We start from the raw sequence: 57,671 nt of genomic DNA on the forward strand, positions 1-57,671 counted from the left end.
TGACTGGATCGGCTGACACCTGGCGGCAAGGGGGGCGGGGCCACTCGATCAGCGTGTTCGAGGACGGTGCCGACGTAGGCGCGCGCCGGCCGGCACGGGCCAGGTCGCCGGGTCGGCCTTGGTGAGGCGCGTAGCTGGCCCCGCCCGGCTGCTCCGCTCGGCTGCTCCGCTCGGCTGCTCCGCTCGGCTGCTCCGCCCCGCTGGTTCCGTCCGGTGCGTATGCCCGCCGAACGTTCCGTCCCTGGTCCGTTCGCTGATCCCGGCAGGCAGTTCCGTCCGCGTTCATCCGTCCGCGTTCATCCGTCCGCGTTCATCCGTCCGCCGGCTCGTCCGTCCGCCGGCTCGTCCGTCCGCCGGCTCGTCCGTCCGCCGGCTCGTCCGTCCGCCGGCTCTGCCCGTCCGCTGGCTCGTCCGTTCGCCGCGGTGGTTGCGGCTGCTGGTCCTGCCCCGCGGTGGGCACGCAGGGCTTTTTGTCTCGTCCGGGGGTGGATATGTGGGGGCTCGGGAAGGTGGGTTCAGGTGAGGGCGACGGAGGCTTCGGGGGTGTGGGTTAGGAAGGTGAAGGATTCCTGGAGGTAGAGGTGGATTTTGGTGGGGTCGTGGGAGTCGTAGCCGATGGAGAGGTCTTGGCCTAGGTGGAGGGTGTGGTCGCCGCCTCTTGTGGTTACCAGGAAGGCGCCGGTTATGGCGGGGGCCCAGATGATTTCGCCGTCCAGGAGGCGGCGGAGGTGTTCGTGGATGGGGTAGCCGTGGTCTGAGGTTTCGCTTACCACGGTGTGGAGGTCGGCGCTCAGGGCGAGGGAGTAGGGGCCGTCCACGCCGGCCAGGCGCAGGGTGCTGATGGCTTGGCTGACCATGTCGGGGTAGTCGCGGGGTTCGGGGGGGAGGAGGAGGCGGGGGTTGGAGGAGGAGCTGCGGATGCCTTCGATGCCGGCGGCGGGGTAGCCCTCGAAGATGGCGCGGTCCTCGGCGGAGGCCATCTGGCGGGCGGCTTCCTTGACCGGTTCCCAGTCGGCGTCCTTGGCGCCGCGCTCGACGGCGTCCACGGCTTCGCGGTCGACGGTGAACGGGATCCGCAGCTCGATGAGCGGGCGGGACCGCCGGACGCTCGCGACGATGCCGGGGGCGGGGGGCTCGATGGACGACATGTGGCCGGTGGGTACGGCGGACAGGGTCAGGCCGCCGGGTTCGGGGACGTCCACGAGGCGGCGGCCGGCGAGGTGGCGGACGAATGTGCGCCGGGCCTCGGCCTCCAGGTCGGCCCAGGCCGCGCCGGAGATGGGTGCGAGTTCGCGGTGCAGGTTGTTCATCGCGAGGTGCTCCTCTTCAGGTCGCCGATCCCCAGCGACCCGTCGGGGGCGGGCAGGGCGTCGGATGGTGCGGGTGCGGGTGCTAGTGCGGGGTCCGGTGCGGGACGGACGTCCGCGGCGCCCGTCGTGGCGCCGGTCGTGGCGCCGGTCGTGGCGCCGGTCGTGGCGCCGGTCGTGGCGCCGGTCGTGGCGCCGAGTGCTTCTCGCGGAGCGGCCGCCACGGCGGCCAGGGAGTTCTGGGAGGTGGTGGTGAGGTTTGTGGTGGCGGGTGCGGGAGGGGTGTCCAGGAAGTCGGCGGTGGGGACGTGGAAGAGGGTGCCGGTTGTGGCGGTGGAGAAGTCCAGGAGCCGGTCGTGGGGGGCTGGGGGGAGACCGGTGAACATGTTCTGGAGCATTTGTTCTATTACTGAGGGGGTGGAGGTGTAGCCGATGAAGTAGGTGCCGTATTCGCCGCGGGCGGGGGCGCCGAAGGGCATGTTGTCGCGGATGATCTTTCGTTCGGTGCCGTCGGCGTCGATGATCGTGTTCAGGGCCACGTGGGAGTCAGGGGGTTTGCGGTCGTCGGGGAGCTCTATGTCCGACAGCTTGGTCCGGCCGACCGCCAGTTCCTGGGCCTCGGTCGTGAGGGTGTTCCAGGCGGCTACGTCGTGCAGGTACTTCTGCACGATCACGTAGCTGCCGCCGGCGAAACCGGGGTCCTCGGCGCCGACGGTCACGGCCTCGTACGCTTCGCGGCCGTCGGGGTTCTCCGTGCCGTCCACGAAGCCGAGCAGGTCGCGCCGGTCGAAGTAGCGGAATCCCTGTACCTCGTCCTGGACGGTCACCACCTGGCCGATGCGGTCCATGATCTGGGACTCCAGCTCGAAGCACAGATCCATCCGTTCGGCCCGGATGTGGAAGAGCAGGTCCCCGGGGGTGGACGGCGCCGTGTGCCGTGCCCCGCGGACCTCCCGGAACGGGTGGAGCTCGGCCGGGCGCGGCCCGCCGAACAGCCGTCCCCAGACCTCGGAGCCCACCCCTACGACGCAGGAGAGCCGGCCGTCGCCGCTCCGGAACCCGATGGCCTTCGTCAGGCCGCGGACGTCCTGCAGCAGTTCCCGCACGGTCTCTTCCCCGCCGGGTTCGACGGTCACCACCAAGAAGATCGCCGCACTTGTCAGCGGGCCGAGGACCGCCTGCGGCTCCGGCACACGTTCCGCCGTCATGGGGTTCGCCTTCCGCGCGCTTCAGGTTCCCTTGGCTGGAGGGACGGGGCAAAGTATGCCAGTGCGCTGGTAAAGGGGCAGTTCCGGGGGAACTTGACCCGAGACGCGCGGGGCGATTCGCGAAGGCTCAGGGAAACTTCTGGTGACGGAACGTGCCCAACCGGTTTCGCGAAGTGGCCCAGAGGTCGTACCCTCCCATAGTGACCTCTTGGGGGTTTAGTTGCCTATGACGGACCCATCCGACACGCGCGACCTCGGGCCGCGGCCCTACTCACCGCTCTGGATCTACCTGGCGGGGGTGACCGTCGCGGGGTTCGCGGCGCTCCTCGTCGCCGAGCTGCGACTCGGTGTCGATGAGTTCGCCGCGCTCGCGCGTACGTCCTCGCTGTTCTGGATGCTGGTCGTGCTGGTCGTGGTGGGCGAGCTGCGGCCGATCATCGTCTCCAACTCCCGGCTGGCCGGTGGGACGGCGACATCGACGCTGTTCACCTTCGCGGTCCTGCTCTACCACGGGCTGTCCGTGGCCGTGCTGATCCACACGCTGGCGCTGGTGGTGAGCGGCCTGCTGCACCGCAGGGCGTGGCACCGCGTGGCGTTCAACGTCTCCCAGGTGGCCCTGGCCTCCACGGCGGCGGCCGTGGTGCTCGGCGCGTTCGGCCACCATCCCCACCCCGTGACGCCCTGGGTGCCGGAGGGCACGGACATCGCGGCCGTCGGCCTGGCGGCCGTGGCGTACTTCGTGGTGCGCGGCGTGCTGGTCTGCGGTGCCGTCGCCCTGCATGAGCGCCGCCCCCTGCTGCGGGTGATACGGGCCACGATCGGCCACCAGAGCGTCATGTACGCCGCGCTGCTCGGTCTCGCCCCGCTCGTCGTCGTCGTGATGAACCGTTCGCCGGCCCTGGTCCCGCTGTTCGTGGCCCCGCTGGCGACGATGTACTTCACCGCCTCCCTGTCGCGCCGCCGCGACCACCAGGCCATGCACGACGGCCTGACCTCGCTGCCCAACCGCAAGATGCTGATCCTGCGCACCGAGGAGGCACTGGCCGAGGCGCGCGAGGGCGAGCGCGTCGGCCTGCTGCTGCTGGACCTCGACCGGTTCAAGGAGGTCAACGACACCCTCGGCCACCCCGTGGGTGACCGGCTGCTGCAGATCGTCGCGCACCGCCTCACCCACAGCGTCCGCCCCGGCGACGTGGTGGCCCGGCTCGGCGGCGACGAGTTCGCGGTCCTGCTGCCCACCGTCCGCGACGCGTTCGCCGCCCGTGAGGTGGCCGCCCGCCTGCGTGTGGCGCTCACCGAGCCGGTGCGCCTGGAGGGCTTGACGTTCGACATGGACGCCTCGGTCGGCATCGCGCTGTACCCCGACCACGCGCCGGACTTCGAGCTGCTGCTGCAACGCTCGGACGTGGCCATGTACTTCGCCAAGGAGGGCCGCTCCGGGGTCGAGGTGTACGTCGCGGAGAAGGACCGCAACTCGCCCGAGCGCCTCAACCTGCTCGGCGACCTGCGCCGGGCCATCGGCGGCAGCGAGCTGGAGCTGCACTACCAGCCCAAGGTCGGCCTCGCCACCGGCGTGGTGGAGGGCGTCGAGGCGCTGCTGCGCTGGCGGCACCGCGGACGCGGCCTGGTGTACCCGAGCGACTTCATCCCGCTGGCCGAGCAGTCGTACCTCATGCGGCAGCTCACCCAGCACGTGATCGACGTGGCGCTGGAGCAGGCCGCCGCCTGGTGGCACCAGGACCTCAAGGTCCCCGTCGCGATCAACGTCTCGGCCCGCGACCTGCTCGACCCGGCGCTGCCCGACCTGCTCGAGGCCGGTCTCGACCGCCTGCGGCTGCCCCCTGACGCCATCCAGCTGGAGGTCACCGAGCGCATCCTGATGACCGATCAGGCCTACACCGCCGACTCGGTGCACGCCCTGGTGCGGCTCGGCGTGCCGCTGGCCCTGGACGACTTCGGAACCGGCTACTCCTCGCTGGTGCGGCTTCAGCGCCTGCCGGTGAGCGAGGTGAAGATCGACGGCTCGTTCGTGCAGCGGCTCGGCAAGTCGGGGGACGACGAGCGCATCGTGCGCTCCATCGTGGACCTCGTGCGCTCGCTCGGCCTGCGCTCGGTCGCCGAGGGCGTGGAGACCGAGGAGGTCGCCAACCGCCTGAACGAGATGGGCTGCGACGCCGGCCAGGGATGGTGGTTCGCCGAGCCGATGCCCGCCGACGACACGACCGCCTGGCTCAAGGCCCGTCGCCTGCGCGGAGCGCTCCCGCTGTGCGGCTCGGCGGAGGTGACCGCGTACTAGCCGGGGGAGCGGTGTTCAAGGGACGTCATGCCCGGGAGAGCGGCGGTTAACGGTTCGGCCACGTCAGGTCACGAGCCCTAGGATGACACTGTCCGATTGCCGTCCATGAAACGGGTTGACGACTCATGTCCGCCATAACCCGCGACGAGGTCGCTCACCTCGCCCGCCTCTCCAGGCTGGCGCTGGCCGACGCCGAGCTCGACCACTACGCCGCGCAGCTCGACCAGATCATCGCCGCGGTCGCGCGCGTCGCCGAGGTCGCCTCGGGCGACATCCCGCCGTCGTCGCACGCCCTGCCGCTCACCAACGTCTACCGCCCGGACCAGGTGCGGCCCTGCCTGCCGCCGCAGGAGGCGCTGGCGATGGCCCCGGCGGTCGAGGACGACCGGTTCCGCGTGCCGCGCATCCTCGGGGAGGAGGCATGAGCCTCACCCGCAAGACCGCCGCCGAGCTCGGCGAGCTGATGGCCGCGGGCGAGGTCTCGTCCGTCGAGGTCACGCAGGCCCACCTCGATCGCGTCGCCGAGGTGGACGGCAAGGTCAACGCGTTCCTCCACGTCGCCGCCGAGGCCGCGCTGGAGCAGGCCCGCTCGGTGGACGCCCGCCGCGCCGCCGGGGAGCGGCTCGGCCCGCTGGCCGGCGTGCCGATCGCGCACAAGGACGTCTTCACCACCGCGGACATGCCGACCACGGCCGGTTCCAAGATCCTCGAAGGCTATCGCCCGCCGTACGACGCCACGGTGACGGCCCGCCTGCGTGAGGCGGGCCTGGTCATTCTCGGCAAGACCAACCTCGACGAGTTCGCGATGGGCTCCTCCACCGAGAACTCCGCCTTCGGCCCCTCCCGCAACCCGTGGGACCTGGACCGCATCCCCGGCGGCTCCTCCGGCGGCTCAAGCGCCGCCGTGGCCTCCTACCAGGCGCCGCTGTCCACCGGCACCGACACCGGCGGCTCCATCCGCCAGCCCGCCGCCGTCACCGGCATCGTCGGCATGAAGCCCACCTACGGCGGCTCGTCCCGGTACGGCCTGATCGCCTTCGCGTCGTCCCTGGACACCCCGGGCCCGTTCGCCCGCACCGTGCTGGACGCCGCGCTGCTGCACGAGGCGTTCTCCGGGCACGACGTGATGGACTCCACGTCCATCCACGCCGAGGTGCCCCCGGTGGTCGAGGCGGCCCGGCACGGCGACGTCGCGGGCCTGCGGGTCGGCGTGGTCAGGGAGCTGTCCGGCGAGGGCTACCAGCCCGGCGTGCTGGCCCGCTTCCAGGAGGCGGTGGAGCTGCTGGAGTCCCTCGGCGCCAAGGTCGTCGAGGTGTCCTGCCCGAGCTTCACCTACGCCCTGCCGGCGTACTACCTGATCGCGCCCTCGGAGTGCTCGTCCAACCTCGCCAGGTTCGACGGCATGCGGTACGGCCTGCGGGTCGGCGACGACGGCACCCGCAGCGCCGAGGAGGTCATGGCGCTCACCCGGGCGGCCGGCTTCGGCCCCGAGGTGAAGCGGCGCATCATGCTCGGCACGTACGCCCTGTCCAGCGGCTACTACGACGCCTACTACGGCTCGGCGCAGAAGGTCCGCACCCTGATCTCCCGCGACTTCGAGGCGGCGTTCCACCAGGTGGACGTGCTGGTCTCGCCGACCACGCCGACCACGGCGTTCCCGATCGGCGAGCGCGCGGACGACCCGATGGCGATGTACCTCGCCGACCTGTGCACCATCCCGGCCAACCTCGCGGGCAACGCCGCCATCTCGGTGCCGTGCGGCCTGGCCGACGAGGACGGCCTGCCCGCCGGCCTGCAGATCATGGCCCCGGTGCTCGGCGACGACCGGTGCTACCGCGTCGGCGCCGCCGTCGAGAAGGCGTTCCAGGACCGCTGGGGCGGCCCGCTGCTGAAGGAGGCTCCGGCACTGTGACCACCACCCGCGCCACCATGCCGTTCGACGAGGCGCTGGAGCGCTTCGAGCCGGTGCTCGGCCTGGAGACCCACGTGGAGCTCGGCACCGAGTCCAAGATGTTCTGCGGCTGCAGCACCGAGTTCGGCGCCCCGCCGAACACCCATGTGTGCCCGGTCTGCCTGGCCCTGCCCGGCGCGCTCCCGGTGGCCAACGACAAGGCGATCGAGTCGACCATCCGCATCGGCCTGGCACTGAACTGCACCATCGCCGAGTGGTGCCGCTTCGCCCGGAAGAACTATTTCTATCCGGACATGCCGAAGAACTACCAGATCAGCCAGTACGACGAGCCGCTGTGCGTCGACGGCCACCTGGACGTCGAGGTGGAGGGCCGCACCTTCCGCGTCGGCATCGAGCGGGTGCACCTGGAGGAGGACACCGGCAAGTCCACCCACGTGGGCGGCGCCACCGGCCGCATCCAGGGCGCCGACTACTCCATCGTCGACTACAACCGGGCGGGCATCCCGCTGGTCGAGATCGTCACCAAGCCGGTGGAGGGCGCGGGGCACCTCGCGCCCGAGGTCGCCAAGGCGTACGTCACCGAGCTGCGTGAGCTGCTGCGCGCTCTCGACGTCTCCGACGTGCGCATGGAGCAGGGCTCGCTGCGCTGCGACGTCAACGTCTCACTGATGCCGCGCGGGTCCGCGGTGTGGGGCACCCGCACCGAGACCAAGAACGTCAACTCGCTGCGCAGCGTCGAGCGGGCGGTGCGCGGCGAGATCGAGCGCCAGGCGGCCATCCTCGCCGACGGCGGCCGCATCGTGCAGGAGACCCGCCACTTCCACGAGGACACCGGCGCCACCACGCCCGGCCGGTCCAAGGAGGAGGCGCAGGACTACCGCTACTTCCCCGAGCCCGACCTGCTGCCGATCGCCCCGGCCCCCGAGTGGGTCGAGGAGCTGCGGGCCGCGCTGCCCGAGCCGCCCGCCACCCGCCGCGCCCGGCTGCAGGCCGAGTGGGGCGTCTCCGACCTCGACATGGCGGCCATGCGCAACGCCGGCGCCGTGGACCTCGTGGAGGCGACGGTGGCGGCCGGCGTGCCCGCCGCGGACGCCCGCAAGTGGTGGATGGGCGAGCTGGCCCGCCGCGCCAACGAGTCCGGCACCGCCCTGGCCGACCTGCCGATCACGCCTGAGCAGATCGCCCGCGTGGTCGAGCTGGTGGCCTCGGGCGCGCTGAACGACAAGCTGGCCCGCCAGGTGCTGGAGGGCGTGCTGGCCGGCGAGGGCACCCCCGACGAGGTCGTGGAGGCCCGGGGCCTGCGCATCGTCGACGACGAGGGCGAGCTGACGACGATCATCGACGAGGTGCTCGCCGCCAACGCCGACGCGGCCGGCAAGGTGCGCTCCGGCAAGATCGCCGCGGTGGGCGCCCTGGTCGGCGGCGTGATGAAGGCCAGCCGCGGCAAGGCCGACGCCGCCCGCGCCCGCGAGCTCATCCTGGAACGCCTCGGCGTCTCGGGCTGACTTCCGGGAGGTGCCGTTCATGGGCTCCGCGGCGCGCCCGCGGGGCCCTCGGCGTGTGCGGGACGGGTCATCGCTGGTCACGCGGCGGGCCTGGTGGAGCGTCGGGAACATCGGGAGTTCCTCACGGCGTGGGAGCGGATTCATCTCCCGATGTAGAAGAATTTACGCGCGGTAGTGGTTTAGTGTGAGGCGGGGGAGTCGGCTTTTGAGTGGGAGGAGGCAGGGGCGTGCGTAACGCCGGACCTTCCGTCGATCCGCCGCCCGGCCCTTCCGGATCCGCCCGCCCCGACGCCTCCTCGGCGCCGCCCGCCGAAGGCGACCTTTTCCAGGATCGAAGCAAGACGGAGGGCACGCGGAAGCGCCTGCCGCGCGGCGTCTCCCCGTTGCCTCCCGGCGTGTCGCCCGAGGTGTTCGAGCCCACCCCGACTCCGCCTCCCCTGGGCAGCCTGCCCGGCGCCGCGGTCCCGCCACCCGGCGCGCCGGTCTCGCCCACGTCCACCACGCTGCCCCCGCCGCCTCCGGCGGCCCAGTTGTGGACGGTGTCCAGCCGCCGCGGCGGCGACATCGGCGGCGAGCCGTCCGTCGTCATCGCGCCCGAGGCCCCCGAGGAGGAGGGGACCCGCAGCCGCCTGCGCGGTCCGCTGCTGGTCATCGGCGGCTTCGTCCTGCTGTTCCTGCTGGCCTACGGTGTGCCCGCCACGTACATGTGGGGCCGGGTCCTGCCGGGCACCTACGTCGCGGGCGTGAGCATCGGCGGCATGACCGAGACCGGCGCCATCGACCGCATCCGCCAGCGGTTCGAGGGCCTGGAGCACCAGCCGACCCCGCTCCTCGTGGACGGTCGGCGGGTCGGTGTGCTCGACCCCCGGGAAGCGGGCCTGGCGTTCGACGTCGAGGCCACGGTCGGCTCGGCGCAGAAGGGCTTCCCGAGCCCGGTCGCGGTGGTGCAGGCCCTCACCGGCGACCGCGAGCTGCGCCCGCTGATCTCCGTCAACACCGCCAAGTTCGCCGCCTGGCTGCGCGGCGTGGCCAAGGACGTCGACGCCCCCGTCCGCGAGGGCGCCATCGTCTACACCGGCACCACGCCCAAGGTCGTCCCGCCCAAGGACGGCCTCATGCTGGACCAGCGGGCCGCCGCCGAGACGATCAAGGGCGCGTTCCTCAACCGTCCCGCGTCGATCACCCTGCCGGTCGTCACGGTGCGCCCGCGGGCGGACGCCGCGGCGTTCAACCGGCGGCTCGCCATGGCCCACGACGCGGTGTCCGCCCCGATCACCCTGGTGAACGGCAGCCGGCAGGTGCCGCTGTCGCCTGAGGTCATCGCGGCCAACCTCGTCTTCGTGGCCGACCACGGCGGCGTGGTGCGCCCCGAGTTCGACGCCAAGACCGCGGTCACCGGGTACGAGTCCACCCTGGTCGGTTCCGCGCAGGCGGCCCGCGACGCCGGGTTCGTCATCGAGGCCGGCGTGCCGCGGCTGCTCCCGGCCCGCGCCGGCCGGGGGGTGGACTGTCAGAAGCTCGGCACAGCCGTAGCCAAGTTGATCACCAAGGGCGGGGTGCGCACCGTCCCGGTCGCCCTGGCCATCACCGAGCCGACGCTGCGCGACCAGGAGGCGGCGAGCCTCGGCATCAAGGAGAAGATCGGCCGGTACACCACGGTCTTCCCGTGCTGCGCCGCCCGGGTGACCAACATCCAGCGGGCCGCCGACATGGTGGACGGCCATCTGGTGCGCCCCGGCGAGACGTTCTCGCTGAACGAGATCATCGGCCGGCCGGACCGCTCGCGGGGGTTCGTCCCCGCGCAGCTCATCGACGGGGCCCGCCTCGCGATCGGCCTGGGCGGCGGCGTCTCGCAGGTCGCCACCACGCTGTACAACGCGGCGTTCTACGCGGGCATGGCCGATCTCGAGCGCACCCCCCACGCGTTCCACGTGCGCCGCTACCCGGCCGGCCGGGACGCCGTGTTGTCGTACCCCGACCACGACCTGCGGTTCCGCAACGACTCCAAGTACGGCGTGCTGATCAAGACGGCGTACACCGACGCGTCGGTCACCGTCGAGATGTGGAGCACCAAGCGGTACGACCGGATCGAGGCGGAGATCTCGCCGAAGTCCGACATCACCCAGCCGCGCACCCACATCGAGGACAAGGCCGGCTGCATACCCATGGACGGCGCCGCCGGCTTCACCGTCATCGTCAGCCGGGTCTTCTACCAGGACGGCCAGGTGCTGCGCCGCGACAAGGCGGTCACCACGGTGTACGAGCCGCGCGACCGGGTGATCTGCGAGCCGCCGCGGGCGCCGGACGATGACGGCGCGGTGAGCAGCGGCCACTCCGGCGGCGGCACCCTGCCTCCGTCCCCCGCCATCCGCGACAACGCGTCCCAGAACGGCGGTAAGGGCCGCAAGGGGTCCCCGTCCGGCCAGGACAGGAACAAGAACAGAGGCAAGAACAAGAGCAAGAACAAGGGAAACGGCCCCGACGGCAAATAGCACAAATGCCGTCGTCTTTGCCGCATTCCATGCCCTTCCCCCTGATGGGGGTACTGCCCGCCACGCGGGTTCCCCGGGAAGCGCGGCGATCCCTTCCCGGGGGACGTGCGGGTCAGTTCACGGGGATCACCAGGATGCGGTCGTCCCCCCGCAGGGGGGAGCCGCGGCCGTCCTTGTTGCTGGTGGTGACCCACAGGCTGCCGTCGGGGGCCCGTTCGGCGGCGCGCAGGCGCCCGAAGACGCCCTTGAAGCGGGCGACGGGCACGCCGAGGCGGCCGTCCTCGCCGACGGGGACCTGCCACAGGCGGGCGCCCCGCAGGCCGGCGGCCCACAGCGATGTGCCGGCGTACGCCATGCCGGACGGTGACGACTCCTCGACGGTCCAGGTGATCAGCGGATCGACGTACTTGCCGCGCCCGCCGGTGCCCTCCACCGCGGGCCAGCCGTAGTTGCGGCCCTTCTCGACGCGGTTGATCTCGTCGTAGGTCTGCTGGCCGAACTCGGTGGCGAACATGCGGCCCTGGTCGTCCCAGGCCATGCCCTGGACGTTGCGGTGGCCGTAGGACCAGATGACGTTCTGGTACGGGTTGCCGGGCGCCGGGGCGCCGTCCACGGTCATCCGGAGGATCTTGCCGCCGAGCGAGCCGAGGGCCTGGGCGAGCGGGTTGTCGCCCGCGTCCCCGGTGGCGGCGTAGAGATACCCGTCGGGCCCGAACGCGAGACGGCCGCCGTTGTGGATACCGGCGGCGGGGATGCCGTCCAGGATGGTCTTTGGATCTTTCAGGCCACCGTCATACCGATATCGAACGATTCGGTTCTCGGTTTCTGTAGTGAAATACACGAAAACATACTGATCCTGTGTGAATTTAGGGGAAACGGCGATGCCGAGCAGGCCGCCCTCACCCCGCGACGAGACGTCCGCGACCGTGCCCACCGTGGTGACCTTGCCCGTCCTGGACACCCGCAGCACCCGCGCGGAGTCCCGCTCGGTGACCAGCGCGTCGCCGCCGGGCAGGAACGCGATGGCCCACGGCACGCTCAGGCCGGTCACCAGCGTGCGCGGCTTGCCGGGCGGCACCGCGTGGCCCAGCCCCTCGGCCGGCTCGGCGGGCTCGCCGACCGGCGACGGGATCTCCGTGGCCGGGCCCGAGGCGGTCGCCCCTCCTGCTCCGCCACCCCCGGGGGGCTGGTCCTGCGCGCACGCGGCCGCCAGCGCCGCGGTGAGGACGGCGGCCACGGCCAAGGCGCGGGGCCGCCGCCTCCTCGCGACGCCGGAGGGACGGCGGTCGCCCCGAGGGGGGTGTGACATCTGGGTGTTCATGGGACCTCCTCCGTGCTCCATACTGCTGCCCCAGGTGATGAGGTTCCTGCGCCGAGGGCGGTTCTTCTAGGGTTGACGTCCATGAGGATCTGGGCCCCGTCACAGGCCGTCGCCGATGTACTGACCGATCTCCCCGACGTGGAATGCACCGTGTACGAAGGCGGCCCCACGCCGCCCGACGGCGCCGAGCACGTCGAGGTGTGGATCCCGCCGCTCATCCCGCCGGGCACGCTGCGCGACCTGCTCGGCAGGATGACCAAACTGCGGCTCGTGCAGACGGTGACCGCCGGGGTCGAGCCGTACCGGCCGTATGTCCCCACCGGTGTGGTCCTGTGCAACGCTCGTGGCGTGCACGACGCCGGCACGGCGGAGTGGGCCGTCGGCGCGACGATCTCCGTGCTGCGCGATTTTCCGGCATTCACCCTGGCACAGGAAAGCGGCAGGTGGGACTACCACCACACCGGCGTGCTCGCGGACGCGACCGTGTTGATCGTGGGGTACGGCTCGATCGGCCAGGCGCTGGAGCGCAGGCTCGCCGGGTTCGAGGTGGAGGTGGTCAGAGTCGCCCGCACCCCCCGCGAGGGCGTGTACGGCATGGACGACCTGCCCGCCCTGCTGCCCCAGGCCGACGTGGTGGTGCTGCTGGTGCCGGTGACCCCCGACACCGTGAAGATGGTGGACGCCGGTTTCCTCGCCCGCATGAAGGACGGCGCGCTCCTGGTGAACGCCGCCCGCGGCTCCGTCGTGGACACCGACGCCCTGCTGGCTGAGCTCACCGCGGGACGCCTGCGGGCCGCGCTCGACGTGACCGACCCTGAGCCGCTGCCGCCCGGCCATCCCCTGTGGACGGCGCCCGGCGTGCTGATCACCCCGCACGTCGCGGGCAGCACCCCGGCCTCGGTGCGCCGCGTCTGTAAACTCGTCCGGTCTCAGATGTTGAGATACCTGTCCGGGGAACCGCTGAACAACGTGATCACGGGGTCCTACTGACCGCCTTGACAACCGGTGCTGACTCCGACCGATAGGAAAGCAAACCCGTAACGTGGCTGCCTCGTGACCTCCGCTGCGTACGGTGAATCTCACCGCGCGACCGTCCGGAGGCACTAGGGCGCTTATCAGATCGGTGACGACTGGGCGGTTGCCGCCTCCCGCGCCGTCGGGAGGGCGCGACACTGGCGACGTGACAGGGATGAGCCGCATGGGCGACGACGTTGAACGGGCTTCGTGACCCCAGGGTCCCGTTGACCGCCGCCGGCCTCGCCGCGGTGGTGCTGGGGGCTGCCCTGCTCTGGAACGGCTCCTCGGCCCTCCTCGCCGCGGTGACCGGCGGGGTCGCCGGGCTGCTCGCCGGGGCGTCGCTCGCCGTCGCCTCCGTCCGGGCCACCCGCTCGCGGTACCGCTCGGCCGCCTGGCGCTGGCTCGCCGCCGGCGCGGTCGTCTGGGTCGCGGGCGTCGGAGTGCGCCCGGTCGCCGAGGGCACGCCGTTCGTGCTGACCTTCGCCGACCTGTTGTTACTGGTCGGCACCGTGCTGCTCGCCATCGGCAGTGCCCGCACCGCGCGCCGCCGGGCGTACGGCCGGTCGCTGCTCCACTACGTGCTCGGTGCCTACCTCAGCGGCGCGTCCCTGTTCGCCATCTGCTGGGTGCTGCTGCTCGGGCCGGCATACGCCGACGCCGAGGAGCCGGGCACGCTGGTGCTGCCCGTGCTCTGCCTGCTGGCCACGTGCGCGGTCGCGCCCGCGGTGCTGGCCGCCCGCTCGGCGGGCCGCAGGGTCGGCGTCGCGGGCCTCGTCACGCTCGTGGCCATCACCGCCGAGGAGTTCGTCACCGCGCTCGGGCGACTCGACGGCGGCGGCACGGTGCCGCTCGCCGTGCTGCCCGCCTGCGCCGCGTTCCTGCTGCTCGCCGCCGCGCCCTGGTCCGGCCGGGCGCCGGTGCGCCCGCCGCGGTCCGCGCCGGTCGTGCTCGTGGACGGCGTGCCGCTGGTCCTCGCCGGCGCCGCCACGATCGTCCTGGCGGTCCGGGTGATCGCCGGGGCTCCAACGCGGCCGGTGGCCGTGCTGCCCGTGGTGGCCGCGTCGGTCGTGCTGGTGCTGCTGGTCAAGGTGTTCTTCCTCGCGCTGACCACCGCGAGCATGCGCGGCACCGTCGAGTCCGGTGAGCGGCGGCTCATGCACATGGCCGAGAGCGCGGGCGACGTCGTGCTGGTCTGCGACCCCGACGGCATGGTGCGCGAGATGGGCCCCGGCGTGGAGACGCTGTACGGCTACCAGCCGCAGGAGCTCGTCGGGCGATCCATCTTCGACTACGTGCACTCCGAGGACGCCGAGGCGGTGCAGTCGGCGCTGCGGGCCATGACCGACGACGAGACGCCCGACCGGCAGAGCGCCTGCCGCCTGTCCTGCCGGGTGCGCGCCGCGGACGGCACGTGGCGGCCCGCCGAGTCGGTCGCCACCCGCCACCCGAGCGAGGGCGAGGACCTCGTGCTGATCTCCACCAGGGACGTCAGCGACCAGGTGGCGCTGCGCAACCAGGTGGCCCACCTGACCTTCCACGACGGCGTGACCGGCCTGCCGAACCGCGCCTACTTCGAGGAGCGCACCCGCGAGGTGCTGGCCCGCCGCACCGGCGCCCGCACCGCGGTGGTGTTCCTCGACCTCGACGGCTTCACCGCGGTCAACGACTCGGTGGGCCACGCCGCGGGCGACCACCTGCTCAGCCAGGCCTCCCGCCGCCTGCGTTCGGCGCTGCGCACCGGTGACACGCTGGCCCGCTGGGGCGGCGACGAGTTCGCCGTGCTCATCGAGGCGGGCGGGCTGTCCGGCTCCGGCGGCTCGGGCGACGCGCAGCTGGCCATCGACCTCGCCGAGCGCATGGTGCGCGCGGTGTCCGCCGAGCCGTTCCGGGTGGCCGACCGCGACATCGTGCTGACCGCGAGCGTCGGGGTGGCGTTCGCCGAGGACGAGATCACCGCGGGCGACCTGATCCGCAACGCCGACGTCGCCACCGCCCGCGCCAAGGAGCTCGGCGGAGGCCGGGTCGAGGTGTTCGCCTCCCACATGCACGCCGACGTGGTACGCCGCCTGGAGCTCGCCGCCGATCTGCAGCGGGCGCTGCTGGCCGAGCAGTTCGCCGTGGAGTACCAGCCGGTGGTCGACCTCGCGACGTCCCGGGTGACCGCCGTGGAGGCCCTGGTGCGCTGGTGGCACGACGGCGCGTACGCCCCGCCCCGGCAGTTCCTCGGCGCGGCCGAGGACACCGGGCTGATCGTGCCGCTCGGCGAGTGGATCCTCACGCAGGCGTGCCGCGACGTGGCGGCCTGGCGGGCGTCGTCCTGGGACATCGGGTTGTCGCTCAACCTGTCCGCCCGCCAGATCAGCGCGCCGCGCTTCGTGGAGACCATCGAGGCGGCGCTGGCCGAGAGCGGCCTGCCGCCGAGCGCCCTCACCCTCGAAGTGATCGAGGAGATGCTGGTCGAGGACGCCGAGGAGGTCATCGAGCGGCTGTCCCGGCTGCGCGAGCTCGGGGTGCAGCTCGCCATCGACGACTTCGGCACCGGCTACGCGTCCCTGGCCCTGCTGCGGCGGCTCCCGGTGGACATCATCAAGATCGACCCGTCGTTCACCTCCGGCCTCGGCAGGGACGACGCGCTGACCATGCTCACCCGCACCATCGTGCGCGTCGGCCACGACCTCGGCCTGATCGTGGTGGCCGAGGGCATCGAGTGCCCCGAGCAACTGGAGCTCCTGCGCGAGATGGGCTGCACCCGCGGCCAGGGCTACCTCGTGGCCCGCCCGATGGACGCCCGCGGCGTGGAGACCCTCATGCCCACCGACGTCTCCCCGCTGCAGAACACCGCCTGACACGCCCCGCGTACGTTCCCGGGGAGCCGCGTGCGCGCCGGGGCCGCCGCCACCGCCGGGCGGCCGGCCCGCGAATCGGCCGTCCCGAATCGTGAGACATGTGTCCGGGGATTTGACACCTCGGGCCGCTCAGGGGCTATGGTTGCGGCATGCATTTCTCTGGGGACTTCAGCGCCGGGCCCGCCCGGCTCCTGGACGTAGTACTTCGCCGGCGCGCAGGCCGCTGACGAAGAGTCCCCAGCCTGCGCGCAGCCCCAGCGCCGCCATCCCGGCGGGCGGGGCCTTTTTTATGGCCACACGCAGCTCAGCCAGGCAAGGAACGAGCCGATGACCGAACAGATGACAGGTGCGCAGGCCCTCGTCAGGGCACTGGAGCAGGTCGGGGCCGACACGGTGTTCGGGATCCCGGGCGGTGCCATCCTCCCCGCCTACGACCCGCTCTACGACTCCGCCAAGGTCAGGCACGTGCTCGTACGCCACGAGCAGGGCGCCGGCCACGCCGCCGAGGGGTACGCCCAGGCGACCGGCAGGGTCGGGGTCTGCATGGCCACGAGCGGCCCGGGCGCGACCAACCTCGTGACGGCCATCGCCGACGCCTACATGGACTCGGTGCCCATCGTCGCGATCACCGGCCAGGTCGCGACGCCGCTCATCGGCACCGACGCCTTCCAGGAGGCCGACATCTCCGGCATCACCATGCCGATCACCAAGCACAACTTCCTGGTGACCGACGCCGGTGACATCCCCCGGATCATCGCCGAGGCGTTCCACATCGCCGCCACCGGCCGCCCCGGCCCGGTGCTGGTGGACATCGCCAAGGACGCCCTGCAGGCCACCACGACGTTCTCCTGGCCGCCGGTCATGCGGCTGCCGGGGTACCGCCCGGTGACCCGCCCCCACTCCAAGCAGATCCGCGAGGCGGCCCGGCTGATCGCCGAGGCCCGCCGCCCGGTGCTGTACGTCGGCGGCGGCGTGCACAAGGCGCGGGCGTCGGCGGAGCTGGCCGAACTGGCCGAGCTGACCGGCATCCCGGTCATCACCACGCTGATGGCCCGGGGCACCTTCCCCGACGGCCACCCGCTGCACCTCGGCATGCCGGGCATGCACGGCACGGTCGCCGCGGTCGGCGCGCTCCAGCGCAGCGACCTGATCATCGCGCTCGGCACCCGCTTCGACGACCGGGTGACCGGCCGCCTCGACACGTTCGCCCCGCACGCCAAGATCGTGCACGCGGACATCGACCCGGCCGAGATCTCCAAGAACCGCCACGCCGACGTCCCCATCGTGGGCGACTGCCGCGAGGTGCTGACCGAGCTGCTGTCGGCGGTGCGGCACGAGCAGGCCGAGGGCCGTAAGGGCGACTACTCCGCCTGGTGGGCCGTGCTGAACGGCTACCGCGACACCTACCCCCTCGGGTACGACGACCCCGAGGACGGCTCGTTGTCGCCGCAGTACGTGATCAAGCGCATCGGCGAGATGGTCGGCCCGGACGCCATCTACCTCGCCGGCGTCGGGCAGCACCAGATGTGGGCGTCACAGTTCATCAGCTACCAGAAGCCCGGCACGTTCATCAACTCCGGCGGCGCGGGCACCATGGGCTTCGCGGTGCCGGCCGCGCTCGGCGCCAAGATGGGCCGCCCGGACGCCGAGGTGTGGGCGATCGACGGCGACGGCTGCTTCCAGATGACCAACCAGGAGCTCGCCACCTGCGCGCTCGAAGGCGTGCCGATCAAGGTCGCCGTGATCAACAACGGTAACCTCGGCATGGTCCGCCAGTGGCAGACGTTGTTCTACAACGAGCGCTACTCCAACACCGACCTGCAGGCGGTGCGCCGCATCCCCGACTTCGTGAAGCTGGCGGAGGCGTACGGTTGTGTGGGCCTGCGCTGCGAGCGGCCCGAGGACGTCGACGCGGTGATCGCCAAGGCCATGGAGATCAACGACGTGCCGGTGGTCATCGACTTCGTCGTGCACAAGGACGCCATGGTCTGGCCGATGGTCGCCGCGGGCACCGGCAACGACGACATCAAGATCGCCCGGGACATGGCTCCGGTGTGGGAGAACGAGGGGGAGGCATGAGCCGCCATACGCTGTCGGTTCTCGTCGAGAACAAGCCCGGCGTGCTCGCCCGGGTGGCCGCGCTGTTCAGCCGGCGCGGCTTCAACATCGACTCCCTGGCGGTCGGGCCGACCGAGCACGACGACGTGTCGCGCATGACGATCGTCGTGAACGTCGCCGAACTGCCGCTGGAGCAGGTCACCAAGCAGCTCAACAAGCTGGTCAACGTGATCAAGATCGTGGAGCTCGACCCGTCGCAATCCGTGCAGCGGGAGCTCACACTGATCAAGGTCCGGGCCGACGCGGAGAACCGCTCGCACGTGCTTGAGCTGGTTCAGCTCTTCCGTGCCCGGTGCGTGGACGTCGCCACGGACGCGGTGACCATCGAGGTCACCGGGACGCCGGACAAGCTCGACGCCTTCATCCGGGTGCTGGAGCCGTTCGGCATCAAGGAGCTCGTCCAGTCGGGCATGGTGGCCATCGGCCGCGGCGCCCGTTCCATCACCGACCGCTCGCTCCGGGCCCTGGACCGCAGCGCGTAGCCGTACGGCGACGCCGGGGTGAGCCGTACGCAATCCATGAAAGGCAATGGCAGTGACTGAGATCTTCTACGACGACGACGCCGACCTGTCGGTCATCCAGGGCCGGCACGTGGCCGTCCTCGGCTACGGCAGCCAGGGGCACGCCCACGCGCTGTCGCTGCGCGACTCCGGCGTGGACGTGCGGGTGGGCCTGCCCGAGGGTTCCAAGAGCCGCGAGAAGGCCGAGAACGACGGCCTGCGCGTCGTCACCCCGGGGGAGGCGGCCGAGGAGGCCGACCTCGTGATGATCCTTGCGCCGGACCACCTGCAGCGCGCCCTGTACACCGAGCACGTCGCGCCGAACCTCGTGGAGGGCGACGCCCTGTTCTTCGGCCACGGGCTCAACATCCGCTACGGCCTCATCGAGCCGCCGGAGGGCGTGGACGTCGCCATGGTCGCGCCGAAGGGCCCGGGTCACCTGGTGCGCCGCCAGTTCACCGCCGGCCGTGGCGTGCCGGTGCTGGTCGCCGTCGAGCGGGACGCCACCGGCAACGCCTGGCCGCTCACCCTGTCGTACGCCAAGGGCCTCGGCGGCACCCGCGCGGGCGCGCTGAGGACGACCTTCACCGAGGAGACCGAGACCGACCTGTTCGGCGAGCAGGCCGTGCTGTGCGGCGGCGTGTCCGAGCTGATCAAGACCGGGTTCGAGACGCTGATCGAGGCGGGCTACCAGCCCGAGGTCGCGTACTTCGAGTGCCTGCACGAGATGAAGCTGATCGTGGACCTCATGTACGAGGGCGGCATCTCCAAGATGTACTGGTCGGTGTCCGACACCGCCGAGTACGGCGGCTACAGCCGCGGTTCGCGCATCATCAACGCCGAGACCAAGGCCGAGATGCGGCGCATCCTGGACGAGATCAAGTCCGGTGACTTCGCCCGCGAGCTGGTCGCCGAGTTCGACGGCGGGCAGGGCAACTTCCGCAAGTACCGCGAGGAGCTGGCCGGGCACCCGATCGAGCAGACCGGCGCCAAGCTGCGCCCGATGATGAGCTGGCTCAAGGAGAAGTGACTTCTCGCCGCGGCACCGCCGCGGCGCGTCGCCGGCCCCGCCTAGTACCCGGGCGGGGCCGGTTCCTTTTGCCCGCCGTCCCGCCGGGCCCGTGCGGGACGCGTCCCGGCGGGCCCGGGGCCGGATGCTCAGATGGTCAGCACTGCACGGGTTTGCGCCAGGAGCACTCCACGTCCGAGGCCTCCCACGGCTGTACGCGCAGCGGCGAGACGGCGGCGCCGGCCGGGGTGTCCCTGCTGAACCGCGCGAGGCGCACCGCGATGGCGTCCTCCAGGTTCTTCGGCGACGCGGAGAGGTAGTCGTTGATCAGGATGGAGAACACCAGCGGTTCGCCGTCCGCGCCGGTCACGTAACCGGACAGGCCGGTGACGCCGGTCAGCGAGCCCGTCTTGGCGTGCACGTTGCCCGCGGCCGGGGTGCCCGTCATGCGGCTGCGCAGGGTGCCGCCGGTGAACCGGTCGGACACGCCGGCGATCGGCAGGGCGTCGTACCAGGTGCGGAACCACGGCTTGCCGCGCAGCGCGATGAGGTACGCGGTCAGCTCGCCGGGCGTCACACCGTCCATCCGGGACAGGCCGGAGCCGTCGCGGAAGCGGGCCGTGCTCACGCCGTTGGCGGCGGCGAACTTGGCGACGACGGCGAGCCCGGCGCTCCAGGTGCCCGCGCCGGAGACCTCGCGGCCCATCGTCTTGACGAGGATCTCGGCGTGCATGTTGTTGCTGAGCTTCATGAACGGCACCAGCAGCTCGCCGAGCGGCATCGACTCGCGCTCGGCGACACCCGCGGCCGAGGCGGGCGTGGCCCCTCTGCCGGTCGGCCCCTGCACCTTCACGCCGTGCCTGGCGAGGGCGGCGCGGAACAGCGAGGCGGCGTACCCGGTGGGGTCGTCCACCGCGATCCACTCCTCGTAGCGGGCGGCGACGGTGCCGGTGACCACGACGCGGTTGGTGCCGTGCACCCGGGTGACGAGCACGTCGGTCTCCGGGCCGGTGGTGGCGCGGTTGTCGATGGTGACGTGCGAGGTCGGCGGGGTGGTGGTCACCTTGGCCCTGGCGCCCGCCGAGGCGCCCGGCTCGACCGAGACGATGACGGACCCGGCGTCGAAGTCGGGGTCCGGTGACGCGGTGAGCGCGGAGATCTGGCCGGCGTAGTAGTACGGCTCGTCGTCCTGCGCCCAGTCGGTGCCGAGGCGCTGGTCGTCGAACCACGTGTCGTCCGCGACGAGCCTGCCGGTGACGACCCTGACGCCGGCCGCCGCCACCTCGGCCGCCAGGGCGTCGTAGTCGGCGGCCAGCATGGTCGGGTCGCCGGTGCCCTTGAGGTAGAGGTCGCCGGTGAGCGTGCGCCCCGACCGGCGGCCCTTGCTCAGCACACTCGTGGTGAAGCGATGATCCAGCCCGAGGGTGTCCACGGCCGCGGCCGAGGTGACCAGCTTCATGTTGGAGGCGGGCGCGAACACCTTGCCGGTGTCCTGCGCGTAGAGCTGCTCGCCGGTCGCGGCGCTCTTCACCACGACACCTGCCCGCGCCACGGTGAGCCGCGAGTCCGTCAGCAGCTGGTCGAGGTCCTTGACCAGGTCGGCCACCCCCGGCGCGGGGTCCGCCGCTTCCGCGGGCACCGCCACACCGGACGCCCACGTCAGCGAGAGTGTCAGCAGCACGGCCGCCAGCGGCCCAGCCGGTCGTCGGAGCATCCGCACGGTCCCTCCAAGGGTCAATGGCCCAGTCATGCCAAGGATCCTTGGAAACCCCCGCCCCCACGGCAATACGAAAATCTTCGTATCTTGCGGGGGAGCAACCGGGGGAGGCCGCCAGGTCGTACGACGAGGGGGAGGGTGCCCGAAGGGCTGGAGCGGTCTACTGGGGGGCGCAGACCAGGAAGGCGCACTCGCCGAACGAGATCTCGTCGCCGGCGTGCACCCGGGCGGGTCCGACGAGGCGCCAGCCGTTCAGGCGGGTGCCGTTCAGCGAGCCGAGGTCCACGAGGAGCCAGGCCTCGCTGTCCCTGCGCAGCTCGGCGTGCACCCGCGAGACGGTGAGGTCGCTGAGCACCAGGTCGCACTCGGAGCCGCGGCCGACGACGTACCGGGAGCGGTTGTCGCCGGGCAGGGCGAGGCGGGGGAGACGGGGACGGCGCCAGGCCGTCTCGATGCGCGTGGTGAGGTCGGACACCGAGGCGACGACGTCGGTCAGCCTGCGGCGCCACTTGCCGCGCGGGGGAAGGTCGGAGACCAGATCGGTCAGTTCACCGCGGTTGCGGGCCCGCAGCGCGCGGTCCACCCGGCCGAGAAAGGTGTCGTGGGATATCTGGCCGTCGACCGCACGATCACGGAGCTCGTTGATCGCGCGATCACGGTCTCCGTCAGAGGCGCGCACAGGCGGATGCGACGAGCTCATGTCCCGAGTATCGGGCCGTCACCGGCGGAGTGTCCAGATTATGAGGGATCTGGTTACCCGGCGCCGCGGCGGCGCCGGGTACCCCTGAGGGGGCGGTGGTTCAGGCGGGCCGCGGCGCGGCCGTCGCCTCGTCCAGGTGGGCGGCGGTCAGCCGGTACTTCAGCGTCATCAGCACCCCGCTGAAGATGATGATGGCGGGGATGACGGTCTCGGCGAGCACGACGGCGTCCAGCGCGCTGCCGGGCTGGGTGACGGGGTTCTCGGGGTCGGAGGAGATGAAACCCCCGGCCGCGAGCGTGCCGCCGACCACCAGGGCGCCGAAGGCGCTCACCGCGCTCTCGACGGCCGTCCACAGGCCGGTGAACACGCCGCCCCTGCGTTGGCCGCTGACCGCCGAGTCGTGCGCGATCACGTCGGCCAGCATGGAGAACTGCAGGAGTTGCAGCCCGGCGTACCCGAGGCCGACGACGAAGATGGCCGAGTACGCCAGCCACGCCCCGGTGAACGGGGTCAGCCCCGCCGTGAGCGCGCCGCCCGAGAACAGCGAGCCCGCGAGGATCATGGCGCCGCGCTTGTCCAGCTTGCGCGCCAGCCACACCCACAGCGGCATGGTGAACAACATCGGGCCGACGAGCGCGGCGAACAGCAGGCTGGTCGCCTCGGGGTCGCCGAGGGTGTACGCCGCGAAGTACGGGGCGCCCGCGAGCATCACGCCGGCGCCGAGCGTCTGGGCGCTGGACAGGCCGAGCAGCCACAGGAACGGCTTGCTGGCCCGGGCGGCGGCGATCTGCTCGCGCAGGGTGCCCTCCGACTGGGTGCTGCCGGTCAGCGGGGCGCGGCGGGTGCCGAAGAACGAGCCGAGCATCGCCGCGAGCAGGATCACCGCGAAGATGAGCCCCATCAGGCGGTAACCCGCGAGCGTGCCGTCCGCGATGGCCGGGGCGACGATGCCGCTCAGCGCCACCGCGATCGCGATGAAGATCATGCGCCACTGCAGCAGCGCGGTGCGCTCGTGGTAGTCGTCGGTCATCTCGGCGGGCATCGCCTTGTACGGCACCTCGTACAGCGCGTACCCGGTCGCGGCGATCAGGAAGAACAGGCCGACGAACAGCGCCGCCGACGTGCCTTTCAGCGGCGGCCCGATGAACGTCAGCGCGAAGGCAAGGGGGAGCACCGCCGCGCCGGCGAGCAGCCACGGCCGCCGGGGGCCCCACCGGGAGACCGTGCGGTCCGACCATCGGCCGACGAGGGGGTTGAGGGCGAGATCCCATGCCTTGGGCGCGAAGACCACGACACCCGCCAGCCACGCGGGCACGGCGAGGACGTTGGTCAGGTAGAAGAGCAGCAGCAGACCGGGGATGGCGGTGAAGGACGCCGTGCAGAACGACCCCACTCCGTAGCCGATGCGCACGCCACGAGAGACGACGTGCGGGCGGGGGGTGGCCGTCGTGGATGGCAGCATTGCGACATTACAGCTCAGCAAGCGCTTGACTGGCCAGGGTTTCCCCGCCGGGAAGGGTCACCGATCAGTCACAACTACCGCACCTGCACGGTGAGACCCTCAGGAGTCGCGGACGTCCGCGCAGACCACGTGCGCGCCGAGCTCGATCATGCGGCGCTCGGTGTTGGCGTCGGCCACCCGGGCCATCAGCACCGGCGCCTCGCTGGCGGCGAGCTGCGGCAGCCGGGCCCTGACCATGCGGTGCAGGTCGCGCACGATGTCCTCGGCCGCGCGGGTGTGCACCTTGACGTGCAGCATGATGCCGGACGACCCGGAGACCGTGCGGGCCTCGGAGATCCACACGTGGTGGACCAGCGGGAAGTCGCGCAGCAGCTCGGCGATGGCGACGCGCAGCGCGGGCAGGATCGGATGGTGGCAGCGCTTGTACCCGGGATCCACCTGCTGCATCGGGCCCGACAGGTGCGGCCGCGGCGCGGGGATCCAGGCGCGGGCCGCGGCGTCTTCGGTGCGGTTGGCCACCGGGGCGGTCAGCGTCTCGCCGAGGCCGCGCACCGGGGCCGCCGGCGGGGCGGCCTGGCCGCCGACCGTGGCCATGGCGCCGGTCGCGTACGCGGTGGGCGAGGCGCTGGACATGGCCGGGGCGTGCCGGGTGTTGCGGGTGGTCGCGAGGTAACGCTGGAGGTCCTCGATCGGGACGGCCGCCGCCGCGGGTCCCGCCGCGTCGATGACGATCTCGCGGACGCCGGTGACACGCTGGATGTCGAGGATGGTGTCGGCGTCACAGGCCGACAGCGAGTGGTTGCCCCGGTGCCGGGCGTACGTGCCGGGGCCGGTGTAGCCGAGCAGGACGCGCTCACCGGTCTGTGTCGTGCCGAGGACGACGGAACGATCCGGACGCACGGCCACCAGGATGCCCCACTCGGCGAGAGCCGCAAGTAGCCGGTGCGGGCTGCCGTGCTGCGCGAGCACTTCTCCGAGAGCGGGGTTCCCGATGCTCATACGACACACGATAGGTAGTGGGACACAGCTTATCAGCCTAATCGTCAAGAAATGTTGTGATCAATACCAACTTGGCGGCTTGCGGGTGGAATCCAGTTTAGGGGGGTACCCCCGCCGCGTGTCTCGTATGCCGGACGCTCGTGAGTTGTTTCACAAGCACGGATAGACTCTGGGCTTGTCCGTGCATCCGCACTTCCTGAAGGACCCACCAGTGAACAAGCCCGTCGTCCTGGTCGCAGAAGAGCTGTCGGAGGCAGGTCTCGCCCTGCTCGCGACGGACTTCGAGGTCCGTCACACCGACGGCGCCGACCGGTCCCAGTTCCTGCCCGCCCTCGCCGGGGTGGACGCGCTCATCGTACGCAGTGCCACCCAGGTGGACTCCGAGGCGCTGTCCCACGCGCCCGGCCTGCGCGTCGTCGCCAGAGCCGGGGTCGGCCTGGACAACGTCGACGTGGAGGCGGCCACCAAGGCCGGTGTGATGGTCGTCAACGCGCCGACGTCCAACATCGTCAGCGCCGCCGAGCACACCGTGGCGCTGATCCTCGCCAGCGCACGCAACGTCGCCCAGGGGCACGGCGCGCTCAAGAACGGTGAGTGGAAGCGGTCCAAGTACACCGGTGTGGAGCTGGACGGCAAGGTCGTCGGCATCCTCGGTCTCGGGCGCATCGGTCAGCTCGTCGCCCAGCGGCTCGCGCCGTTCGGCGTGGAACTCGTCGCCTACGACCCCTACCTGCAGCCGGCCCGCGCCGCGCAGATGGGTGTGCGCCTCGCCACGCTGGACGAGGTGCTGCGGCAGGCCGACTTCATCACCGTCCACCTGCCGAAGTCCAAGGAGACGATCGGGCTGATCGGCGACCGGGAGCTCCACCTGGTCAAGCCGTCCGTCCGCATCGTCAACGTCGCCCGCGGCGGCATCGTGAACGAGAGCGCCCTGTACTCCGCGCTCAAGGAGGGCCGGGTCGCCGGAGCGGGCATCGACGTGTTCGCCAAGGAGCCCTGCACCGACAGCCCGCTGTTCGAGCTGGACAGCGTGGTGGTCACCCCGCACCTCGGCGCCTCCACCCACGAGGCCCAGGAGAAGGCCGGCACCCAGGTGGCCCGCAGCGTCAAGCTGGCCCTCGGCGGCGAGTTCGTGCCGGACGCCGTCAACGTCCAGGGCGGCGCCGTGGCCGAGGAGGTCAAGCCGGGCCTGCCGCTCGCCGAGAAGCTCGGCCGGGTGTTCACCGCCCTGGCCGGCGAGGTCGCCACCCGGCTGGACGTCGAGGTGCGCGGCGAGATCGCGTCCCTGGACGTGCGGGTGCTCGAGCTCGCCGCGCTGAAGGGCGTCTTCACCGACGTCGTCGAGGACTCCGTGACGTACGTCAACGCGCCGCTGCTCGCCAAGGACCGCGGCGTGACGGTCGAGCTGGTCACCAGCGACGAGAGCCCCGACTGGCGCAACGTGGTCACCGTGCGCGGCGTGCTCGCCGACGGCCGCACGGTCTCGGTGTCCGGCACCCTGTCCGGGCCGCGCCAGATCACCAAGATCGTCGAGGTCAACGGCTTCGCGATGGAGATCGAGCCCACCGACCACCTCGCGTTCTTCACCTACACCGACCGGCCCGGCATCGTCGGCATCGTGGGCCGCATCCTCGGCGAGCGCGAGGTCAACATCGCGTCCATGCAGGTGTCCCGGGACGCCAAGGGCGGCAAAGCGCTCATCGCGCTGACCGTCGACTCCACCATCCCGGCGGACGTCACCGAGCAGATCGCGCAGGAGATCGGCGCCGAGGGCGGCCGCACGGTGGACCTCCGCGACTGACACCGCTCTTACACGTCCTGTGAAACGGTCGGAAACGGCTTGATCGCGGTCGTTTCCGAAAGGCCCGTCAACCACCCAGGTTGACGGGCCTTTCTCGTCTCATCATGCCGGTCGGGTATCTCACATAGTGAGATAATAGGTCGTCCTAGGAGACAGCGCGGGAACCGCCGGGTACCGTGAATGATGATGACGCGCCAGGTACTCGTACTTATTACCTGCCGCGGCGGGGCCTGACCCAGGGCAGGCCGGCGACCCGCCGCGGTGCGTGGCATGCCCGCCGGCCGACCATCCGGTCCCCGTCCGCGACCCGGGTTACGGACCGGAGCCCGCCCGGATTCGCCGACCGCAATCCGCGTTCCCGTTCCACATCCCACGGTGCGTGCCGAGGGGCACCGCGCCGCCCGTGCGTGAGACACGAAGAGACGAAAGAGCGCTGCGATGTACGACATGTATCCCTGGGACCATGCCGAGGAGCACCACCACTACGACGAGGAGACGCCCGACCCCGTGCAGACCGCGCTGGACCGCCGGGACAACGGCGGCGCGCCGGTCCGCTGAACGCGGCGCACTCGTCTCGTGCAGTGAGATGTGGTGCTCGATCTCCGAGACAGCCCTGTAAGGTACCAGCATGCGGGATTCCCACGACATCCGGCTCGCGGTCATTCCGGGAGACGGCATCGGCAAGGAAGTGGTCGCCGAGGGCCTGAAGGTCCTCGACGCCGTCGGCCTCAAGGCCGAGACCACCACCTACGACCTCGGCGCCGCGCGCTACCACGCGACCGGTGAGACGTTGCCCGAGGAGACCCTCGCCGAGTTGCGGGGCTACGACGCCATCCTGCTCGGCGCCGTCGGCGACCCGAGCGTGCCGCCCGGCGTGCTGGAGCGCGAGCTGCTGCTCAAGCTGCGCTTCGAGCTCGACCACTACGTGAACTTGCGGCCGGTCAAGCTGTACCCAGGCGTGGAGACCCCGCTGGCGGGCTCACCGGCGATCGACATGGTCGTCGTGCGTGAGGGCACCGAGGGGCCGTACGCCGGGGCGGGCGGCGTGATGCGCCGGGGCACCGCCCAGGAGATCGCCACCCAGGAAAGCCTCAACACCGCCTTCGGCGTCGAGCGGGTCGTCCGCTACGCCTTCGAGAAGGCCGTCACCCGGCCGCGCCGCAAGCTGACGCTGGTGCACAAGACCAACGTGCTCACCTACGCGGGCGACCTGTGGTCCCGGGTGGTCGAGCGGGTCTCCACCGAGTACCCCGAGGTCACCACCGACTACTGCCACGTCGACGCCGCCTCGATGTTCTTCGTCAACCAGCCCGAGCGGTTCGACGTCATCGTCACCGACAACCTCTTCGGCGACATCCTCACCGACATCGGCGCCGCCGTCGCGGGCGGCATCGGCCTCGCGGCCAGCGGGAACGTCAACCCCGCGCCGGCCGGCTCCTCGTCCTGGGCGCCGAGCATGTTCGAGCCCGTGCACGGCAGCGCCCCCGACATCGCCGGGCAGGGCAAGGCCGACCCCACGGCCACCGTCCTGTCCGTCGCCATGATGCTCGACCACCTCGGCCTGACGGGTGAGGCCGCCCGGGTCGAGAAGGCCGTGGCCGACGACCTCGCCGGTCGCCAGGTCGCGGGCATCGTCCGCTCCGCCCGCGAGATCGGCGACGACCTCGCCGGGCGAGTAGCCGGCTAGGGGGCCACCCGACGCCGACACCCACGCGCACGGTGGCCCGCCGAGGGCCCGCCGTGCGCGTTTTCGCGTCCAGTGGGCACTCAACGGGCCACACTCCCGTTTGCCCAGATGTTGCAGTAGTTTCCCGTTACCAGGTCCGTCGCAGAATGGACGCAAGGCGCGACCTCGACAGAAGAGAAGGATCTTCGACATGACCACCGCTCCGCAGCTCAGCTTCGACGTGCAGCCAACCGAGTCCGCGCGCACTCCGGCCGAGCGCGAGCGCGTACTCGCCGATCCGGGCTTCGGCACCCATTTCACCGACCACATGATCAGCATCGACTGGACCGAGGGCCGCGGCTGGCACGACGCGCGCCTCATGCCGTACGGCCCGCTGGCCCTCGACCCGGCCACGTCGGTGTTCCACTACGCGCAGGAGCTGTTCGAGGGCCTGAAGGCGTACCGGCAGGTCAACGGTTCGATCGTCACGTTCAGGCCGTACTCCAACGCGGCGCGCTTCAACGTCTCCGCGGCCCGCATGGCGATGCCCGAGCTGCCCGAGGACGTCTTCGTGGCGGCGCTCGAGCTGCTCGTGCAGCAGGACCGCGAGTGGGTGCCCACCGCCGAGGGCCACAGCCTGTACCTGCGCCCCTTCATGATCGCCACGCAGCCGGCACTCGGGGTGAACTACCCGTCCAAGACCTACAAGTTCATGGTCATCGCCTCGCCCGCCGCGGCGTACTTCCCCGGCGGCGTGAAGCCGGTCTCGGTGTGGTTGTCGCGCGACTACACCCGCGCCGCCCCCGGCGGCACCGGCTTCGCCAAGTGCGGCGGCAACTACGCCGCGGCGTTCGTCGCCCAGCGCCAGGCCGTGGAGAACGGCTGCGACCAGGTGGTGTGGCTGGACGCCTTCGAGCACCGCTACGTCGAGGAGATGGGCGGCATGAACCTCTTCTTCGTCTACGGCGACCGCCTCCTCACCCCCGCTCTCACCGGCACCCTCCTGCCCGGCATCACCCGCGACTCGGTGCTCACCCTGGCCGCCGACCTCGGGCTCAAGGCCGAGGAGGGCAAGATCTCGATCGAGGAGTGGCGGGCGGGCTGCGAGTCCGGCGAGCTGACCGAGGTCTTCGCCTGCGGCACCGCCGCCGTCATCACCCCCGTGGGCAGCGTCAAGGGCACCGACGGCGGCTGGACCGTCGGCGACGGCACCCCGGGGGCGCTGACCATGCGCCTGCGCGAGTCCCTGATGGCCGTCCAGTACGGCACCGCCGCCGACCCCCACGACTGGGTGCACAAGATCTGCTGAGTCCTCGTCGACCCTCACGGCCCGTCCCGGCTCTCCGGGGCGGGCCGTTCGTCGTCACGCGGGCAGTGCTAATGTGCTAATTACGTAGATGAATGGAGTGCTGATGTGATCGAGTTCCATCTGGACGAGCGCTCGGGCCTCTCGCCGTACCTGCAGCTCGTGCGCCAGGTACGCCAGGCGATGCGGCTCGGCCTGCTGCGCGAGGGAGACCGGCTCCCCACGGTCAAGGAAGTGGTGGCGCGGCTGGCCATCAACCCCAACACCGTGCTGAAGGCCTACCGTGAGCTCGAACACGAGGGCCTGGTGGCCGCGCGGCCCGGCATCGGGACGTTCGTCACGGCGACGCTGACCGACGCCTCGCTAGCCGCGCACGGGCCGCTGCGCCAGGACCTGCGGCGCTGGCTGGCCAAGGCCCGCGCGGCCGGCCTCGACGAGGAGAGCATCGAGGCGTTGTTCATGTCGACCTTTCGGTCCTCCGCTCAGCAGGACATAGCATGACGGCCCTGTTACGGACCGAAGGTCTCGGCAAGCGGTACGGCCGGCGCTGGGCGTTGTCGGACTGCACGCTCGACGTCCCCGCCGGGCACGTCGTCGGCCTGGTCGGCCCCAACGGCGCGGGCAAGACCACGCTGCTGAACATGGCCGCCGGCCAGACCGCCCCGAGCGCGGGAACCATCAGGGTGCTCGGCGGCGTGCCCGGCGCGGGCCCCGCGCAACTGGCCAGGGTCGGCTACGTCGCCCAGCAGGCCCCCACCTACGCCGGCCTGACCGTCGCCGACCACCTGCGCCTCGGCGCCCGCCTCAACCCCCGCTGGGACGCGTCGCTGGCCCGGGACCGCGTCACGCGCCTCGGCCTCGACCCCCGCCGCCGCGCGGGCAGGTTGTCCGGCGGCCAGCGGGCCCAGCTCGCCCTCACTCTGGGCATCGCCAAACGCCCCGAGCTGCTGATCCTGGACGAGCCGGTGTCCTCGCTCGACCCGCTGGCCCGCCGCGAGTTCCTCCAGGCCCTGATGGAGGCGGCAGCCGAGCAGGAACTCAGCGTCCTGCTGTCCTCGCACCTGCTGTCCGACCTCGAACGCACCTGTGACTACCTGATCGTCCTCGCCGACGCCCACGTCCGCCTCGCCGGCGAGGTGGAGCACCTCCTCGCCACCCACCACCGCCTCACCGGCCCCCGCCGCGACCCCGCCACCCTGCCCTCCGGCCAGCACGTCGTCTCCGCCAGCCACACCGACCGCCAGACCACCCTCGTCGTCCGCACCGAGGACCCGGTCCACGACCCGTCGTGGACCGTCGCCTCCCTCAGCCTGGAAGACCTCGTCCTGGCGTACATGGCGCGGCCCACGTCCACCCCTTCCACCGGCGGCGCCGGTGACCCCGGCGGCATGGGCCGCGGTGGCGGTTCCGGCGGTGCGGGAGGAAGGGCCGGCGGCGCCGGTCACCCCCTGGACACCCTCCGCGCCGCCGCCCCGGACAGCACCGGCACCAGTGGCACCAGCGGCACCATGAACGCCGGCGGCGCCACAGGGGGGCGGCCCGTCCTGAAGGTGCTGCGATGACCTGGCTGGCGTGGCGCCAGTTCCGTGCCGCCGCCGCGGCGGTCGCCGTCTGCCTCGCGATCCTCGCCGCGGTTCTGGCCGCCACCGGCCCAGGCATGGCCGGCGACTACGCCTCCGGGGCTGCCGCCTGCACCGTGGCCTCGGCGATGTGCATGGGAGTCCTGGACACCTTCCTGAACGACTACAAGGACGTGCTGCTGGCGGTCAGCGCCGCCGTCCTGGCGCTTCCTGTCCTCGTCGGCCTCTTCTGGGGGGCGCCGCTCGTCAGCCGGGAGCTGGAAGGCGGCACCCACCGGCTGGTGTGGGCACAGAGCGTCACCCGCACCCGCTGGCTGGCGGTCAAGCTCGCCGTCGTGGGCGGTGCCGCCATGGCCGCCGGGGCCGTGGGAGGGCTCGCGGTGAGCTGGTGGGCCGGCCCCATCGACGAGGTCGCCACCGGGGACCTCGCCCGTATCGGCCCGCTGCAGTTCGCCGCGCGCGGCATCGTCCCCGTCGGGTACGCCGCCTTCGCCGTTCTCCTCGGCGTGGCCGCCGGGATGCTCCTGCGCCGCACCGTGCCCGCCATGGTCCTCACGCTGGGCGTCTTCGCCGCCGTCCAGGTCGCCATGCCGCTGCTGGTGCGGCCCCACCTGGTCCCGCCCGTCCGCGCGACCGTCGAGATCACCCGCGGGAGCCTGGAGAGCCTCGGCGCACCCGCCGGGGGAAGCCCCATCCGGGTGAGCACACGGGCCCCCGACCCGTCGGCCTGGCTGCTGTCCAGTCAGACCGTCGACCCGGCCGGGCGCGCGGTCGGCGCCATTCCCCTGTCCCTGAAGTCGGGTCCCTGCCGGTCGCGGGGGGACGTCACGCCGTGCCTCGCCGAGATCAAGCGACTCGGCTACCGGCAGCACATGGTGTACCAGCCCGCGACCCACTACTGGCCCATGCAGGCGATCGAGACCGGCGTCCACCTCGGCCTCGCCGCCGGTCTCGCCGTGTTCTGCCTCCGGCGCGTCCGCCGCCTGACCTGACACGCCGCCACCGGAGATCGCCAAGGCTCCGGCGGCGCGCGCCGGTCAGTTCTTGAGCACCATGGTGAGGCCGTCCGCGATCGGCAGGATGGTGCTGGTCACCCGCGGGTCGTTCAGCACATGGGTGTTGAAGTCGCGCATGCCGGCGGCCTCGCCGTCGGTGTAGTCGGCCACGCTGCCGTGGCGCAACGTGTTGTCGGCCAGGATGATGCCGCCCCGCTTCAGGCGGGTCATGATGGCCTCGTAGTAGACGGGATAGCCGGACTTGTCGGCGTCGATGAACGCAAGGTCGATCTCGGGACGGATCGGGAACTCGGCGAGGCTGTCGGCGGCGTTGCCGAGGCGCAGCTCGATGCGGTCGGCCAACCCCGCCTTCTGCCAGTACCTGCGGGCGATCGACGTCCACTCGTCGCTGACGTCGAAGCAGGTCAGGTGGCCGTTCTCGGGGAGCCCCCGGGCGATGCAGATCGAGGAGTAACCGGTGAACGTGCCGACCTCGACCGCGTTCACGGCGCCGCTGACGCGGGTGAGCATGGTGAGGAAGGTGCCCTGCTCGGGCGATATCTGCATCACGGCGTCTTTGCTCGTGGCCGCGAGGGTCTCCTCGGCGAGCTCCCTGAGCACGTCGTCGGGCGGGGTCGTGTGGCTCGTCACGTACTCGGCCACAGTGGGTGTGATGAACGAGAAAGCCTTCATGCCCGCCATTCTTCTCCACCCGCGCCGGTGGCGGGCCCGGACCTCCCGATCGTCCGGCCGCCGGCGTCGTCGCTGGTCAGAGAGCCCTTGTCCGGCCGTCCTCGCCGGATTTCGTCTCGGATTCTGAGAACGGTGCGTCACATGGTGGCGGCGTGTGGCAGACTGATGTCCACCATGCTCAACAGTCTGCTCATTATCGGCAGGCGCGCCGGCTGATCAAGGGACAGTGCCGGCGCGCAGACCTCTCACGTCCGTGAGGGGTCTTTTTGTTTGGGCCACAGGTTCCGGCCCGCGTGCGGCGCTCACCGGACAGCACCCCGAAGGAGACGAACCATGGCCGACGACCGCTTCCACGTCTACGACACGACGCTGCGTGACGGCGCGCAACAGGAGGGCCTGTCCCTGACCGTCGCCGACAAGCTCGCCGTGGCACGCCAGCTCGACCGGCTCGGCGTCGGCTTCATCGAGGGCGGCTGGCCGGGCGCCAACCCCAAGGACACCGAATTCTTCCGTCGGGCTCAGACCGAGCTCGACCTGAAGCACGCGCAACTCGCCGCGTTCGGCGCGACCCGCCGGGCCGGTGTGCGGGCGGCCGACGACCCCTTGGTCGCCGCACTGCGCGAATCGGGCGCGCCGATCGTGACCCTTGTCGCCAAGAGCCACGACCGGCACGTGGAGCTGGCCCTCCGTACGACCCTGGAGGAGAACCTCGCGATGATCCGCGACACGGTCTCCCACCTTCGTACGGAGGGGCAGCGGGTCTTCCTGGACGCCGAGCACTTCTTCGACGGCTACAAGTCCAACCCCGCGTACGCGCTGGAGGTGCTGCGCGTCGCCGCCGAGGCCGGGGCCGACGTCGTCGCGCTGTGCGACACCAACGGCGGCATGTTGCCCGAGGAGCTCGCCGACGTCGTGCACGAGGCCGTCGGCACCGGCGCCCGCGTCGGCATCCACTGCCACGACGACACCGGCTGCGCCGTCGCCAACTCCCTGGCCGCCGTCCGCGCCGGCGCGACCCACGTCCAGGGCTGCGCCAACGGCTACGGCGAACGTTCCGGCAACGCCAACCTGTTCACCGTGGTGGCCAACCTGCAGCTCAAGCGGGGCTTCGACCTGGTGCCGCCGCAGTCGCTCGCCGAGATGACCAGCATCGCCCACGCCATCAGCGAGGTCACCAACGTCACCCCCAACTCCCACCAGCCGTACGTCGGCGTCTCCGCCTTCGCCCACAAGGCCGGCCTGCACGCCAGCGCCATCAAGGTGGACCCCAACCTGTACCAGCACATCGACCCGGCCGAAGTCGGCAACGACATGAGGATGCTGGTCTCCGACATGGCCGGCCGCGCCTCGGTGGAGCTGAAGGGCAAGGAGCTCGGCTACGCCCTGACCCCGGCCCAGTCCCGCGAACTGGTCGACCGCGTCAAGGAACTCGAGTCCGCCGGCCACACCTTCGAAGCCGCCGACGCCTCCTTCGAACTCCTCCTGCGCGACACCGTGACCGGCGACCGCCGCCGCCACTTCACCGTCGAATCCTGGCGCGTCATCGTGGAGCGCCGCCCCGGCGGCGACGTGGTCAGCGAGGCCACCGTCAAACTCCTCGCCAAAGGCGAACGCATCGTCGCCACCGGCGAGGGCAACGGCCCCGTCAACGCCCTGGACCGCGCCGTCCGCCTGGCCCTGGAGCGCCTCTACCCCGAACTCGCCGCCGTGGAGCTCATCGACTTCAAGGTCCGGATCCTGGAAGGCACCCACGGCACCGACGCCATAACGAGGGTCCTCATCACCTCAAGCGACTCCACCGGCGAATGGGCCACGGTCGGCGTGGACGAGAACATCATCGAGGCCTCCTGGCAGGCCCTGGAGCAGGCCGTCACCTACGGCCTCCTCCGCGCCGGACACCACGCCTGACCTCACCACACGTCCGCCCGCGTCCCCGCCCTGCCGTCGCGTGAGCCTTGACCGGCGCCGCGACGGCGGGACGTGCTACGGCGAATCCGGCGCCGTGCAACGGTGGTCAGCCGGAGCACCACCCCCTCGCGGACCCTGTTCAGATCCGCCAGGGCATGTGCTGAAGGGTCCAGGTGTTCCCGTCTGGGTCGGCGAAGTACGCGTAGGTGACCCCTCGGCCCATGTCCTGGATCTCGCCCACGTCGGCACCGCGTTCGACCAGGGTGGCGCGAGCCTTCTCGATGTCGTGGACCACCAGGTGCAGCCCGCGCTGGCTGCCGGCAGGCATCTCCATGAAGGGGAGACCCGTGGTCAGGGAGATGGAACAGGCGGAGCCGGGCGGGGTGAGCTGGACGACGCGGACCCCCTCGGCGGGGGCGATGTCGACGTCCAGGGTGAAGCCCAGCCCGATGTAGAAGTCCTTGGCCCGGTCGACGTCCGCGACCGGGATGGGGACGAGTTCCAGGAGGAACGCACCGGGAAGGACAACAGGGTTCTGCGGGGTCTCGGTCATCACGAGGTGCCTTTCGTATCGTCGAGCAGCGCGGCCAGGCGGTCGTACGCCTCGCCGGCGCCGCGTTCCATGGGAGTGCGGAGAACGCTGTCGCGGATCTCCTGCGACGGGTACCGCACCGTGGTCGTCATCTCGGTGCGCCCGTCACGCTCGTCCAACAGGGTGGTGACCAGGGCCGCGCCCTCGTCCCACCCGTCGTGCACCTCGGTCTGCACCAGCCGCGCCGGTGCCTCGACCTCCCGGTACACCCCTCTCATGCCCATCTCGGCCCCACCCGGGCCCCGGGCGACGAACCGCCACGCCCCGCCGGCCCGCAGTTCGACCTCGCACACCACGAGCTGCCACCCCCGGGCCCCGTGCCACCGCCGCAACAGCTCCGGCCGCGTCAACGCGTCGAAGACCAGCCGGCGCGGCGCCGCGAACCCCCTGCGCAGCACCACCTCGACGGCGGACGGCGTGCTCACCACCAGGCCCTCAGGACGGATCACGGGTCTCCTCGTCCTGAAGCTCCGCCAGCAGCCCGTCCAGCCGCCGGTAGCTCTCCTCCCAGTAGTCCCGGTAGTTCTCCAGCCACCGCGCGGCGTCCCTGAGCGGCCCCGCCTCCAACCGGCACGGCCTGCGCTGCGCGTCCCGCCCCCGCGAGATCAGCCCGGCCTTCTCCAGCACCCGCAGATGCTTCGACACCCCAGGCTGGCTCATGGCGAACGGCGCCGCCAGCTCCCCGACGGTGGCCTCCCCCCGTGCCAGCCGGGCCAGGATCGCCCGCCGCGTGGGATCGGCCAGCGCCGCGAAGGTCGCGTCGAGGACATCGGCAGTCATGTGAGTAACCTCTCGGTTTAATAACTAGATGGTTTTATACGAGACCGCCCGGCCCCGTGTCAAGGCTCGGAGCCGCCGCCGCCGGCCCGCCCGCCCTGCCCGCCGGCCGCAGGGGAAACGTAAGGTTCGCCCGTTGATGAGACGTTCGATGGCTTGTTCGGGATATGGGTGCCATATGGCATTCTGATGTGCTCTGGCACCGCTTAACCGATGAGTGGGAGATCGCCCATGTGTTATCGCGTCAAGTATTGATTGCCGCTGTAATCCGATCCTCCGTTTCTTCTCCGGAAGTCCAGGGAATGGTGAGCACCGCTCCCGGGTCCTCGGAGAGAAATCCCCGCCCGTAAAAAACAGAGGGATTTCTGAGGTCTCGCCGCTTGCCGCCCCCGTAATGTGATGGGATGGTGAGCTGGATTCACTACCGATCGTAGTCGTTCGTGGTCAACCTGGTAGAGCGTCATTTCGATCAGTCGCGGATTCGCTACGAGCGGTGAGGGTGTTCCGTGGATGATGGCTGACCGTGCGACAGGTGTCATAGAGCTGAGCGGTTCTCCGGAGTCGGTTTCCCTGGCACGTGAATATGTGAAGACCACGATCGGCGCGGACCACCCCGCCGTCGACGACGTGACGTTGCTCGTTTCGGAACTCGTCACCAATGCCGTCGTCCACTCCGATTCACACAATGGCGGAAAGGTCACCCTCACCGTCACGGACGGCGCAGGCCGGATACGCGGAGAGGTCCGCGACGCGGGCGGCGACACGGTGCCACGACCGTGCAACGACATGCTGGCCGAAGGCGGCCGAGGTCTGCTCCTCGTCGACCTGATCTCCACGCGATGGGGGGTCGAGGACGACATCGCGGGCCGCGTCGTCTGGTTCGAGCTGACCTACGACGTGATGTGAACCGATCAGGGTTCGCCGATCACAATTCGTGCATCGGTGGTGCCGCATAGCAAGCGAAGCCGGACTATGTCGGGTGTGAAGTGGTGGAGCGGCCGAGGCCGGACATTGCGCGGAGTGCTGGCCCTGACGGTGCTTGTGGCGGTGGTCGCGATCGTGGCCTGGGGTGTGGACCCTGGCGCCGGGAACAATTTCGCGGACCTCGCGGGGGTCGCACTGACCGCGGCCGCCGCGATGGCCGCGGTGGTGGCGTGGCTTCGGCGGGGGAACGGTCCGGCGTCCGAGGTGAATCCGGATGATGCGGCAAATGTCCTGGCCGCGCTTGTACGAGACCAGTGGCGCACCGAAGCGCGACTGCGGGCGGTGGACAGTCCCGAACCCATTCCCGTGATCTGGCAACTGAGCGCCAACACCGCCGTGATGAGCAAGCCTCGTCTGATCAGTGACGACCCCGAACCGGTCTTCACCGGCAGCAGCGCCGACATCGCCGACATGGCACGTCGGTTCCGGTCACTGAAACGACGGCGCCTGGTCATCACCGGCGGCCCCGGCACCGGCAAGACCACCCTGGCGGTGCAACTGCTGCTGCGGCTACTGGAGACCCGGGAGGCTGACAAGGCGGCGGCCGGCGACGGGGAGACGGTGCCGGTCCCGGTGCTGCTGCCGGTCTCCGGATGGGACACGGGGTCACATCCTCGATTACAGGACTGGCTGACGGTACGGCTGGTGCAGGACTATCCGGCCCTGTCGTCTCCGCGACTTGGCGCGGGGGTTGCGGGGTCGCTCGTGGCGCGCGGGTACATCTTGCCTGTCCTGGACGGACTGGACGAGATCCCGGGGGATCGCCGGGCAGATGTCATCAAAGCATTGAACGACTCGCTCGGCGCGGACGACCAACTGGTGCTGACCAGTAGGAGCAGAGAATTCGCGACTGCCGTCCCCCAGGCAGGTCAGGCCCTGCATGGCGCGGCCGTCATCACTCCCAAACTGCTGACTTCGGTGGCCGCAGTGGCCTACCTCGAGGCGTGCCTGCCGGGAAGGCCGTCCTCGACATGGCGGACGGTACTGGACGCCATCGTGGCCGGAACCGTGCCCGGACTGGCCACGGCCGTGTCCACCCCGCTCGGCCTATGGCTGATCCGCACCGTCTACATCGGCACCGGCGCCGACCCCTCCCCCTTGGTCGGCCCGCTCGGTGAGGACCACGCCGCCCTGCGCGCCCACATGATGGACCATCTCGTCCCGGCACTTCTCCAGGCCCGGCCGCCCAGTGCGGAGGCCGCGGATCACTTCCGCCCCCGCCGCCGATGGGACCCCGTGGCCGTCCGGCGCTACCTGCGCTATCTGGCGCGCGTGTTCCCACCGGACGTCACCCGGGACATCGCGTGGTGGCACCTCGCCCGTACCCTTCCCGGCTTCCGGTCGGCCGCGGGGGTCGCGACGGCGCTGGTGAACGTGGTGCTGCACGGATTGCTGCTGGGCCAGGGGATGGGCATCCTGGTGGCGGCTCGCTTGGGGGCGGGCAGGTGGCCGTACGCGGCGGGGACAGCGACGTTGATCGGAATGGTGGTCGGCCTGGTGTTCGGGGCGGTGTTCGGCCTCAGGGTCGGGCTGCCCGAGTTGAGACCAGGCGCCGGGACGGAGCCGGACCGCGCCACGAGGTCACGAGTCTTCCTCCGCCGTCTGGTTCTCAGGGTCGCTATCGGGACACCGCTCGGACTCGTGGTGTACGTCCTGATCGGCGTGGCCGCCGGCGGCGAACCCGGAACCAGACCACTCGGGATCACCTTGGGACTCGCCGCCGGTCTGGCGGTCGTGTTCGCGTCCGCCGGAAGGTGGGACCACGAGGAGCCGGGCTACGCCGATCTGAGCCTGCGTCGAGGTGCGGCCCTGCGTGGTCTCGGGCGGAATCTCGCACGTTGGCTCGTCATAGGGCTAAAGGTAGGACTCATGTTCGAGCTTCTGCGTCTGGGGGCCGTCCTCAGCTACGGCACCGCCGGTTCCCTGCTCCTGATCGCGGTGGGGGCCGGTCTCGCGGCCGGCTTCGTGACCGGCGTGGTCAGATGGGCGGAGGAGCCGGCTCTCGTCTCGATCATGACCCCGCGGCTGAGCTGGCGCTCCGACCGGACCCTCACCATGGTCCGGATGCTGATGCTCGGGTTGATACTCGCGGTCTTGCTCACACTTCTGTTCTGGAGTTGGCTGCCCGCCATGCCGGGGGCGGACGTGGCTGTCGGCACCACGTTGTTCGTGTCGGTCGGGCTGGCCTTCGGCATGGTGCTGGGACTGACCAGCGGGAGGCACCACGCGTGGCTTGCCTTCGCCGTCGCCGCGGGAACGCTGGCGCTGCGGCGGAAGCTCCCGTGGCGGCTGATGGGCTTCCTGGAGGACGCGCACCGGCTGGGGGTGTTGCGGACGGTCGGCCCCATCTACCAGTTTCGCCACGCTCAGTTGCACGACCATCTGTCCGGTGGTCCGGGCACGGCACCTGTGCCCGGACAGGTGGTCGTCCGTGCCTACGACAGGGTGCCGGAGGCCGAGTAGCGGAAGCTGGTGCTCGTGTCGCCTGCCTTGACCGTCACGCGGGAGGAGGTGCAGGTGACGTCGGCGTCGCCGGTGCCGGGGACGGTCAGGGTGAGCAGGGACGGGGCGGCGGGGGAGACGATGACCGACGCGGGGACCTTGCGCATGTAGGAGGGGGAGATCCAGCCCTGGTACGGGCTGGTGCGGCCCTTGACCACGGACTGGCCTGAGATGGGCTTGCAGCCGGGCATGGCGACCTGGAGCACGGTGGCCTTCCAGCCTGACTTGTCCGTCACGACCACCCGGCCGGCCTTGGTGGAGACGGGGGTGAGGGACGGGTCCAGGTGCCAGTAGTTGCGGGTCTGGGCGCCGGGGGCGGTGTCGAGCACGGCCATCAGCGGGTCGTCGTGGTCGACGAGAACGGAGCGGTGGCGTGCGACGCCGTAGGCTTTGTCGGTCAGCTTGTAGGACTGGCGGCCGGGCTTGACGTTCGACGCGACCAGGGAGCTGGCGGTGCGGCCGCGGAACGGCTTGCCGACCACGACCGGGACGTTGTGGGCCTCGGGGGACATGGTCCAGTAGCGGTAGCCGGTCCGCTCATAGGAGTGGAACCCCGCCTCCACCAGGATGTCGCGGCCCTGCGCGTAGTACGTGACGCCGAGGTGGTCCTCGTGGCCGTGGAACTTCAGGCCGGGGCCGAAGCGGATCGAGTAGTACGACGACTCGGGCTCGTCCCACTTGGTGCGGCCGAAGACGTAACCCGCGTTGAACACCTTCACCGTCTGCTTGGGGTGGTCGAAACCGGCCGGCTTGACGTCGGCGGCGCCGTCCCCGATGGGGACCATGAAGCCGTTCGGCTGGGTGGCGTGGGTGATGTAGTTCTCCAGGCTCTCCCACCGCTTGGCGATCTCGGCCGGCACCTTGCGGCCGCAGTCCTTCATGGACTCCATGCCGACCTTGAGCCGTTCGTACACGTAGATGCCGTACCGGGGGGCCTGCTCCTGCAACGCCCCCTGGCTGTCCACGTCGAGCCGCACGGTGCCGGTCATGCGGCGGATCGCGAGGTCCGCCCACTCCTTGTGGCCGCTGCGGCAGCCGAGGCGCAGCAGCGCGATGTCCTGGTCGAGGCCGTGGTTGTGCCCCTTCTCGTACTTGGCGGGGTCGGCCAGCTCACGCCCGTGGTCCACCATGCTGCGGGTGAGCCAGGACGCCTTCACGTGCCTGCTCAGGCACACCAGCACGGGCGCCCGCAGCGCGATCGGGTGCTCCTCCCAGGCGTACCGGCTGGTCCGGGAGCCGCCCTTGGGGTTGCTCTCCACCCAGCTCTTGATCAGCTCGGTGGCGCGATCGAGGTACGCCTCCTTGCCGGAGGTCTCGTAGTCGGCGACCAGCCGTCCGACCCAGCGCAACGAGGAGAACACCATGTCCCACGACCGGTTGCCGAACGGGCTGCGGTTCCAGTCGACCCTCTTGCCGATCTTCACAGGCGGCAGGTCGAGGAACTGCACCTCACCCGCCATGACCTGCTCGGACGTCGGCGTGGCAGGCAGCCAGTCCCCCTGGCACTCCGCCGTCTGTCTCACCGCCACCGGCGCGGCGGCGGCCGGTACGGCCTGGACGGCGCCCACGAGGACGAGACCGACAAGAATCGCAAGGGTCCGGCGGGGCACAGCCAGTTCCTTCCATGGGGGGCGGCGAAGCCGGATCATGCTGTCGGATCCCTGACGAACGGGTCAAGTCGCATAGGTCCCCAGGAACACATCGTTAACAACCAGTTGTCCTGGGAAAGAGCAGCCTCGGGTACGCCCCGCCCCGTCACGGCGGGGGCAGGGCGGGGCGTACCGGGGAAGTGGAATTGCGGTCATGTTCCGGCCGCAATGGCGGGCACTATGGGAGACATGGCGAACACCAGCTCGCGGACCTTACGACTGCTCTCGTTGCTCCAGACCTACCGTTACTGGCCGGGCGCCGAGCTGGCCGACCGCCTCGGCGTGTCGGCGCGTACCCTGCGGCGGGACGTGGACCGGCTGCGGGAGCTCGGCTACCCGGTCACGGCCAACCGCGGTGTGGACGGCGGTTACCAACTCTCCGCCGGCGCCGTGCTGCCGCCCTTGCTGGTGGACGACGAGGAGGCCGTGGCGCTGGCCATCGGGCTGCGGATGGCGGCCCAGGGCGCGGTCTCCGGCATCGGCGAGGCGTCGGTGCGAGCCCTCGCCAAGATCGTCCAGGTGATGCCCCCGCGGTTGCGCCGGCGCGTGGAGGCCCTGCGGACCGCCACCGTCCCGCCGGTGTGGGGCAGCGGGCCGACCGTGGACGCCGTCGCGCTCACCACGATCGCCCAGGCCTGCCGCGACGAGGTGCGGGTCCGCTTCGCGTACGAGGCCCGCGACGCCGAGCGCACGGACCGCTACGTCGAACCGCACCGTCTCGTCCCGCTCGGCCGCCGCTGGTACCTGGTGGCTTACGACCTGGTCCGCCACGACTGGCGCAGCTTCCGCCTTGACCGCATCTCCGACCCCGTCCCCACCGAGGAGCGCTACCGCCCACGAGACCTCCCCGCCGAGGACGCCGCCGCCTTCGTCCGCCAGGGAATCGACGTCGCCTTCGCCCCCGTGCACGCCGTGGAGGTCGTCGTCCACGCCCCCGCCGCCACAGTCCGCCGCACCACGGCCAACTGGGCCGGCGTGGAGGAGATAGACGAGCACAACTGCCGTGTCGTAATGAACACGGAGAACCTGCACTGGCCCGCTCTGCTCCTCGGCTCCATAGGGGCCGACTTCGAGATCGTCTCCCCGCCGGAGCTGGCCACCCACCTCAGGGAGTGGTCGGAACGGTTCGCCCGCTGCACAGCATGACGCGGCGGCACCTCCACTCGTGATGAAGGTGCCGCCGCGCCATGGGTCAGGAAGCGCTACAGGAGAGTGTGGGTGTGGCCGCGCTGCCGCTCGCGGTGAAGCCGAACGTGGTGGTGCCGTTGGCCGCCAGCGAGCCGTTGTAGGCCTCGTTGCGCACGCTCACGTTCGATCCCGAGCCGGAGCGGACGCCGTTCCACAGGCTGCTGATGTTCTGCCCGCCGGACCAGCTCCAGTTGACCGTCCAGCCTCTGATGGCGCTGCTGCCGGCGCGGACGGTGACGGAAGACTGGAAGCCGCCGGGCCAGGAGTTCACCGTCTGCATCGTGGCCGAGCATCCACCCGGGTCCACCGTGGGGGTCACCGTCGGCGTGACGGTCGGGGTGACCGTGGGCGTCGGGGTGGGCGTCGGGGTCGTGGTGCTCTGGAACTGGGAGACGAACCGCCAGACCTCGTTCTTGGTCCACGTCTGGGCGCCGTTGTCGCCGCCGCTCCCGTCCACCGGAGCGGGCCCGTGGCCGCCGTCGAACGCGGCCCAGACGACCGGGTACCCGGCCCGGCATCCCGAGTACTCGGTGGTGATGTGCGTCCGGCTGCCGACGGCCGGCTCGCGCGGGCTCTGCGGCGTACAGCCGTTGTTCTGGACGAACCTGTCACGCAGCGCCCGCCCCTGGGAGATGTTGAGCACGTTGTCCGAGAGGCCGTGCAGTCCCATGTAGGCGATGGGCTGGGTGCCGCCGCTGCATCCGCTGAGCTGCGCGCCGGCGAACACCGCGACCGCGCGGAAGACCGACGCGCGGCTGCACGCCAGGGAGAAGCTCATGCCGCCGCCGTAGCTGAAGCCCATGGCGAAACGCAGCGAGGGGTCGACACACAGGTCCGCCTCGACCTGGCGCAGGATGTCGTCCATGAAGACGACGTCCTCGCCGCCGCTGTTGGCCCAGCCGTTGTTGAAGCCCTGCGGCGCGATGAAGATCGTGCTGTTGTTGGACAGCTGGCGCTGGCCGTAGTAGGACCAGACCGCGCCGCTGCTGCCGCCGGAGTCCACGTCGTTCATGGTGCCGTTCAGCCAGTGCAGGCCGATGATCACGCGGTAGGGGTTGTTGTTGTTGTAGTTCGCGGGGATCCGCAGGATGTACTGGCGATTCTTGCCGCTGGTCGTGATGTTCCGTGTTCCGCTGGTCAGCGTCGGGTTCTTCCCGCATCCCGCGGTACCCGCGAGCGCGGCCGCACTGCCGGCCGACGCGGCCTTCGTGCCACTGCTCATCGCCGCGTGACCTGTGGCGAGGACGACCACCGCGGCCAGGGCCGCGGCACCGAGGACGGACCTATGCTTTAACATTTGCGATTCCCTTTGCTGGCCGTAGGGGACCGGATCGGTGATGACCAGATGGTGCGGGCGTGCCTTTCCGTCGGGGCATGAAAGACCGTTCTCGACGTGGAGCCAATGTGTTAGCGCTAACAGTCGGTAGACAATTCGCAGTGCGCCGCACATGCGATGAGGGAAGGTTGTGCGAGGGGAGCAAATACGACCCGACAGCTCATGTCAAGGAGTCCGTGTCCCGGCGGCGGGGAGGCGATCACGGAATGGCCGCTCCCATAGTTCCTGGCCAGGGGAGGTGTGGATACGCTCTCCGGTAACGACGATGAAACTTTCGTCCTCACCGTGCCGGTCAAGGGGCGGCAGGGTTCCCCTCGATGATCATGATGTGCCGTGGATAATCGCTGGTGGAGACCGGTATAAATGTTTCTGTGAATTCGCCGATGGTTTCACCCGGCTTAGGCGCATTCAAAGGCATAATCATGCCTGTCCCGCCGACGGCCGCCTCGAAGGATGAATCGCCGAATTCCGTCTTTCGGGTACGCGGCCGATCCACGCGGAAATCTGTGTTCCGCGCTCATCTGCCGGCACCGCGCGGTCAGCGAATTCGACGGGCCGCGACGAAGCGACCGGTGATGACAGCCGCCAGGAAGGCGTCATCACGTGATCGGACTCCGGCAGCCGGGAAGGGCGGCGCCGCCGCCCGGCTTGTTTCGGGCGATCCCGGAAACTTTCATAACCCCTTCGCCCTCGGTCCGGCCTCTCCTCGAAGGGCATCTGATCAGGCCAGACGCCCTCTCGGGCCTCTACGGTCCGAGATCGTGTTTCTGGGATATTTCCGAAAGTTGTTGACAGCTTGTCGTGACGGGACGAACACTGTCGCCGTCGGCAGGACGGGCTGCCGACCCGGGCCCCGGGTCGTGGTCCGGCCTACCCAGTCGCCGAGTGGACGGCGACCTATCCCTGCCGCGCTGTGCCACGCCGAACGCGGTGGCCGTCCCCCCGGCCGCCGGCGGCCTGTCGGGGTCATGTCACGCCGCCTGGCCTCCCGATCGATCCCCAGCGAGAAGGAAGCACGCAAAATGAACGACGTCCCCAACCAGTCGAAGAGCCGCAGACGCGGCCGGATCAGCCTGCTCGCAGGCCGTGTGACCGCCGTGGTGGCGGCCGCCGTCCTCGCGGTCGTCCCCGGCATCGCCAACGCGGCCATCACGACCAACCAGGAAGGCACCAACAACGGGTACTTCTACTCGTTCTGGACCGACAGCCAGGGCACGGTCTCGATGGAGCTGGGATCCGGCGGCAACTACAGCACGTCCTGGCGCAACACCGGCAACTTCGTCGCCGGCAAGGGCTGGAACCCCGGCGGGCGCCGGACCGTGACCTACTCGGGCAGCTTCAACCCCTCTGGCAACGCTTACCTGACCCTGTACGGCTGGACGCGCAGCCCGCTGGTCGAGTACTACATCGTCGACAACTGGGGCACCTACCGGCCCACCGGTACCTACAAGGGCACCGTGACCAGTGACGGCGGCACGTACGACATCTACCAGACCACCCGGTACAACGCGCCGTCCATCGACGGCAACCAGACGTTCAACCAGTACTGGAGCGTCCGCCAGCAGAAGAAGACCGGCGGCACCATCAACGCGGGCAACCACTTCGACGCCTGGTCCCGCGCCGGCATGCCTCTCGGCAACCACTACTACCAGATCATGGCCACCGAGGGTTACCAGAGCAGCGGCAACTCCAACATCACGGTCGGCTCCGGCGGCAGCGACCCGAGCCCGACCAACTCGCCGCCCCCCAGCGGCAGCGGCACCCAGCTCAGAGGCGTCGCCTCCAACCGCTGCGTCGACGTGCCGAACTCCAGCACCACCGACGGCACCCGGGTGCAGCTCTACGACTGCCACAGCGGCAGCAACCAGCAGTGGGCCTCCAACTCGTCCCAGGAGATCCGCGTCTACGGCAACAAGTGCCTCGACGCCGGAGGCTCAAGCAGCGGCGCCGGCATCCAGATCTACTCCTGCTGGGGCGGCGACAACCAGAAGTGGCGCCGCAACTCCGACGGCACCATAGTCGGCGTCCAGTCCAACCTGTGCCTGGCCGCCGTCAACAACGGCACCGGCAACGGCACCCAGCTGCAACTCGCTTCCTGCCAGAGCGGCAACACCAGCCAGAGGTGGAACTTCTCCGGCTGACCCCCCACCCGACGTCCCCGGCGCACCACCGCGCCGGGGACGTTTTGTGCTCGACGGCGTGCCGATCTACAACGAGAACGCCGGCTACTTCGGCTGGAACACCTTCGACGACCGGACGTCCTCCATCTGCGTGGGCTGACGGCAGAGGCCTCCCCGGTCAGCCGGCGGGTGGAGTGCCGATGACGGACGTACCGAGGACCAGCTGGACGGCGGGGTCGCAGCCGAGAAGTTCCTCGAGGAGCTGGTCACGCAGGGCCGCGGTGAAGGGAGGGCCGCCAGACTTACACGGTGCTCTCGACCGGCTGAATCACGCGGCCGGATGCGGCTGTGATCGGCCCCCACATGGCCTGGGAGTAAAGAGATGAATAAGTTCTTGTCGTCCATGGCGCGCCGGCGGTTTCGCCTTCTGGAAACCCGCGTACCATGCGAGTCGCCGCCTCCCGGAAAAATGTCGCCAATCAATGAGGGCCACGTGAAATGTTCGGCCGACTGGTTCTCGGGATCGCCGTAATAGCATGTACCGTGCCGGCGCCGCTCAATTCCGCTGCGGCCGCGGCTTCGCGTGACGAGCGCTCGTTCGACTACGGGCCGGCGGACCTCACCGCTTATTGGCGCCCGCTACCGTCCGGCACCCGGCCCGTCGTCATCATGGTCCACGGCGGGGGATGGCGGAGAGGCAGCCGAGGCTGGCTGGCTGTCCACGCGAGGTACATGGCCGATCGTGGATACCGAGTGTTCAATCTGGATTATAGGCTACGAGTGCCTTGGCCCGCCCCTCGAGACGACCTTGCGGCAGCCTACACGTGGATCAGGGAAAGGGCAGAGTACTTCGGTGCAGATATGTCCAAGGTCGTACTTTTTGGTGAATCCGCCGGGGGGCACCTGGTAACCAATTTCGGGACATTGGGACGCGGGGGATACAGGTTCCGTGGAGTTGTCGGCATGTCGCCGGTGGCCGACCCGCAGATGGCCTACGAGGACGGCACCAGGCCGAACGCGTCTGCTCACGACAAGGTGCTTCGCGAGGCGGCCCTCATCCTCGCCGGTGGATGCGAGCCGACGGTATGCCCGCACACATGGCGGTCGATGGCGTCGAAAACGGGCGCAGGCAGATATGACCCGCCGATGTTGCTCGTCCATGCGGCAGACGAGTGGGTTCCGGCGAAGCACTCGCGGGAACTGTGTGCGGTGCTGGCACGCAACAGCGTGCCATGCGCAGTGACGGTGTATCCAGGCAGTGATCACGCCATGGACCTCTGGGATGAATCCAGCGACGCCGTGATGTCGTTCATTGAGTCGGCGACGAATTCCGCGGAAGAGCAGGTCCAGGGTGACGGCTGCGCACCGGCCCTGCTCGTCCGCCCCTGCGCCGTCATGGCTGTCCCAGGAGCGGGGCCGTTCTGAAGTCGGGTCCGCGATCGCCGACCGGCACCGCCGCACTGGCTCGCGGACGCTTCGGCATGCGAGACCGGCACTGATGCCCCTTCGTGTGTGCTTGGGAAATGTAGAGAATTCTCATGGTCTGGCCTAGAAGGTCATCGTTCTTGGCTGAAGCCCGAGTTCGTCGGGTTCCATGATATTCAAAAATCGGGCATATCGGGTGAATGCCTAACTGGACAACGATGGTGCGCCCGGGCGTCGCACCCAGTCGGTCACCGTCGCCATCGGCCCAGGTGGCCGCAGTCACAGCAGGGAAAGTTTGCGCTATCAACGGTGATCGCTCGTATTTGGCGGGTATGTCGAGGTCGGGCACGCCTGAGTGCCGGTTTCTTTTATCGGACTCCGGCAGGTGCCGAGCGTGACCGGAAAATCTATTCGCCACCGATTGCCGACCCGCCCGAGAGGCAATTTACGATCGGCATCTCGAGATTGGGGAGGTGTGCTTTGCCGTGACCCTGCACCACGAATTCATGCTCAACGACGAGGAGATGGCACTGCTGCCGACCGGGGACGACGTTCGTTTTTATCGGGAGCACGGCTGGTACTTGTCCAACCGTTTGTTCAGCGACGAAGAGATCGACGAGGTCGGTGAAAGCATTGACAGGTTCTATGCGGGGTATCGGGATCGGAACCTTCCCCGGAAGCCGCCGGCGGTGGCGTACTGGGAGCCCGAGCACGGCGATGTGCAGAGGCATAATGACTACATTCACTACGAGAATGCGACGGTACGCCGAATTCTTTGCAAGCCGCTCATGGGAGCTGTCGCGGCCCGGCTGATGGAATCATCCGAGGCGAGGATCTGGAGCAGTACGCTGATCTACAAGCCGGCTCGCGGGGACGAGTCGACCAACGTCGTGCCCTGGCATATCGACCTCCATCACTGGCAGGTCTGCACTTCAGAAAATCTCGTCACAGCCTTCATTCCCATGCATGATTGCCTCGAGGAGCACGGAACCATCCGTGTGATCGACGGCAGTCGCCGATGGAAGGACCTCCCCTCCGAAGAGGACGACGACGAAACGCAGCACTTCGCCAATCGCCGTCCCGATACGCTGGAAAGAAGTCTCGCGCGGAACGCGGAGTACAACAATGCCGAACTGCGGAAGATCTCAATAGAGATCGACAAGGGCAGGGTGAGCTTCCACCATTGCAGGACCTACCACGGTAGCGGGCCGAACGTGAGCGGGGAGTCACGGCGCGTGGTCACGGTTCGTTTCCAGGATCGAGACAATGAGTACAGGGAATTTCGTCGGCCCAGCGGCGAAAAGGTGGTCTACAGTCATGACGACCTGGTTCGCAGAACCGCAGACAATCGTCCTGACTATTCCGACCCGGATTACTGCCCGGTGGTCTGGCGGGAGTCGCTCCCTCCGCACGTCGTCGATCGGCCGTCCGCCGCCGCTCTGGGTTCTGCCGGAGGAGCGGAAGGCGCGAAGGGAGAAAGGCGAATCTCCCGCCCGTAACGTTCAGGCGCTGGATCTGCGAATCGACGAGAGGGAGGAGTCATGGCCGTGAACGCGCCGCGTATGCGGGGTGCGTTGGACGCGGTGCCTGCATTCGAGGCCGGCCTCAGCCGATTCGGGCCCGTGCAGCATCGGATGAATTTCAACGAGAACCACTTCGCGCCCTTGCCGAGTGTGCTTGACGCCGTGCGCGAGACCGCCGCGGGTTTCAACCGCTATCCCGACATGTTCAACAGCACGTTGATCGAGGCCATCGCGGGGCACTTCTCCGTGATGCCGGAGAACGTCGCGATCGGTGCCGGTGGGGCGGCGGTGCTGCAGCAGCTCCTCCTGGCTGCCGTGGACCACGGGGACGAGGTGGTGTTCCCATGGCTGTCGTTCGAGGCATACCCGATCCTGAGTTCTGTCGCGGGGGCCCGGCAGGTCCGCGTCCCGCTCTCGGGCGTTGATCAGGACCTGGTGGCGATGGCCGAAGCAATCACTGATCGTACGCGCCTGGTGTTCGTGTGCAATCCGAACAACCCGACCAGCACAGCTGTGAAACAGGATGCCTTGGACAGCTTCATCGACAGCGTGCCGGAGCGCGTACTGATCGTCCTCGATGAGGCATACCGGGAGTTCGTACGGGCCCCTGAGGTCCCGGATGGCATCAGCCGATATCGCGATCGGCCGAACGTCGCGGTGCTGCGCACTTTCTCGAAGGCGTACGGACTCGCCGGGCTGAGGGTCGCGTTCACCGTGGCGCATCCGCTGGTCGCGAGGGCAGTACGCAAGACGGCACTGCCGTTCGGCGTCACCCGGCTGGCCGAGCGGGCCGCCGTCGCTTCCCTCCGCGCGGCGGATGAGCTGTTCGCGCGCGTGGAGACCATTGTGAAAGAACGTGAGCGCATGCGGGGTACTCTCCGCGAACAGGGATGGCCGGTCGCTCGATCGGAGGCCAACTTCGTCTGGCTTCCCCTGGCCGAGCGGTCCGCCGCCTTCGGGGAGGCATGCCGGCGCAAGGGGGTGTTCGTCCGGGTGTTCCCAGACAACGGGGTCCGGATAACGGTCGGTGAGGACTCGGCCAACGATGTCGTCCTGTCGGTCGCGGCCGTATTCGCTCGTCGATGAGATCCCGCACCTCTTCCCGGGCCCAGGCCCCCGCGCGTGCCGAGTCCTGCGCTGATCCACCCCGTGGACTCCGCATCGAATTCGCCCGCCAAGCGATGCCGGACATCTGAGCGGGCGGGATCGCCGCGGCCCCGGGAACGAGACCATGAGGTGTCGAATGCGTAGTGCGTGGAGGAGAAAAGCCGAACCTGCCGACGGCAAGCCATCGCCGATCATGCTTGCGATCCTCATCTCGTTGAGCATCGGCGGGCTGATGTCCTCAGACATCAACCTGCCGGGCATCAACATGACGGCGGCTTCTTTGGACGTGCCCGTGTCCGCCGTCCAGGCATCGTTCGGGCCATATCTCATCGGACTGCTGGTGGCGCAATTGTTCTACGGGCCGCTGTCCGACGCGCGGGGCCGCCGGCTCTCGATCGTCATCGGATTCTCCGTTTACGCACTGGCGTCCCTGGCCTGTGCGTTCCCTGCGAACATCACGGTCTTCACGCTCGCCAGGCTGCTGCAGGCGCTGGGGGCCGGTGCCGGCCTGGTCGTCGCGCGAGCGATGATCGGCGACCTGTACGACCGCAAGACCGCCGCGCGCGTACTAGGCTTGATCATGCCGTGGATGGGTTCCTCTCCGGCCTTCGCGCCTTTCATAGGCGGCTATCTGACCGAATGGTTCTCCTGGCGGGCCCCTTTCCTGTTCACCACCGGCCTGGCCGCTCTGACCGTGGTCGCGGTACTGTTTCGCTTGCCCGAGACCCGCCCCCCCGAGGCACGTACGAGTCACCTTCGGCAAACCGTCGGCAACTACCGGAAGTTGATGAACAGCCCGGCCTTCTGGCGTTATGGCGTGAACCTGGCGGCCGGGTACGCTGTGTACACAGGCTATCTCGTGGGTTCGCCGGTCATTTTTCACAAGATGGGTGTCAGTGTCGCGGAGAACGGCTATTGCTACATCCTCATGTCGATTGCTTTCATAAGCGGCAACCTGATTTCGCGGCGGCTGGTGAAGGACACGCCCATCGACACGTTGTTGATGCGGGCCTACCTCATCTTCGCCGGAGGGTCACTGGCCTTTTTGTTGTTCTGTCTGTACTCCCCGCTGAACTTCTGGCCGATGCTCATCCTGATGGCCGTCGTCAACACGGGAAACGGCTTCATCTTCCCGCTGTCAGTGGCAGGTGGAGTAACCGCGTTTCCGGCATTCCCGGGCGCGGCCTCCGGCCTGCTCGGAGCCTGTCAGATGGGCGGCGGCACAATCGCGTCCCTCATCGTCAGCGCAAGCTCCAAGGACAGCCGAAGCATGAGTCTGTTCGTGACGGCCTGCGCGATAACCGGTGCAGCGGCATTCCTAGTGCTCCGCCGGCCGGCTCAGCCGGCGGCGAGGCCCCGGGCCGGAGTCAGGCGAGGGGATACGGGAGCCGCCGAAGGTGCACAAACGTAGGAAACCTACAGGTGGCCCGGGATATGGGGATCAAGGAAAGGACGCTGGGCAAATGGGTGACGACGGCCCGGGACGGCTTAGCTGAGGCACTTGATGCATCGAAGAGCTGCCACTCTGCTCGGACGGTTTCTATGCACCTGATCGTCTACGTCAGAAGGTGAGTCCACACGCAACTCGGCGGGGTGACGAGGTTGCCCTTGGACCTGGACAGGCGCCGGGCCGCTTCCGGTGCTCCAGTTCGGCCTGCGCCACCGCGGTGCGGAAGGTGACGTCCCACAGCGTCGGTGCCTCGGCCAGGCATGCGAGACAGGGATCTTTGGGGCAGACCCCGGTGGGAGTGCTCACCTACATCATGGTGGTCGGGTGTTCTCGGAGGCGTCGACCGTCTGGGTAGACAGATGCCATCGGCACCAGACCGTCTTTCCCTGGGGATCGGCGAGCGGGATGACGCCGGTGTCGTGGACGAGGGACTTGACGATGGTGAGGCCGCGGCCGTGGACGGCCTCGATGTCGAGGTCCAGGTGGCGGGGGAGGCCGGAGTCGTGATCGGTGACGCGGACGGTCAGGTCGGTGCTGGTCAGCCACAGGGACAGACGGATCGGCGGACGGCCGTAGGTGACGGCGTTGGCGAGAAGCTCACCCACGGCGAGGATGACGTCGTCGGCGAGGTCGGACAGCGTCCAGGTCGTGAGGACCTCTCTCACCATGGCACGGATCTCGCCGATCATCGACGGGTCGTCGGTCAGGTCCCAGCAGGCCATACGCAGGTCGTCGTGGTGCGTCTCGGACATCGGTGCTCCGTGAGGCGTGAGATGGGGAGTGTGGGTGGACCGGGGGACAGGGCTCGCGCCGACGGCCGTGTCCGAGGTGGCGGCGCGGGGGACGAGGAGGTACGGGGCCGTCCGCTCCGCTTCACGCATCAGGTGGCGGAGCTCCTCGGCGGTGCTCGCCTTGAGGAGCAAGGGGCACGGCGACGACCAGGTGGCGACGGCGTAGAAGCGCCGCGAACCGACGCCGTACCAGATCGACCACGCGGGTTCCATCAGGCCCAACCCGTGAGCCGCGGCCCTCTGGTCCGCGTCCCACGGCCGCGTGGGTGACTGAGCGCGTACCGTCCCCGGCCGATGGCGTCCTCGTGAGCCGGCCCGGAGTACCACGCCCCGGTTCATGTCGCCATCCCTCTCGTACGGCCGGTGTCATGTGTTGCGGATCGCCTGTACGGCGGGTTACCGGCTATCTTTCGGCGCATTAGGGTGCCGATGACAGGCTTCCTGGGAAGTGACACTGTCGTGCCTTGCCGATAGGGCATGCCTACGATAGCGACAGAAGATCGCTGCCAATCGATCTTCAATGTGCGCCTCCTTGTCCGGATATATCTGGTGGTTGCATCCACTAATTCACAGCGCATACACGCGTACAATGCAGCGCTGGTCATGCGCTCCTCGGTGCTCTTCACAGGCTGACGCCAGACAGCTATTTTTTGCATCCATATCGCGCCACACTGCAGGGACACTTCGTAGCAACGGTGTGCCGGACTCTGTGCCGGTGTAGCTTTCGGCGAGGGACGGGGATGACGACGATGACGTCTCATGAGCAGAAGACGCCTAAAGAGACTCTCGCCTTCTTTGGCACAGAGCTACGCAAGTACCGGCAAAAAGCTAATTTCTCTCAGGACGAGCTGGCTGCGGCAACCCGATTTAGTCGTAGTCTGCTGGGTTTCATCGAGCGAGGTCAGCGCACGCCGAGCCGTGACCTGGTCGAGCGGTGTGACCAGGTGCTGGAGGCCGGCGGGGAGTTGGTACGCCTCTGGGTCCATCTGAGCGGAGACGTGAACCCTCTTTGGTTCCGTGGTTGGCTCGGTGTCGAACAAGAGGCGCATACGCTCCACACCTGGCAACCACTTGTAGTGCCGGGGCTGCTGCAAACCGAGGACTATGCGCGGGCCATCCTTCGCGGCAAAGCTGGCATACGCGAGCATGAGGTCGAAGGTTACGTATCTGCGCGGATGGAGCGCCAGGCAATTCTTACCCGGGATATGCCACCGATGCTTTGGGTTGTACTGGATGAAGGGGTACTGGATCGTCCGGTCGGCGGACAAGAGGTGATGCGTCGTCAAATGGAACGGCTCCTCGTTGCCGCCATGTCTCCTAGGATCGCCATCCAGATACTCCCGAAGGCCTTGGGCGTCACGACGGGGGTTCTTGGTGGCTTCGTCATCGCACAGCTTCCCGGTAGCCCGGATACTGTGTACCTCGAATCCGCGCTAAACGGCCAAGTCACTAATTGTCCGGAGGATGTCGAAGCCATCCGCGCTACATACGACACGATTCGGGTGCAGGCCCACCCACGTCACGTGTCCACTGAGCTGATCAGAGAGGCGGAGAAACTATGGACCTGAACGACGAGCTGCGGAGTGCGGCGTGGCGTAAGGCGACCAAGAGTGGCCCCAACGGCGGGGACTGTCTTGAAGTGGCTCCGTTGCGGGGGGGACGGGTGGGGCTGCGGGATACCGAGGCTCCGGAGAAGGCGCCGTTCGTGGTGAGTGCGAGTGTGTGGGACGCGTTCATCGATGGTGCGAAGAAGGGGGAGTTCGACTTCTGACGTTCGGGGTCGCGCGAAGCAGCCCTTGGCGGGGGAGGTGGCCAAGGGCTGCTGAGTGGGGGGTGGTGCCGGGTCAGCCTTCCTTGAGGGTGCGCTGCCAGGCGTGGATGGACTGCTTGTACGGCTCCGGCATGGGGAGGGCGGGGATGTCGGCGTAGTCGAACAGGCCGGCCTTTTGTGTTCGTTGCTGCTGCGTGGCTGTTCGCGGCCGGTGTAGGTGGTGCCGTAGGTGACGATGAACGTGTGCCGTAGCCTCGTGATCTCGTGGACCCAGGTGTCGATGATGTCCTCTACGGAGACAGTGAGGTCCAGTTCCTCGTACACCTCGCGGCAGACGCACACCTCAGGGGTCTCGCCGACCTCAAGCTTGCCGCCGGGGAGTTCCCACTCGTCGCGCTCGTTCATGAGCAACGGGATCCTTCCCGCCATGTCGATGACCAGCTTCACCGAGATCGGCAGTTGGTACTCGAAATAGCCGGGGTTGCGCTCGACAAGGTACTCAGGCATGCCGTTGCTGCGGAGGCGGTCAGGACCGTCCATGGTGAACTCCTGTTCTCGTGGTCAAAAGGACGGCCGCCACGTCGTCGGCGCTCTTGAAATGCGCACCTGTCGCGCCGGCCGGTCGCCGGGCCTCGTGCCGCCGGATCAGGGACGTGACGCTGTCGAGTCCGTCGCGCCGCGCGTGCCGGCCGAGGCTCTGCCAATCGGGGGAAAGCCGGTAGTCGTTGACGGCCCGCGCGAAGCCGTCGGTACACAGCAGGACGGTGTCCGCCTGCCGAGTCGGGACGGTCCGCCGGTGGATCTGGAAGACACCTGCGGGGTGCGCGGAGAAGACCGACTCCTCATGGACACCTCTGATGTACTCAAGGCGCCGCTCGAACATGTCGGCCACGACCTGGTCCCTGGTCTGCGCGGCCGACCTCGACCGGTGGACCGCGGCGGCCTCACGCCGGTCGAAGAAATCGGTGCTGACCTCACAGGTGAGGCGATCTCGCGCGAAGGCGAGCAGCACGGCGTCACCGATGCGGCGGTCCACGGCTTCGCCGTCGGACACGGCCAGGCCGATCGAGCAGCAGGGATGGTGACGCAGGTCGTCGGTGGCGACGGTGGCCAGCTCGTCGCGTACGGATCTCCAGTGCAGTGAGGGGCTGCTGCGTGGTTCCGATTCAGAATAAGTGCGAATCAGTGAGACAGCGAGGATTCGGGTAACGGGCCGCTCACAATAAGAGAGGCCGCCGGGATTGGTGTCGCGGAAGCGATCCACCGGCGGCCGTGGCGGTGCGAAATATTTTCGCGGTCAGTCCTTGCGGCCGGCGCTTTCGACGACCTCGAAGGACCACAGTTCTGAGCCGGTGGCCGCTTGGCCGTGGCCGTGGCCTCTTGCCTCGGTGGACGCCTGGGCGTGGCCGGCTTGGAAGGACTGGCTGTTCTGCCAGTTCTGGAAATCCTCTTCGCTGCGCCAGCGGGTGTAGACGAGGTAGCGATCGGTGCCTTCCAGGGGGCGGAGGAGTTCGAACCACTCGAAGCCGTCGGAGGACTCCACCATTCCGGCTCGGTTGGCGAAGCGGCGTTCGAGCTCCGTGCGCATCTCGGGTGGGACGGTCAGGACATTGATCTTGACGACCGAGGGCACCGGGACCTCCTCAGATAGGCAGTGGGGACAGCTTATGATCCGGCGGTGGCGGGGCGGGGGACGGTGTGCCCGGGAGGTTCGCGGGCGGCACTAGCCTTGGAGCGTGCGTATCGCGAGGTTTTCCACAGGTGACGGTGCCGCGTTCGGGGTGATCGAGGGGGCGGCCGGGGCGGAGTTCGTGTCCAAGATCGACGGCCATCCGATCGGTGAGGTGCGGTTCACCGGGGAGCGCTACCCGATCCAGGAGATACGGCTGCTGGCGCCGATCATCCCCAACAAGATCATTGCGGTGGGGAAGAACTACGCGGCGCACGCGCGTGAGATGGGCGGGGAGCCTCCGGAGGAGCCGCTGATCTTCAGTAAGCCGTCCACGTCGGTGGTGGGGCCGGGGGACTCCATCGCGTATCCGCACAAGCTGTCGGAGCGGGTGGACTTCGAAGGCGAGCTGGCTGTGGTGATCGGGCGGCTGTGCAGGGAGGTGCCGGTCGAGCGCGCCAGTGAGGTGATCTTCGGGTACACCTGCGCGAACGACGTCACCGCGCGTGACCTGCAACGCAAGGACGGGCAGTGGACGCGGGCCAAGGGCTTCGACACGTTCTGCCCGCTCGGGCCGTGGATCCAGACCGAGCTCGACCCCGCGGACCTGGCGATCACCACGACGGTGAACGGCGAGCTGCGCCAGAGCGCGCGCACGTCCCAGCTCATGCACGACATCCCCAAGCTGATCGCGTACATCACCGACGTCATGACCCTGCTCCCCGGCGACGTGATCCTCACCGGCACGCCGGAGGGGGTCGGGCCGCTGGAGGACGGCGACGAGGTGAGCGTCGGCATCGAAGGCATCGGCACTCTGACCAACCGGGTGGTTCCCCGTGACTGACATACGCGTGCGTTTCGCGCCGTCCCCGACCGGCATGTTCCACGTGGGCGGAGCACGTTCGGCACTGTTCAACTGGGCGCTGGCGCTGCAGCAGGGCGGCCGTTTCGTGCTGCGCATCGAGGACACCGACGCGGCGCGCAACCGTCCCGAGTGGACCGAGGGCATCATCTCGGCCCTCGCGTGGATCGGCATCCACGGCGACTCACCCCACTTCGAGGGGCCGTACTTCCAGTCCGCCTACGAGGCCCTGCACCGGGAGACGGCGGCCACGCTGCTCGCCGGCGGGCAGGCGTACCACTGCACCTGCACCAGGGACGACGTCAAGGCGCGCACCGGCTCCGACTTCCAGGGGTACGACGGCTACTGCCGGGACCGGGGGCTGAGCGCGGGTGCCGTGCGGTTCCGCACCCCGGACGAGGGGGTGACCGTGGTGGACGACCTGGTCCGCGGCAAGGTCGAGTTCCCCAACCAGGCCATCGAGGACTTCGTGATCGTCCGCGGGGACGGCTCGCCGCTGTTCGTGCTGGCCAACGTGGTCGACGACATCGAGATGCGGATCACGCACGTGGCGCGGGCCGAGGAGCACCTGTCGAACACGCCGAAGCAGCAGTTGTTGTGGGAGGCGCTCGGCAAGACGCCGCCGGTATGGGCCCACCTTCCGGTCATCGTCAACGAGAAGCGGCAGAAGTTGTCCAAGCGGCGCGACAAGGTGGCGCTGGAGTCGTACCGGGACGAGGGGTACCTGCCCGAGGCGATGGTCAACTACCTGATGCTGCTCGGGTGGGGGCCCGGGGACGACCGCGAGATCATGCCGTGGTCGGAGATGGTGCCGCTGTTCTCGTTGTCGGACGTGAACCCCTCACCGGCCTTCTTCGACGAGAAGAAGCTCAGGGCCTTCAACGGTGAGTACATCCGCGCGCTCCCCGTGGACGTCTTCGCCGCGCGGTGCCGTCCGTGGCTCGACCCGAGCTGGGACCTGGACACGTTCGGCCGCCTGGCCCCCCTGGCCCAGTCCCGCATCGCCGTGCTGTCGGAGATCACGGCGCAGGTCGACTTCCTGTTCCTCACCGAGCCGGTCTTCGACCAGGCGAGCTGGGACAAGGCCATGAAGCCCGGCGCAGCCGACATCCTGCGCGGCTACCTGGCCCGCCTGGAGACCGTCTCCTTCGACCCCGAGTCGTTGAAGACCGCCCTGGAGGAGGTCGGCGTCGACCACGGCCTGAAACTCGGCAAGGCCCAGGCCCCGGTCCGCGTGGCCGTCACCGGCCGCACGGTGGGCCTGCCGCTGTTCGAGTCCATCGAGGCCTTCGGCCGTGAGCGCACCATGGACCGCCTCCGCACGGCCCTGGCACGCCTCTCGGCCTGAACCCCGGTGTCAGGCTTTTGGCCTGAACCCGGCGTCAGAGAAGGCCGCGCCGCTCCAGGAGGGGCTCGATGCGGGGGGCGCGGCCCCGGAAGGCGTGGAAGGCCGTCATGGCGTCCACGCTGCCGCCCTTGCTGAGGAGCTCGCGGCGGAAGGTGTCGCCGTTCTCCCGGGTGAGACCGCCGTTCTCCTTGAACCACTCCACGGTGTCGGCGTCCAGGA

General features: G+C 69.6%; 46 protein-coding genes and 2 pseudogenes (1 of these 48 cut by a window edge). 29 read left to right on the forward strand and 19 right to left on the reverse strand.

Annotated features, from left to right (window positions below):
- Positions 1-515: 515 nt before the first annotated feature.
- Positions 516-1,310 carry a family 1 encapsulin nanocompartment shell protein gene (locus ABGB17_RS05830; RefSeq protein ID WP_347626751.1) on the reverse strand — a complete coding sequence of 265 codons (795 nt, stop codon included), beginning with the start codon at positions 1,308-1,310 and terminating at the stop codon, positions 516-518.
- Positions 1,307-2,515, reverse strand: a complete 1,209-nt coding sequence (locus ABGB17_RS05835; RefSeq protein WP_347626752.1) for a Dyp-type peroxidase — start codon at positions 2,513-2,515, stop codon at positions 1,307-1,309. Before ABGB17_RS05835 ends, ABGB17_RS05830 begins: the two co-directional genes overlap by 4 nt.
- A gap of 226 nt (positions 2,516-2,741) precedes the next feature.
- Here ABGB17_RS05835 and ABGB17_RS05840 point away from each other — a divergent pair, with 226 nt between their 5' ends.
- The 5 genes from ABGB17_RS05840 (at position 2,742) to ABGB17_RS05860 (ending at position 10,720) form a co-directional block, all read left to right on the forward strand.
- On the forward strand, positions 2,742-4,811 hold the full coding sequence (locus ABGB17_RS05840; protein WP_347626753.1) for an EAL domain-containing protein: 2,070 nt from the start codon (positions 2,742-2,744) through the stop codon (positions 4,809-4,811).
- 125 nt (positions 4,812-4,936) lie between these two features.
- Positions 4,937-5,236 carry an Asp-tRNA(Asn)/Glu-tRNA(Gln) amidotransferase subunit GatC gene (gene gatC, locus ABGB17_RS05845; RefSeq protein ID WP_347626754.1) on the forward strand — a complete coding sequence of 100 codons (300 nt, stop codon included), beginning with the start codon at positions 4,937-4,939 and terminating at the stop codon, positions 5,234-5,236.
- The gene (gene gatA / locus ABGB17_RS05850) at positions 5,233-6,723 is read left to right on the forward strand and encodes an Asp-tRNA(Asn)/Glu-tRNA(Gln) amidotransferase subunit GatA (protein WP_347626755.1); all 1,491 of its coding nucleotides are present in this window, start codon (positions 5,233-5,235) and stop codon (positions 6,721-6,723) included. Before gatC ends, gatA begins: the two co-directional genes overlap by 4 nt.
- The gene (gene gatB / locus ABGB17_RS05855; RefSeq protein WP_347626756.1) at positions 6,720-8,228 is read left to right on the forward strand and encodes an Asp-tRNA(Asn)/Glu-tRNA(Gln) amidotransferase subunit GatB; all 1,509 of its coding nucleotides are present in this window, start codon (positions 6,720-6,722) and stop codon (positions 8,226-8,228) included. Before gatA ends, gatB begins: the two co-directional genes overlap by 4 nt.
- A 227-nt stretch (positions 8,229-8,455) precedes the next feature.
- A complete protein-coding gene (locus ABGB17_RS05860; protein WP_347626757.1) occupies positions 8,456-10,720 on the forward strand; it encodes a VanW family protein in 2,265 nt (754 codons plus the stop codon).
- 112 nt (positions 10,721-10,832) lie between these two features.
- Here the strand turns inward: ABGB17_RS05860 and ABGB17_RS05865 are convergent, their stop codons facing one another.
- Entirely contained in the window at positions 10,833-12,041 is a 1,209-nt protein-coding gene (locus ABGB17_RS05865) for a PQQ-dependent sugar dehydrogenase (protein ID WP_347626758.1), read from the reverse strand.
- Positions 12,042-12,122: 81 nt separating this feature from the next.
- On the opposite strand from ABGB17_RS05865, the gene ABGB17_RS05870 reads away from it, so the two are divergent.
- The 5 genes and pseudogenes from ABGB17_RS05870 (at position 12,123) to ilvC (ending at position 19,552) form a co-directional block, all read left to right on the forward strand.
- On the forward strand, positions 12,123-13,031 hold the full coding sequence (locus ABGB17_RS05870; RefSeq protein ID WP_347626759.1) for a 2-hydroxyacid dehydrogenase: 909 nt from the start codon (positions 12,123-12,125) through the stop codon (positions 13,029-13,031).
- A gap of 221 nt (positions 13,032-13,252) precedes the next feature.
- On the forward strand, positions 13,253-15,904 hold the full coding sequence (locus ABGB17_RS05875) for an EAL domain-containing protein (RefSeq protein WP_347626760.1): 2,652 nt from the start codon (positions 13,253-13,255) through the stop codon (positions 15,902-15,904).
- Positions 15,905-16,219: 315 nt separating this feature from the next.
- Positions 16,220-17,983 (forward strand): annotated as a pseudogene (locus ABGB17_RS05880) (acetolactate synthase large subunit); the annotation flags it as partial.
- Positions 17,980-18,504, forward strand: coding sequence for an acetolactate synthase small subunit (gene ilvN / locus ABGB17_RS05885; protein ID WP_347626761.1), 525 nt, complete (start codon positions 17,980-17,982; stop codon positions 18,502-18,504). The pseudogene ABGB17_RS05880 and the gene ilvN, both read left to right, overlap by 4 nt.
- A 46-nt stretch (positions 18,505-18,550) precedes the next feature.
- Positions 18,551-19,552, forward strand: coding sequence for a ketol-acid reductoisomerase (gene ilvC / locus ABGB17_RS05890; protein ID WP_347626762.1), 1,002 nt, complete (start codon positions 18,551-18,553; stop codon positions 19,550-19,552).
- A gap of 136 nt (positions 19,553-19,688) precedes the next feature.
- Here ilvC and dacB read toward each other — a convergent pair whose 3' ends face one another.
- The 4 genes from dacB to ABGB17_RS05910 all read right to left on the reverse strand — a co-directional run bounded on the left by dacB (position 19,689) and on the right by ABGB17_RS05910 (position 24,409).
- A complete protein-coding gene (dacB, locus tag ABGB17_RS05895) occupies positions 19,689-21,245 on the reverse strand; it encodes a D-alanyl-D-alanine carboxypeptidase/D-alanyl-D-alanine-endopeptidase (RefSeq protein ID WP_347626763.1) in 1,557 nt (518 codons plus the stop codon).
- A gap of 163 nt (positions 21,246-21,408) precedes the next feature.
- A complete protein-coding gene (locus ABGB17_RS05900) occupies positions 21,409-21,948 on the reverse strand; it encodes a DUF1707 and FHA domain-containing protein (RefSeq protein WP_347626764.1) in 540 nt (179 codons plus the stop codon).
- A 100-nt stretch (positions 21,949-22,048) separates the two neighbouring features.
- A complete protein-coding gene (locus ABGB17_RS05905) occupies positions 22,049-23,410 on the reverse strand; it encodes an MFS transporter (RefSeq protein WP_347626765.1) in 1,362 nt (453 codons plus the stop codon).
- Positions 23,411-23,509: 99 nt separating this feature from the next.
- Complete coding sequence (locus ABGB17_RS05910) at positions 23,510-24,409, reverse strand: hypothetical protein (protein ID WP_347626766.1); 900 nt, start codon at positions 24,407-24,409, stop codon at positions 23,510-23,512.
- A gap of 211 nt (positions 24,410-24,620) precedes the next feature.
- Between ABGB17_RS05910 and serA the strand changes: the two genes are divergently transcribed.
- The 6 genes from serA (at position 24,621) to ABGB17_RS05940 (ending at position 31,754) form a co-directional block, all read left to right on the forward strand.
- Complete coding sequence (gene serA, locus ABGB17_RS05915) at positions 24,621-26,210, forward strand: phosphoglycerate dehydrogenase (RefSeq protein ID WP_347626767.1); 1,590 nt, start codon at positions 24,621-24,623, stop codon at positions 26,208-26,210.
- A 628-nt stretch (positions 26,211-26,838) separates the two neighbouring features.
- The gene (locus tag ABGB17_RS05920; protein WP_347626768.1) at positions 26,839-27,897 is read left to right on the forward strand and encodes a 3-isopropylmalate dehydrogenase; all 1,059 of its coding nucleotides are present in this window, start codon (positions 26,839-26,841) and stop codon (positions 27,895-27,897) included.
- A gap of 190 nt (positions 27,898-28,087) precedes the next feature.
- The gene (locus ABGB17_RS05925) at positions 28,088-29,185 is read left to right on the forward strand and encodes a branched-chain amino acid aminotransferase (RefSeq protein ID WP_347626769.1); all 1,098 of its coding nucleotides are present in this window, start codon (positions 28,088-28,090) and stop codon (positions 29,183-29,185) included.
- Positions 29,186-29,290: 105 nt separating this feature from the next.
- Positions 29,291-29,683 carry a GntR family transcriptional regulator gene (locus ABGB17_RS05930; RefSeq protein WP_347626770.1) on the forward strand — a complete coding sequence of 131 codons (393 nt, stop codon included), beginning with the start codon at positions 29,291-29,293 and terminating at the stop codon, positions 29,681-29,683.
- Positions 29,680-30,744 carry an ABC transporter ATP-binding protein gene (locus ABGB17_RS05935; RefSeq protein WP_347626771.1) on the forward strand — a complete coding sequence of 355 codons (1,065 nt, stop codon included), beginning with the start codon at positions 29,680-29,682 and terminating at the stop codon, positions 30,742-30,744. Before ABGB17_RS05930 ends, ABGB17_RS05935 begins: the two co-directional genes overlap by 4 nt.
- The gene (locus ABGB17_RS05940; protein WP_347626772.1) at positions 30,741-31,754 is read left to right on the forward strand and encodes an ABC transporter permease; all 1,014 of its coding nucleotides are present in this window, start codon (positions 30,741-30,743) and stop codon (positions 31,752-31,754) included. The genes ABGB17_RS05935 and ABGB17_RS05940 overlap by 4 nt, the downstream gene beginning before the upstream one ends.
- A gap of 45 nt (positions 31,755-31,799) precedes the next feature.
- On the opposite strand, the gene ABGB17_RS05945 is transcribed toward ABGB17_RS05940, so the two are convergent.
- Positions 31,800-32,450, reverse strand: coding sequence for an O-methyltransferase (locus ABGB17_RS05945; protein WP_347626773.1), 651 nt, complete (start codon positions 32,448-32,450; stop codon positions 31,800-31,802).
- Between the two features lie 333 nt (positions 32,451-32,783).
- Here ABGB17_RS05945 and cimA point away from each other — a divergent pair, with 333 nt between their 5' ends.
- Entirely contained in the window at positions 32,784-34,358 is a 1,575-nt protein-coding gene (cimA, locus tag ABGB17_RS05950) for a citramalate synthase (protein ID WP_347626774.1), read from the forward strand.
- A 139-nt stretch (positions 34,359-34,497) separates the two neighbouring features.
- On the opposite strand, the gene ABGB17_RS05955 is transcribed toward cimA, so the two are convergent.
- The 3 genes from ABGB17_RS05955 to ABGB17_RS05965 are packed head-to-tail and all read right to left on the reverse strand — an operon-like array spanning position 34,498 to position 35,730.
- Complete coding sequence (locus tag ABGB17_RS05955; RefSeq protein ID WP_347626775.1) at positions 34,498-34,911, reverse strand: VOC family protein; 414 nt, start codon at positions 34,909-34,911, stop codon at positions 34,498-34,500.
- Positions 34,911-35,399 carry an SRPBCC family protein gene (locus ABGB17_RS05960; protein ID WP_347626776.1) on the reverse strand — a complete coding sequence of 163 codons (489 nt, stop codon included), beginning with the start codon at positions 35,397-35,399 and terminating at the stop codon, positions 34,911-34,913. Before ABGB17_RS05960 ends, ABGB17_RS05955 begins: the two co-directional genes overlap by 1 nt.
- A complete protein-coding gene (locus tag ABGB17_RS05965; RefSeq protein WP_347626777.1) occupies positions 35,386-35,730 on the reverse strand; it encodes a metalloregulator ArsR/SmtB family transcription factor in 345 nt (114 codons plus the stop codon). Before ABGB17_RS05965 ends, ABGB17_RS05960 begins: the two co-directional genes overlap by 14 nt.
- Before the next feature lie 507 nt (positions 35,731-36,237).
- Between ABGB17_RS05965 and ABGB17_RS05970 the strand changes: the two genes are divergently transcribed.
- Both ABGB17_RS05970 and ABGB17_RS05975 read left to right on the forward strand, forming a co-directional pair.
- On the forward strand, positions 36,238-36,633 hold the full coding sequence (locus tag ABGB17_RS05970) for an ATP-binding protein (protein ID WP_347626778.1): 396 nt from the start codon (positions 36,238-36,240) through the stop codon (positions 36,631-36,633).
- A 114-nt stretch (positions 36,634-36,747) separates the two neighbouring features.
- Positions 36,748-39,174: a hypothetical protein gene (locus tag ABGB17_RS05975; protein WP_347626779.1), complete on the forward strand. Its 2,427-nt coding sequence runs from the start codon at positions 36,748-36,750 to the stop codon at positions 39,172-39,174.
- On the opposite strand, the gene ABGB17_RS05980 is transcribed toward ABGB17_RS05975, so the two are convergent.
- Positions 39,147-40,823, reverse strand: a complete 1,677-nt coding sequence (locus tag ABGB17_RS05980) for a heparinase II/III family protein (RefSeq protein WP_347626780.1) — start codon at positions 40,821-40,823, stop codon at positions 39,147-39,149. The genes ABGB17_RS05975 and ABGB17_RS05980 overlap by 28 nt on opposite strands.
- Before the next feature lie 228 nt (positions 40,824-41,051).
- Here ABGB17_RS05980 and ABGB17_RS05985 point away from each other — a divergent pair, with 228 nt between their 5' ends.
- On the forward strand, positions 41,052-42,008 hold the full coding sequence (locus ABGB17_RS05985; protein WP_347626781.1) for a YafY family protein: 957 nt from the start codon (positions 41,052-41,054) through the stop codon (positions 42,006-42,008).
- A gap of 46 nt (positions 42,009-42,054) precedes the next feature.
- On the opposite strand, the gene ABGB17_RS05990 is transcribed toward ABGB17_RS05985, so the two are convergent.
- Positions 42,055-43,347, reverse strand: a complete 1,293-nt coding sequence (locus tag ABGB17_RS05990; protein WP_347626782.1) for a cellulose binding domain-containing protein — start codon at positions 43,345-43,347, stop codon at positions 42,055-42,057.
- Between the two features lie 331 nt (positions 43,348-43,678).
- A complete protein-coding gene (locus tag ABGB17_RS05995) occupies positions 43,679-43,882 on the reverse strand; it encodes a hypothetical protein (protein ID WP_347626783.1) in 204 nt (67 codons plus the stop codon).
- Between the two features lie 526 nt (positions 43,883-44,408).
- Here ABGB17_RS05995 and ABGB17_RS06000 point away from each other — a divergent pair.
- The 5 genes from ABGB17_RS06000 to ABGB17_RS06020 all read left to right on the forward strand — a co-directional run bounded on the left by ABGB17_RS06000 (position 44,409) and on the right by ABGB17_RS06020 (position 50,972).
- Positions 44,409-45,527, forward strand: a complete 1,119-nt coding sequence (locus tag ABGB17_RS06000; protein ID WP_347626784.1) for a glycoside hydrolase family 11 protein — start codon at positions 44,409-44,411, stop codon at positions 45,525-45,527.
- A gap of 477 nt (positions 45,528-46,004) precedes the next feature.
- Positions 46,005-46,931 (forward strand): alpha/beta hydrolase, encoded by a 927-nt coding sequence (locus tag ABGB17_RS06005; protein ID WP_347626785.1) that lies wholly within the window; start codon positions 46,005-46,007, stop codon positions 46,929-46,931.
- Positions 46,932-47,416: 485 nt separating this feature from the next.
- A complete protein-coding gene (locus ABGB17_RS06010; protein WP_347626786.1) occupies positions 47,417-48,430 on the forward strand; it encodes a phytanoyl-CoA dioxygenase family protein in 1,014 nt (337 codons plus the stop codon).
- 42 nt (positions 48,431-48,472) lie between these two features.
- Positions 48,473-49,540, forward strand: coding sequence for a histidinol-phosphate transaminase (locus ABGB17_RS06015; RefSeq protein ID WP_347626787.1), 1,068 nt, complete (start codon positions 48,473-48,475; stop codon positions 49,538-49,540).
- A gap of 157 nt (positions 49,541-49,697) precedes the next feature.
- Complete coding sequence (locus ABGB17_RS06020; RefSeq protein ID WP_347626788.1) at positions 49,698-50,972, forward strand: multidrug effflux MFS transporter; 1,275 nt, start codon at positions 49,698-49,700, stop codon at positions 50,970-50,972.
- Between the two features lie 350 nt (positions 50,973-51,322).
- On the opposite strand, the gene ABGB17_RS06025 is transcribed toward ABGB17_RS06020, so the two are convergent.
- Positions 51,323-52,015: an ATP-binding protein gene (locus ABGB17_RS06025; protein ID WP_347626789.1), complete on the reverse strand. Its 693-nt coding sequence runs from the start codon at positions 52,013-52,015 to the stop codon at positions 51,323-51,325.
- Between the two features lie 527 nt (positions 52,016-52,542).
- Between ABGB17_RS06025 and ABGB17_RS06030 the strand changes: the two genes are divergently transcribed.
- Together ABGB17_RS06030 and ABGB17_RS06035 are read left to right on the forward strand one after the other, a co-directional pair.
- Positions 52,543-53,370, forward strand: a complete 828-nt coding sequence (locus tag ABGB17_RS06030) for a helix-turn-helix transcriptional regulator (RefSeq protein WP_347626790.1) — start codon at positions 52,543-52,545, stop codon at positions 53,368-53,370.
- Positions 53,361-53,573 carry a DUF397 domain-containing protein gene (locus tag ABGB17_RS06035; RefSeq protein WP_347626906.1) on the forward strand — a complete coding sequence of 71 codons (213 nt, stop codon included), beginning with the start codon at positions 53,361-53,363 and terminating at the stop codon, positions 53,571-53,573. The genes ABGB17_RS06030 and ABGB17_RS06035 overlap by 10 nt, the downstream gene beginning before the upstream one ends.
- 234 nt (positions 53,574-53,807) lie before the next feature.
- Here ABGB17_RS06035 and ABGB17_RS06040 read toward each other — a convergent pair.
- The 3 genes and pseudogenes from ABGB17_RS06040 to ABGB17_RS06050 form a co-directional block, all read right to left on the reverse strand.
- Positions 53,808-54,113 (reverse strand): annotated as a pseudogene (locus tag ABGB17_RS06040) (NUDIX domain-containing protein); the annotation flags it as partial.
- Positions 54,100-54,627, reverse strand: a complete 528-nt coding sequence (locus ABGB17_RS06045) for a hypothetical protein (RefSeq protein ID WP_347626791.1) — start codon at positions 54,625-54,627, stop codon at positions 54,100-54,102. The pseudogene ABGB17_RS06040 and the gene ABGB17_RS06045, both read right to left, overlap by 14 nt.
- A 243-nt stretch (positions 54,628-54,870) precedes the next feature.
- Positions 54,871-55,206 carry an antibiotic biosynthesis monooxygenase gene (locus ABGB17_RS06050; protein WP_347626792.1) on the reverse strand — a complete coding sequence of 112 codons (336 nt, stop codon included), beginning with the start codon at positions 55,204-55,206 and terminating at the stop codon, positions 54,871-54,873.
- A gap of 103 nt (positions 55,207-55,309) precedes the next feature.
- Here ABGB17_RS06050 and ABGB17_RS06055 point away from each other — a divergent pair, with 103 nt between their 5' ends.
- Both ABGB17_RS06055 and gltX read left to right on the forward strand, forming a co-directional pair.
- Positions 55,310-56,086, forward strand: coding sequence for a fumarylacetoacetate hydrolase family protein (locus ABGB17_RS06055; protein WP_347626793.1), 777 nt, complete (start codon positions 55,310-55,312; stop codon positions 56,084-56,086).
- Positions 56,079-57,452, forward strand: a complete 1,374-nt coding sequence (gene gltX, locus ABGB17_RS06060; protein WP_347626794.1) for a glutamate--tRNA ligase — start codon at positions 56,079-56,081, stop codon at positions 57,450-57,452. Before ABGB17_RS06055 ends, gltX begins: the two co-directional genes overlap by 8 nt.
- A 34-nt stretch (positions 57,453-57,486) precedes the next feature.
- Here the strand turns inward: gltX and ABGB17_RS06065 are convergent, their stop codons facing one another.
- Positions 57,487-57,671 carry the 3' end of a M3 family metallopeptidase gene (locus ABGB17_RS06065; RefSeq protein ID WP_347626795.1) on the reverse strand. 1,819 nt of this gene lie beyond the right edge of the window, so the window shows 185 of its 2,004 coding nt (coding positions 1,820-2,004); its start codon lies off the right edge, out of view; it ends in the stop codon at positions 57,487-57,489.

It is taken from the genome of Sphaerisporangium sp. B11E5, assembly GCF_039871875.1.
Classification (GTDB): Bacteria; Actinomycetota; Actinomycetes; order Streptosporangiales; family Streptosporangiaceae; genus Sphaerisporangium.

Excerpts from the sequence above, each read along its gene's own strand:
- ABGB17_RS05830 (WP_347626751.1), bottom strand. The coding sequence starts at position 1,310 with ATGAACAACCTGCACCGCGAACTCGCACCCATCTCCGGCGCGGCCTGG.
- ABGB17_RS05835 (WP_347626752.1), bottom strand. The coding sequence starts at position 2,515 with ATGACGGCGGAACGTGTGCCGGAGCCGCAGGCGGTCCTCGGCCCGCTG.
- ABGB17_RS05840 (WP_347626753.1), top strand. The coding sequence starts at position 2,742 with ATGACGGACCCATCCGACACGCGCGACCTCGGGCCGCGGCCCTACTCA.
- gatC (WP_347626754.1), top strand. The coding sequence starts at position 4,937 with ATGTCCGCCATAACCCGCGACGAGGTCGCTCACCTCGCCCGCCTCTCC.
- gatA (WP_347626755.1), top strand. The coding sequence starts at position 5,233 with ATGAGCCTCACCCGCAAGACCGCCGCCGAGCTCGGCGAGCTGATGGCC.
- ABGB17_RS05865 (WP_347626758.1), bottom strand. The coding sequence starts at position 12,041 with ATGAACACCCAGATGTCACACCCCCCTCGGGGCGACCGCCGTCCCTCC.
- ABGB17_RS05870 (WP_347626759.1), top strand. The coding sequence starts at position 12,123 with ATGAGGATCTGGGCCCCGTCACAGGCCGTCGCCGATGTACTGACCGAT.
- ilvN (WP_347626761.1), top strand. The coding sequence starts at position 17,980 with ATGAGCCGCCATACGCTGTCGGTTCTCGTCGAGAACAAGCCCGGCGTG.
- ilvC (WP_347626762.1), top strand. The coding sequence starts at position 18,551 with ATGGCAGTGACTGAGATCTTCTACGACGACGACGCCGACCTGTCGGTC.
- dacB (WP_347626763.1), bottom strand. The coding sequence starts at position 21,245 with ATGCTCCGACGACCGGCTGGGCCGCTGGCGGCCGTGCTGCTGACACTC.
- ABGB17_RS05900 (WP_347626764.1), bottom strand. The coding sequence starts at position 21,948 with ATGAGCTCGTCGCATCCGCCTGTGCGCGCCTCTGACGGAGACCGTGAT.
- ABGB17_RS05905 (WP_347626765.1), bottom strand. The coding sequence starts at position 23,410 with ATGCTGCCATCCACGACGGCCACCCCCCGCCCGCACGTCGTCTCTCGT.
- ABGB17_RS05910 (WP_347626766.1), bottom strand. The coding sequence starts at position 24,409 with ATGAGCATCGGGAACCCCGCTCTCGGAGAAGTGCTCGCGCAGCACGGC.
- ABGB17_RS05920 (WP_347626768.1), top strand. The coding sequence starts at position 26,839 with ATGCGGGATTCCCACGACATCCGGCTCGCGGTCATTCCGGGAGACGGC.
- ABGB17_RS05925 (WP_347626769.1), top strand. The coding sequence starts at position 28,088 with ATGACCACCGCTCCGCAGCTCAGCTTCGACGTGCAGCCAACCGAGTCC.
- ABGB17_RS05935 (WP_347626771.1), top strand. The coding sequence starts at position 29,680 with ATGACGGCCCTGTTACGGACCGAAGGTCTCGGCAAGCGGTACGGCCGG.
- ABGB17_RS05940 (WP_347626772.1), top strand. The coding sequence starts at position 30,741 with ATGACCTGGCTGGCGTGGCGCCAGTTCCGTGCCGCCGCCGCGGCGGTC.
- ABGB17_RS05945 (WP_347626773.1), bottom strand. The coding sequence starts at position 32,450 with ATGAAGGCTTTCTCGTTCATCACACCCACTGTGGCCGAGTACGTGACG.
- cimA (WP_347626774.1), top strand. The coding sequence starts at position 32,784 with ATGGCCGACGACCGCTTCCACGTCTACGACACGACGCTGCGTGACGGC.
- ABGB17_RS05955 (WP_347626775.1), bottom strand. The coding sequence starts at position 34,911 with ATGACCGAGACCCCGCAGAACCCTGTTGTCCTTCCCGGTGCGTTCCTC.
- ABGB17_RS05965 (WP_347626777.1), bottom strand. The coding sequence starts at position 35,730 with ATGACTGCCGATGTCCTCGACGCGACCTTCGCGGCGCTGGCCGATCCC.
- ABGB17_RS05970 (WP_347626778.1), top strand. The coding sequence starts at position 36,238 with ATGATGGCTGACCGTGCGACAGGTGTCATAGAGCTGAGCGGTTCTCCG.
- ABGB17_RS05985 (WP_347626781.1), top strand. The coding sequence starts at position 41,052 with ATGGCGAACACCAGCTCGCGGACCTTACGACTGCTCTCGTTGCTCCAG.
- ABGB17_RS05990 (WP_347626782.1), bottom strand. The coding sequence starts at position 43,347 with ATGTTAAAGCATAGGTCCGTCCTCGGTGCCGCGGCCCTGGCCGCGGTG.
- ABGB17_RS06000 (WP_347626784.1), top strand. The coding sequence starts at position 44,409 with ATGAACGACGTCCCCAACCAGTCGAAGAGCCGCAGACGCGGCCGGATC.
- ABGB17_RS06005 (WP_347626785.1), top strand. The coding sequence starts at position 46,005 with ATGTTCGGCCGACTGGTTCTCGGGATCGCCGTAATAGCATGTACCGTG.
- ABGB17_RS06015 (WP_347626787.1), top strand. The coding sequence starts at position 48,473 with ATGGCCGTGAACGCGCCGCGTATGCGGGGTGCGTTGGACGCGGTGCCT.
- ABGB17_RS06020 (WP_347626788.1), top strand. The coding sequence starts at position 49,698 with ATGCGTAGTGCGTGGAGGAGAAAAGCCGAACCTGCCGACGGCAAGCCA.
- ABGB17_RS06025 (WP_347626789.1), bottom strand. The coding sequence starts at position 52,015 with ATGGAACCCGCGTGGTCGATCTGGTACGGCGTCGGTTCGCGGCGCTTC.
- ABGB17_RS06030 (WP_347626790.1), top strand. The coding sequence starts at position 52,543 with ATGACGACGATGACGTCTCATGAGCAGAAGACGCCTAAAGAGACTCTC.
- ABGB17_RS06035 (WP_347626906.1), top strand. The coding sequence starts at position 53,361 with ATGGACCTGAACGACGAGCTGCGGAGTGCGGCGTGGCGTAAGGCGACC.